The sequence below is a fragment of the Bradyrhizobium sp. UFLA06-06 genome (assembly GCF_054820065.1).
The window spans coordinates 1-57671 of the sequence record NZ_JADFUD010000017.1; the positions used below are offsets into that span (position 1 = coordinate 1).

49 protein-coding genes and 2 tRNA genes (1 of these 51 running past the window's edge) are annotated in these 57671 nt (G+C 64.4%); 27 read left to right on the top strand and 24 right to left on the bottom strand.

The features are described from left to right. The 5 genes from IF803_RS16555 to IF803_RS16575 all read right to left on the bottom strand — a co-directional run. The coding region (locus IF803_RS16555; protein WP_461192811.1) for an SDR family NAD(P)-dependent oxidoreductase at positions 1–454 on the bottom strand (454 nt) is incomplete at its 3' end. 226 nt (positions 455–680) lie between these two features. Then, positions 681–1184 carry a tellurite resistance TerB family protein gene (locus IF803_RS16560; RefSeq protein ID WP_461192812.1) on the bottom strand — a complete coding sequence of 168 codons (504 nt, stop codon included), beginning with the start codon at positions 1182–1184 and terminating at the stop codon, positions 681–683. Positions 1185–1358: 174 nt separating this feature from the next. Further along, positions 1359–2768, bottom strand: coding sequence for an adenylate/guanylate cyclase domain-containing protein (locus IF803_RS16565; RefSeq protein WP_028343776.1), 1410 nt, complete (start codon positions 2766–2768; stop codon positions 1359–1361). Between the two features lie 41 nt (positions 2769–2809). Next, positions 2810–4195 carry a cytochrome P450 gene (locus tag IF803_RS16570; RefSeq protein ID WP_028343777.1) on the bottom strand — a complete coding sequence of 462 codons (1386 nt, stop codon included), beginning with the start codon at positions 4193–4195 and terminating at the stop codon, positions 2810–2812. 83 nt (positions 4196–4278) lie between these two features. Continuing rightward, positions 4279–5655, bottom strand: a complete 1377-nt coding sequence (locus IF803_RS16575) for a hydrolase (protein WP_461192813.1) — start codon at positions 5653–5655, stop codon at positions 4279–4281. 181 nt (positions 5656–5836) lie between these two features. On the opposite strand from IF803_RS16575, the gene IF803_RS16580 reads away from it, so the two are divergent. Next, positions 5837–7516: an MFS transporter gene (locus IF803_RS16580; protein ID WP_461192814.1), complete on the top strand. Its 1680-nt coding sequence runs from the start codon at positions 5837–5839 to the stop codon at positions 7514–7516. Between the two features lie 115 nt (positions 7517–7631). Here IF803_RS16580 and IF803_RS16585 read toward each other — a convergent pair whose 3' ends face one another. Beyond that, the gene (locus IF803_RS16585) at positions 7632–7847 is read right to left on the bottom strand and encodes a cysteine rich repeat-containing protein (protein WP_028343780.1); all 216 of its coding nucleotides are present in this window, start codon (positions 7845–7847) and stop codon (positions 7632–7634) included. A 211-nt stretch (positions 7848–8058) separates the two neighbouring features. Between IF803_RS16585 and IF803_RS16590 the strand changes: the two genes are divergently transcribed. The 8 genes from IF803_RS16590 to IF803_RS16625 all read left to right on the top strand — a co-directional run bounded on the left by IF803_RS16590 (position 8059) and on the right by IF803_RS16625 (position 17244). After that, on the top strand, positions 8059–9111 hold the full coding sequence (locus IF803_RS16590) for a polysaccharide deacetylase family protein (RefSeq protein WP_461192815.1): 1053 nt from the start codon (positions 8059–8061) through the stop codon (positions 9109–9111). Between the two features lie 757 nt (positions 9112–9868). Continuing rightward, the gene (locus tag IF803_RS16595) at positions 9869–10837 is read left to right on the top strand and encodes a CarD family transcriptional regulator (RefSeq protein WP_461192816.1); all 969 of its coding nucleotides are present in this window, start codon (positions 9869–9871) and stop codon (positions 10835–10837) included. Between the two features lie 17 nt (positions 10838–10854). Then, positions 10855–11667, top strand: a complete 813-nt coding sequence (locus IF803_RS16600; protein WP_461192817.1) for a hypothetical protein — start codon at positions 10855–10857, stop codon at positions 11665–11667. Between the two features lie 15 nt (positions 11668–11682). After that, positions 11683–12174 carry a hypothetical protein gene (locus IF803_RS16605; protein ID WP_461192818.1) on the top strand — a complete coding sequence of 164 codons (492 nt, stop codon included), beginning with the start codon at positions 11683–11685 and terminating at the stop codon, positions 12172–12174. A 236-nt stretch (positions 12175–12410) separates the two neighbouring features. Next, the gene (locus IF803_RS16610; protein ID WP_461192819.1) at positions 12411–13040 is read left to right on the top strand and encodes a carbonic anhydrase; all 630 of its coding nucleotides are present in this window, start codon (positions 12411–12413) and stop codon (positions 13038–13040) included. 336 nt (positions 13041–13376) lie between these two features. Then, positions 13377–14444, top strand: a complete 1068-nt coding sequence (locus tag IF803_RS16615; protein ID WP_461192820.1) for a hypothetical protein — start codon at positions 13377–13379, stop codon at positions 14442–14444. Between the two features lie 470 nt (positions 14445–14914). Further along, positions 14915–15229, top strand: a complete 315-nt coding sequence (locus tag IF803_RS16620) for a hypothetical protein (RefSeq protein WP_461192821.1) — start codon at positions 14915–14917, stop codon at positions 15227–15229. 35 nt (positions 15230–15264) lie between these two features. Further along, entirely contained in the window at positions 15265–17244 is a 1980-nt protein-coding gene (locus IF803_RS16625) for an AAA family ATPase (protein WP_461192822.1), read from the top strand. Between the two features lie 548 nt (positions 17245–17792). Here IF803_RS16625 and IF803_RS16630 read toward each other — a convergent pair. The 4 genes from IF803_RS16630 to IF803_RS16645 form a co-directional block, all read right to left on the bottom strand. Next, a tRNA-Thr gene (locus IF803_RS16630) sits at positions 17793–17868 on the bottom strand. Positions 17869–17977: 109 nt separating this feature from the next. Further along, positions 17978–19744, bottom strand: coding sequence for a heme biosynthesis HemY N-terminal domain-containing protein (locus IF803_RS16635; RefSeq protein WP_461192823.1), 1767 nt, complete (start codon positions 19742–19744; stop codon positions 17978–17980). 20 nt (positions 19745–19764) lie between these two features. Further along, the gene (locus tag IF803_RS16640) at positions 19765–21036 is read right to left on the bottom strand and encodes a COG4223 family protein (protein ID WP_461192824.1); all 1272 of its coding nucleotides are present in this window, start codon (positions 21034–21036) and stop codon (positions 19765–19767) included. A gap of 120 nt (positions 21037–21156) precedes the next feature. Next, positions 21157–21888, bottom strand: a complete 732-nt coding sequence (locus IF803_RS16645) for a uroporphyrinogen-III synthase (RefSeq protein ID WP_461192892.1) — start codon at positions 21886–21888, stop codon at positions 21157–21159. Between the two features lie 174 nt (positions 21889–22062). Here IF803_RS16645 and tsaD point away from each other — a divergent pair, with 174 nt between their 5' ends. The 4 genes from tsaD (at position 22063) to IF803_RS16665 (ending at position 26121) form a co-directional block, all read left to right on the top strand. Continuing rightward, positions 22063–23136, top strand: coding sequence for a tRNA (adenosine(37)-N6)-threonylcarbamoyltransferase complex transferase subunit TsaD (gene tsaD, locus IF803_RS16650; protein ID WP_411783983.1), 1074 nt, complete (start codon positions 22063–22065; stop codon positions 23134–23136). A gap of 204 nt (positions 23137–23340) precedes the next feature. Next, entirely contained in the window at positions 23341–24318 is a 978-nt protein-coding gene (locus IF803_RS16655; protein ID WP_461192825.1) for an NAD(P)H-dependent glycerol-3-phosphate dehydrogenase, read from the top strand. A 117-nt stretch (positions 24319–24435) separates the two neighbouring features. Then, on the top strand, positions 24436–25563 hold the full coding sequence (locus IF803_RS16660) for an alpha/beta hydrolase (RefSeq protein WP_461192826.1): 1128 nt from the start codon (positions 24436–24438) through the stop codon (positions 25561–25563). A gap of 144 nt (positions 25564–25707) precedes the next feature. Beyond that, positions 25708–26121 (top strand): EVE domain-containing protein, encoded by a 414-nt coding sequence (locus IF803_RS16665; protein WP_057021328.1) that lies wholly within the window; start codon positions 25708–25710, stop codon positions 26119–26121. A 160-nt stretch (positions 26122–26281) separates the two neighbouring features. Here the strand turns inward: IF803_RS16665 and IF803_RS16670 are convergent, their stop codons facing one another. Beyond that, complete coding sequence (locus IF803_RS16670; protein ID WP_016844862.1) at positions 26282–27460, bottom strand: DNA topoisomerase IB; 1179 nt, start codon at positions 27458–27460, stop codon at positions 26282–26284. A gap of 766 nt (positions 27461–28226) precedes the next feature. Between IF803_RS16670 and acs the strand changes: the two genes are divergently transcribed. Both acs and IF803_RS16680 read left to right on the top strand, forming a co-directional pair. Further along, positions 28227–30194 carry an acetate--CoA ligase gene (acs, locus tag IF803_RS16675; RefSeq protein ID WP_461192893.1) on the top strand — a complete coding sequence of 656 codons (1968 nt, stop codon included), beginning with the start codon at positions 28227–28229 and terminating at the stop codon, positions 30192–30194. A gap of 339 nt (positions 30195–30533) precedes the next feature. Beyond that, positions 30534–31049, top strand: coding sequence for a L,D-transpeptidase (locus IF803_RS16680; protein ID WP_461192827.1), 516 nt, complete (start codon positions 30534–30536; stop codon positions 31047–31049). Between the two features lie 75 nt (positions 31050–31124). Here the strand turns inward: IF803_RS16680 and IF803_RS16685 are convergent, their stop codons facing one another. Further along, on the bottom strand, positions 31125–31721 hold the full coding sequence (locus IF803_RS16685; RefSeq protein ID WP_461192828.1) for a thermonuclease family protein: 597 nt from the start codon (positions 31719–31721) through the stop codon (positions 31125–31127). Between the two features lie 40 nt (positions 31722–31761). After that, positions 31762–31989 (bottom strand): DUF1674 domain-containing protein, encoded by a 228-nt coding sequence (locus IF803_RS16690; protein ID WP_411783978.1) that lies wholly within the window; start codon positions 31987–31989, stop codon positions 31762–31764. A gap of 175 nt (positions 31990–32164) precedes the next feature. Here IF803_RS16690 and IF803_RS16695 point away from each other — a divergent pair, with 175 nt between their 5' ends. The 3 genes from IF803_RS16695 (at position 32165) to purH (ending at position 37211) form a co-directional block, all read left to right on the top strand. Then, the gene (locus tag IF803_RS16695; RefSeq protein ID WP_304498023.1) at positions 32165–33511 is read left to right on the top strand and encodes an RsmB/NOP family class I SAM-dependent RNA methyltransferase; all 1347 of its coding nucleotides are present in this window, start codon (positions 32165–32167) and stop codon (positions 33509–33511) included. A 141-nt stretch (positions 33512–33652) separates the two neighbouring features. Next, entirely contained in the window at positions 33653–35404 is a 1752-nt protein-coding gene (locus IF803_RS16700; RefSeq protein WP_461192829.1) for a heparinase II/III family protein, read from the top strand. A gap of 214 nt (positions 35405–35618) precedes the next feature. Continuing rightward, the gene (gene purH / locus IF803_RS16705) at positions 35619–37211 is read left to right on the top strand and encodes a bifunctional phosphoribosylaminoimidazolecarboxamide formyltransferase/IMP cyclohydrolase (protein ID WP_411783981.1); all 1593 of its coding nucleotides are present in this window, start codon (positions 35619–35621) and stop codon (positions 37209–37211) included. Positions 37212–37358: 147 nt separating this feature from the next. Here the strand turns inward: purH and IF803_RS16710 are convergent, their stop codons facing one another. Next, complete coding sequence (locus tag IF803_RS16710; protein ID WP_461192894.1) at positions 37359–38738, bottom strand: MFS transporter; 1380 nt, start codon at positions 38736–38738, stop codon at positions 37359–37361. A gap of 126 nt (positions 38739–38864) precedes the next feature. Here IF803_RS16710 and ggt point away from each other — a divergent pair, with 126 nt between their 5' ends. The 3 genes from ggt to IF803_RS16725 all read left to right on the top strand — a co-directional run bounded on the left by ggt (position 38865) and on the right by IF803_RS16725 (position 43289). After that, complete coding sequence (gene ggt / locus IF803_RS16715; protein ID WP_461192830.1) at positions 38865–40610, top strand: gamma-glutamyltransferase; 1746 nt, start codon at positions 38865–38867, stop codon at positions 40608–40610. A 326-nt stretch (positions 40611–40936) separates the two neighbouring features. Next, entirely contained in the window at positions 40937–42235 is a 1299-nt protein-coding gene (locus IF803_RS16720) for an MFS transporter (RefSeq protein ID WP_461192831.1), read from the top strand. Between the two features lie 178 nt (positions 42236–42413). Continuing rightward, the gene (locus tag IF803_RS16725) at positions 42414–43289 is read left to right on the top strand and encodes an SDR family oxidoreductase (protein WP_461192832.1); all 876 of its coding nucleotides are present in this window, start codon (positions 42414–42416) and stop codon (positions 43287–43289) included. Between the two features lies 1 nt (position 43290). On the opposite strand, the gene IF803_RS16730 is transcribed toward IF803_RS16725, so the two are convergent. Together IF803_RS16730 and IF803_RS16735 are read right to left on the bottom strand one after the other, a co-directional pair. Beyond that, on the bottom strand, positions 43291–43626 hold the full coding sequence (locus tag IF803_RS16730; RefSeq protein WP_461192833.1) for a GIY-YIG nuclease family protein: 336 nt from the start codon (positions 43624–43626) through the stop codon (positions 43291–43293). A 114-nt stretch (positions 43627–43740) separates the two neighbouring features. Then, positions 43741–44406: a glutathione S-transferase family protein gene (locus IF803_RS16735; RefSeq protein WP_304498017.1), complete on the bottom strand. Its 666-nt coding sequence runs from the start codon at positions 44404–44406 to the stop codon at positions 43741–43743. Positions 44407–44525: 119 nt separating this feature from the next. On the opposite strand from IF803_RS16735, the gene IF803_RS16740 reads away from it, so the two are divergent. The 4 genes from IF803_RS16740 to panE all read left to right on the top strand — a co-directional run bounded on the left by IF803_RS16740 (position 44526) and on the right by panE (position 48436). Next, positions 44526–45113, top strand: a complete 588-nt coding sequence (locus IF803_RS16740) for a DUF2239 family protein (protein WP_304498016.1) — start codon at positions 44526–44528, stop codon at positions 45111–45113. Between the two features lie 221 nt (positions 45114–45334). Beyond that, positions 45335–46684, top strand: a complete 1350-nt coding sequence (locus tag IF803_RS16745; protein ID WP_411784585.1) for an MATE family efflux transporter — start codon at positions 45335–45337, stop codon at positions 46682–46684. Between the two features lie 110 nt (positions 46685–46794). Then, positions 46795–47400, top strand: a complete 606-nt coding sequence (locus IF803_RS16750; RefSeq protein ID WP_411784584.1) for a 2-hydroxychromene-2-carboxylate isomerase — start codon at positions 46795–46797, stop codon at positions 47398–47400. 115 nt (positions 47401–47515) lie between these two features. Further along, a complete protein-coding gene (gene panE, locus IF803_RS16755; RefSeq protein ID WP_461192834.1) occupies positions 47516–48436 on the top strand; it encodes a 2-dehydropantoate 2-reductase in 921 nt (306 codons plus the stop codon). A 147-nt stretch (positions 48437–48583) separates the two neighbouring features. Here the strand turns inward: panE and IF803_RS16760 are convergent, their stop codons facing one another. The 5 genes from IF803_RS16760 to IF803_RS16780 form a co-directional block, all read right to left on the bottom strand. Continuing rightward, positions 48584–49165 carry a c-type cytochrome gene (locus tag IF803_RS16760; protein WP_461192835.1) on the bottom strand — a complete coding sequence of 194 codons (582 nt, stop codon included), beginning with the start codon at positions 49163–49165 and terminating at the stop codon, positions 48584–48586. A 194-nt stretch (positions 49166–49359) separates the two neighbouring features. Beyond that, positions 49360–50637: a PQQ-dependent sugar dehydrogenase gene (locus IF803_RS16765; protein ID WP_461192836.1), complete on the bottom strand. Its 1278-nt coding sequence runs from the start codon at positions 50635–50637 to the stop codon at positions 49360–49362. 268 nt (positions 50638–50905) lie between these two features. Beyond that, positions 50906–51424 (bottom strand): DUF2865 domain-containing protein, encoded by a 519-nt coding sequence (locus IF803_RS16770; RefSeq protein ID WP_461192837.1) that lies wholly within the window; start codon positions 51422–51424, stop codon positions 50906–50908. A 422-nt stretch (positions 51425–51846) separates the two neighbouring features. Continuing rightward, positions 51847–51921, bottom strand: a tRNA-Gly gene (locus IF803_RS16775). A gap of 160 nt (positions 51922–52081) precedes the next feature. Then, positions 52082–52573, bottom strand: a complete 492-nt coding sequence (locus tag IF803_RS16780) for an SRPBCC family protein (protein ID WP_461192838.1) — start codon at positions 52571–52573, stop codon at positions 52082–52084. A 221-nt stretch (positions 52574–52794) separates the two neighbouring features. Between IF803_RS16780 and trxA the strand changes: the two genes are divergently transcribed. Together trxA and IF803_RS16790 are read left to right on the top strand one after the other, a co-directional pair. Next, positions 52795–53715 (top strand): thioredoxin, encoded by a 921-nt coding sequence (gene trxA / locus IF803_RS16785; RefSeq protein WP_026192069.1) that lies wholly within the window; start codon positions 52795–52797, stop codon positions 53713–53715. Between the two features lie 30 nt (positions 53716–53745). Continuing rightward, positions 53746–54420 carry an LON peptidase substrate-binding domain-containing protein gene (locus IF803_RS16790; protein WP_028342034.1) on the top strand — a complete coding sequence of 225 codons (675 nt, stop codon included), beginning with the start codon at positions 53746–53748 and terminating at the stop codon, positions 54418–54420. A 69-nt stretch (positions 54421–54489) separates the two neighbouring features. On the opposite strand, the gene IF803_RS16795 is transcribed toward IF803_RS16790, so the two are convergent. The 3 genes from IF803_RS16795 to IF803_RS16805 all read right to left on the bottom strand — a co-directional run. After that, on the bottom strand, positions 54490–55044 hold the full coding sequence (locus IF803_RS16795) for a cytochrome b/b6 domain-containing protein (protein ID WP_028342033.1): 555 nt from the start codon (positions 55042–55044) through the stop codon (positions 54490–54492). A gap of 10 nt (positions 55045–55054) precedes the next feature. Continuing rightward, positions 55055–55345, bottom strand: a complete 291-nt coding sequence (locus tag IF803_RS16800) for a PepSY domain-containing protein (RefSeq protein ID WP_026192068.1) — start codon at positions 55343–55345, stop codon at positions 55055–55057. 228 nt (positions 55346–55573) lie between these two features. Continuing rightward, positions 55574–57671, bottom strand: the 3' portion of a protein-coding gene (locus IF803_RS16805; RefSeq protein WP_411780024.1) for a bifunctional diguanylate cyclase/phosphodiesterase. Its footprint extends 437 nt past the window's final position; 2098 of the gene's 2535 nt are visible here — the last part of the coding sequence; its start codon lies beyond the right edge, outside the window; it ends in the stop codon at positions 55574–55576.

Below are 57671 nucleotides of genomic sequence, written 5' to 3' on the forward strand. Positions count from 1 at the left end.
ACACGGCCATGCCGGGTCCCGGCAGAAATCCGGCGATCGAGCCGAGATTGAGGATGCCGCCGCGGTTGCGGATCAGCTGGTCGGCAAAGCGCAGCGTCAGATCGGTTAGCGCGCGGATATTGACATTGATGATGTTGAGCTGCTCGGCACGGTCGCGCTCGATGGCGCGGCCGAACAGGCCGAAGCCGGCATTATTGACCAGAAATTCGACCTCGACCCCGGCATCGGTCAGGGCCTGCGCGATCCGATCGCCCGCATCGCTGTGCTGGAGATCACAGGGGATCACAATCGGCGCTGCGCCGCCCTTGGCCCCGAGCTCGTCGGCGAGCGCCTTCAGGCGGTCGGCGCGCCGCGCCACCAGCGCCACACGGTGACCATTCGATGCAAACACGCGCGCCAGTTCGGTGCCTATGCCCGCCGATGCCCCGGTTATCAGCGTCACACGCTCGGTCACGTTTCAAACTCTTACTGCAAAATCTAGTGAGGTCCCCAACAAGGCGACGAGAGCATAGGCATGCGGTGGGACGCAAGCCGTGTGTAAGCTTGTGGACAGCGGCGAGGCACTGGTTTTGTGATGAAACGCCAGATTTTCAGTCGGATCGCCCACAATCGCGGCGGACATTAAAATTTCGTCATCCGTGATACCGGTGACGATGCGTCCGCCGGCGCGGGCGGCCGCGTCAGATTGCGGCGTCAGCCGTGCCCCAGGGGCCCTTTGGCAGCGCCGCCTGCTTCTCGGCGACCCGATGCTTGAGATCGATGCGGTCGCGCGAGGAAATGCCGAGCAGATCCGCGGCGCGCCAGACCACATTGTCCTCGAACTCGCTGACCTGGCCGTCGGCATAGACCAACTCCCACATCATCTCGACAATGCGCAGCCGTCCCTCCTCGTTCACCGAGCGCATGATCACACTGGTAAAGTGATAGAGATCGACGGCCTCGCCCTCGACGCGCATGGCAGAAGCGATCAGCTTGTCGGCCGCGCCGCGGTCGAGCTGGAAACGGCTCTCGATCAGGCCGTGCAGCTTGCGCGTCTCGGCAGGCGTCGGCTCGCCGTCCAGCGAGACGACATGCACCAGCAGCGCCGTCGCCGCCAGGCGATAGTCGCCGTCATCGAAGGTGCGGTCGGCCTGAGCATCGGGGGAAACGATATCGGCAATGAATTGGCGAAATCCGTCGAGCATCGTTCTCTCTGTGGAATGAAGCCTGCCTGATTTGAGCGTGATCTATCCGGCTATAAAGTTTTCCAGACCACGCTCCGTCGAAATCTATATGGCGTGGAAACAGAACCGGTGCAATCCGCGCAGGTTCCCGCTGCGACATTACGTTTCGGCAAACATTACGTTTCAGCAATATGACTACGGTATCTCGTACACCACGAGCTTGTCGGCAATGCCGCGCAGTGCCGCTTCCTTCTGGATCGGCTTGATCGCGGCGCGATCGAGAATGCCTGCGACCTCCGCCGATTCCATCACCGGCTGGGTTAAATGTATTTCCTGCGAGGTCGACAGGCTCTGCACCCTGGCGGCGATATTCACGGTCTGGCCGAAATAATCCTGCCGCTCGTTCAGCGTCACCGCGAGGCACGGCCCCTCATGGATGCCGATCTTGACGATCAGATCCTCCTTGCCGCGCTCGGTGTTGAGCTGCTTCATCGCCGCCCGCATGCGCAGGCCCGCTGACAATGCATGCTCGGGCCGGATGAAGGTCGCCATCACGGCATCGCCGATCGTCTTCACGACGGCACCGTGCTCGGAAGCGATGATCTCGAGCAGCGCGTGGAAATGCGCGCGCACCAGATCGAACGCGGCGAGATCGCCGACCCGTTCATAGAGCGCGGTCGAGCCTTTGAGATCGGTGAACAGGAAGGTGAGCGCGGTGATCTTCAGCCGCTGGTCGACCGTGAGGTTGTCGGCCTTGAACACATCACGGAAGGTCTGGTTCGACAGCATCCGCTTCGCGGTGAGGATCGGCTTGCGCTTGCCGAGCAGCTCATGCAGCGCATCGGCCGCGACCCACACCGCGGGCAGCACGCGGGTGTCGGTCTGGTTGTCCAGCGACAGCCGGAGCGGCCCCGGCCGCAGCACCGTGGTGCCGGTCGGCGCCTGCAGCTTGTTGAACACGATCGAGAACTGCTGGCGTTCGGTGGTCGGCTCGCCCTGCACGTCGAAGAAATGCGCCGAGTGCGTCACCGGCTCGAACACGATCAGGAACTGCTTCGGCAATTGCAGCGACAGCAGCGCCTTTTCGCCGGCCGGCAACTCCAGCGATTCCAGCGTCACCTCCTTGAGCAGACGCTCCAGCGAGTCTTCGTTGAGCTCGATGCCCGAGCTCCAGAACATCTGGCGGACATATTCCCAGATCGGCAGCGTATTCGGATCATGCGCGCCGATGCGGCGCACGCGCGGGCTGACGGTGAAGGCGACCTCGACCAGATCGTCGACGGACGCTTCGTATCCGGCCGCGCACAGCGCGCAATTGTAGTCGTCATGGCGCAGCGATTTCAGCGTCGAATGCGCATCGAGCACGCCGCCGCAGCCCGGGCACAGCACATTCCAGCTCATGTCGAACAGGCCGAGCCGCGACGCATGCAGGAAGCCGGAGATCACCTTCTCCTGGTCGAGCCCGGTCCGGTTCGAGAAATCCAGCAGATTGATACGATTGAGATCCCGGTCATGACCGTCCGCGATCAGCTGCAGCATGGCATCGACGACGGCCGGATCGGTCGTCTGCCTGAGGACTGCGAAATGGGCCTGCGTATCGCTCATGGTGAGCCCCTAGATGAGCATTGGGACATCGCCGCGCAAGGCTAGCGCGGCTTGATCGTAAACGCCGGGGAGCGGTTCGGCTGTGTCGTCACCACGCCGATCGGCAGCACCGGATCCTTGTCCGCCAGCGCGACGCGGAATGCGCCGACAATCTTCGCAAGCGCGAGCGTCGCCTCGACCAGCGCAAAATGCGCACCGATGCAGACCCGCGCGCCGACCCCGAACGGCAGATAGGCGAACCGATCGGGCGGCGTTCCCGTCATGAACCGCGCCGGCACGAACGCGTTCGGATCGCGCCACAGCTTCTCATGCCGGTGCAACAGCCACGGCGCAATCAGGATTACGTCACCCTTCCTGACCGGACGGCCCGCGATGGTATCGGGACCGCCTGCCGCACGCGCGATCAGGAACGCCGGCGGATAAAGCCGCATGGTTTCGTCGATCACCGCGCGGGTGAATTTCAGTCGCTCGATGTCGAGCGCGCCAGACGTCGCCGCGCTCCCGACTTCTGCTGCCAGTTGTTCCTGGGTCAGGGGATCGAGCGCCAGCAGATAGAGCGCCCAGAACAGCGCGGTCGCCGTCGTCTCGTGGCCGGCCAGGATCATGGTGGCGACCTGGTCGCCGAGTTGGGCATCGGTAAAGGCCTCGCCGGTTTCAGGATCGCGCGCGGCGCCCATCAGGTCGAACAGGTCGCGCGCCGGCGCATTGTCATCCTTGCCGGCCGCACGTCGCTCGGCCATCAGCATGCCGACAAACGCGGTCCAGCGCTTGCGGAAACGGGCGCGCCGGAAATCCTGCGGCGTCGGCCAGTTCAACGGCAGCACCAGATCCAGCATGTGCGGCCGCGCCAGCGTGTTGCCATACTCCATCACGAAGTCGCGCAGCGCGGCGCCGTGGCGATCCATGCCGAACGAGAACATGGTGCGGCCGGCGATCTCCAGCGTCATGCGCTGCATCGCCTCGCGCAGATCGACCGGGCCGCCACTCGCGGAGTTCAGCTTGGCGATGGTCTCGTCGACCGCCGCAATCATGTAAGGCACCAGCGTCGTCACCGCGCGCGGCGTGAACGCCGGCGCCAGCGTGCGGCGCTGATGCTTCCACGCACGCCCTTCGGCGATCAACAGCCCCTCGCCCAGCATCGGACGCAGCACGCGAAGGCCGGCCGGCGTGCGGGTGTAGTTCTCGTAATTGTCGACCAGCACATGGCGGATCGCATCGGGCGTGTTGAGGATGAAGCTCGAGCGGCCGAGAAAACGGCCCTGGACAATGTCGTCCTCATAGGCGCGCTGGCCCCAGGTCTCGATCGGCGAGTTGCGCATCACCCGCATGCGCTGGAACGCGCCCATATCGTCCGGCGCGCGCGGCGGGGCCGGCGGGACCAGGGGACGCCGCGTGACCGTGATATCGTAGACCTCGGCTATGCTCATGGTCCTCGCTTCCTGCCTCACGCGACGGCCGATCCGGCCATGCGATCCCGGCGCCAAGAAGGCGCGCGGACCCTGCACCAGACCTAATAAGTCAGCTCGGCGACCGCAATCCGATTCTCCGACGCCGGCCAGGCCCGCATCATAATGCGTTCCCCGTTGAAGATCGCGGCGACCGGACGCCCGACATCGTCCGCGGCGAGCCGCAACGTCGTCACCGAATCCGTCGGCACGCCGGGTTTTACATCGGCCGGCTCCTTGCCGTCGAACAGCACGATATCGCGCGGCAGGCCGAAATAGCCGCGCGGCCGCGACATCAGCACGACCGCGCCTGCGCCGGCATCGGCCGACCCCAGCGGCCGCGCCGCGCGCAGATGCACAATCTCGGATGAGCGCGGAAACGGCGAGCGATAGATGTGCGTCGTCGCCGTACCAGGTGACGTCAGGACGAATTCGAGCGACCACGACGGGTCGACCTGCGCCGGACCCCAGCGGCCGTCCGCGCCGGTCTGCGAGCTGTGCAGCGGGCCGCCGATGCGCTCGCCGGTCTCCGCCGCGACATGATAGATGTCGACCGTGGCGCCCGGCACCGGCCGGTTGGTCGGCACGCCGCCGGGCGTACCCGTGACGAGGCCGCTCAGCCTCACCGCCGTCTCCGGCACGATCTCGATCCGCGACGGCTCGTGCCGTGCGATGAATTTGTAGATCTCGCGAAAGGCGCGCGGATGAAAGGCGGTCTCGCGATGATCGACCGCGCCGAGCACCAGATTGGTCGCGCCTTTCAGCGCCGGGCCTTCCGTCGTGACGTTGGTCGGCGTGCCCGGCTTGCCGACGAAGCGGCCGTCGGCTTGCGCATATTTGTCGAGGCCGTCGCTGCGCAGCGTCAGGAATGCGGTGCCAACAGTGACTTCGCTCTCGCCATCGTTCAGTCCGCGCAGGAACGGACCACGACCGTTGAACTCGTTGCCGAGCCCGTCGTCCCACGCATAGACACCGTGATTGGGCGTGCCGCACAGCACCGCGTGGCTGATGTCGCCGCCGCCACCATTCTTGATGGTGTTGCGGATCGCATTGCCGCCGCGCGAACTGCCGACCAGCGCGACCCGCGGCGCGCCGGTCTTCTGCTTCAGCTCCCTGATCGCCTCGGCGAGCTCGCGGCGCTGGTCCTCGGTCGAGGAGCGGCTGGCCTGCTCGATCTTGTCGTCACTGCGCGCCAGCGGATCGGTGAAATTGATCGCCGCCATGCGTTCGCGCGGCACGCCGTTCGATTCCATCCGCCAGAACGTCGTCATCCAGAGCGGGGCGTGATCGCCATTGCCATGCACGAACAGGATCGGCGGGGTATCACCGGCGGGCACCGGCTGCGCCGAGGCCGACTGAGCCGAGGCCGGGGCGCCGAGGCGGCCGGCCAGCAGGGACAGGGCGCCGGCCCCTTGCAAAATTCTCCGCCGCGACAGCGCCATTGCCCCTCCCCCGACCTTCCCTTGACCTTCCCTTGGCCTTCCTCAGGTCTTTCAGTGCTTTAGCTGTGTCCTATCCCCGCCAAGGGTGCCGTAATCGCTGGACAGAACCCGCGTTTCGCGGGCATCAGATGGTGCAGCCGGAATCGTCCAACAAGCCATAGCAGGCCAACCGGAACTGGATATGACCGAACCGCGTGATCGCTCCGACAGTATCACTGCACCGTTGCGGCATTCAATCTTCAGGCGAATCTGGCTCGCGAGCCTGCTCTCCAATCTCGGTATCCTGATCCAGGGCGTCGGCGCCGCCTGGGCGATGACGCAGATGACCTCGGAGGCCGACAAGGTCGCGCTGGTGCAGACCGCCTTGATGTTGCCGGTGATGCTGATCTCGATGCCGGCCGGAGCCATCGCCGACATGCACGACCGCCGCATCGTCGCGCTGGTGTCGCTGGCGATTGCGCTGACCGGCGCCACCACCCTGACCGTGCTGGCCTGGCTCAATCTGGTAACGCCGAACATCCTGCTCGCGCTGTGCTTCGTCGTCGGCAGCGGCATGGCGCTGTTCGGCCCGGCCTGGCAATCCTCGGTCAGCGAGCAGGTGCCGCCGGAGACGCTGCCCGCCGCGGTCGCGCTCAACGGCATCAGCTACAACATCGCGCGCAGCTTCGGTCCGGCGATCGGCGGCATCGTGGTCGCGTCCGCGGGCGCCGTCGCCGCCTTCGCCGCCAATGCCGTGCTGTATCTGCCGCTGCTCGTCGTGCTGTTCCTGTGGAATCGCGTCAGCGAGCCGTCGCGGCTGCCGCGCGAGCGGCTGAACCGCGCCATCGTCTCCGGCGTGCGCTACATCACCAATTCGCCGTCGATCAAGATCGTGCTGACCCGCACCATGGTGACCGGCATCATCGGCGGCTCGGTCTCGGCGCTGATGCCGCTGGTGGCGCGCGACCTCCTGCATGGCGGCGCGCAGACCTACGGCATCATGCTCGGCGCCTTCGGCATGGGCGCGGTGATCGGCGCGCTCAACATCAGCGAGATCCGCAGCCGACTCAGCGGCGAAGCCGCCATACGCGTCTGCGCGTTGACGATGGGCGCGGCGATCGCCGCGGTTGCCGTGAGCAAGCAGCCGGTGATCACCGCCGCCGCGCTGGTCGTTGCCGGAGCGGTGTGGATGCTGGCGATCGCGCTGTTCAATATCGGCGTGCAGCTCTCGGCGCCGCGCTGGGTCGCGGGCCGTTCGCTGGCCGCCTTCCAGGCCGCGATCGCCGGCGGCATCGCAATCGGCAGCTGGTGCTGGGGCCGCATCACGGACGCGGGCGGCGTCGAGATGGCGCTGTTGATCTCCGCCGGTCTGATGCTGCTGTCGCCGCTGCTCGGCATCTGGCTCAGGATGCCGCCGATCGGCGCGCGCAACGAAGACGCGACCGATACCTTGGCCGATCCCGAGGTGCGGTTGCAACTGAGCGGGCGCAGCGGGCCGCTGGTGGTCGAGATCGAATACCGGGTGGCGCAGGACAATGCCCGCGCCTTCCACAATGTGATGCAGGACGTGCAGCTCAGCCGCCAGCGCAACGGCGCCTATGGCTGGTCGATCGCGCGCGACATCGCCGATCCCGAATTGTGGACCGAGCGCTATCATTGCCCGACCTGGCTCGATTTCCTGCGCCAGCGCAACCGCGCCACGCAGATCGAGCGCGAACTGCATCAGAAGGCGGCCGACTTCCATATCGGCGCCGAGCCGATCCGCGTGCGCCGGATGCTGGAGCGTCCGTTCGGATCGGTGCGCTGGAAGGACGAGACCCCGGATCGCGCCGCCAAGGAGGTGATCCCGGTGGTCGCGACCGCAGCGGGAAGTAGTACCTAGTCTCTCCATTGTCATTCCGGGGCGCGCGAATAGCGCGAACCCGGAATCTGGAGATTATTAGCTCGAGATTCCGGGTTCATCGCTCCGCGATGCCCCGGAATGACAGCTGATGGGTCTACTGCCCGTGATCGGCGAGCGTCTGCTGGCAGGCCTTGCTGAGGCGGCTGCGATGCTCCTTCAGGCACGCCAGCACGACCTGATCGCCCTCGCTGAGATGGGCGCGGCAGAACCGCGAGGCATCGCGCGAGCAGGCATCGCGCCCCTGCTGCTGCGCCGAGACGGCCGACGTCAACAAAACCAGCGGAACGACGGCAAACAGAAATCGGGTCATCTCTCAAAGCCTCTAACCAATGCGAGGCCGGTTCTATAGCGTTTCGTTGCCGCGAAGAAGCTTGAAACCGACTGTGATGGCCATCACGCATGGTAACGCCCGCTTTTTCTTGTCCTTCCGGCGCCTTGTTGGGATCGCGTTAAGACCTTGTTGGCATTAATCGCTCGTTACGGCTGTGGCGTATCCTTAAGTTCCGAGAGAGTGTGTAGCGATGCGTAGTGCGTTGGGCCTGATGCTGGCCAGTGTTGTAACGGCGATCGTGATCGCCGGCGTGTGGTTCTGGACCTCCTCGCCGCGTGCCGACGCGGCTCCTCCGCAAACCACGGCTGCGGCCAAGGCCGATCCGCTTCCCGCGGCGGCAAAACAGGCCGCCAAGGACGATGTCGAGACGACCGCCGCGCTGTCGAAGCGCGCCGATGCCACCCAGGCCGCGGCACCGGCCGCCACTCCTGCTCCGGCGCCGGCTCCCGTCGCGGCTGCGTCCAAATGCGCCAACCCCGATGCGCTCGGCATCAGCCGCACCGTCGTGGTCGACACCAATGGCGGCCCGGGCTTCGGTTTCCTGCAGTACAAGCAGTATGACTTCCTGACCGACAAGGAGGTCGTGCTGACCTTCGACGACGGTCCGTGGCCGACCACACCGGCCGTGCTCAAGGCGCTGGCCGATGAATGCACCAAGGCGGTGTTCTTCCCGATCGGCCTGCACACCACCTATCACCCGGACATCCTGCGACAGGTTGCCGCCGCCGGCCACACCATCGGCGCCCATACCTGGTCGCATGCGCATCTCGCCAGCAAGAAGCTGACCGAGCAGCAGGCCAAGGACGAGATCGAGAAGGGTTTTAGCGCGGTGAAGCTGGCGCTGGGTGCCAACCCGGCTCCGTTCTTCCGCTTCCCGGCGCTGGCGCACACCCCGGCGACAACCGCCTATCTCGGCACCCGCAACATCGCGATGTTCTCGGTCGACGTCGACTCCAACGACTTCAAGTCCAAGAGCGCGGATGAGGTGATCAACAACGTGATGACCAAGCTCGACAAGGAGCACAAGGGCATCATCCTGATGCACGACCTGCAGAAGCACACCGCGCAGGCGCTGCCGACGCTGCTGCGTAAGCTGAAGGCGGGCGGCTACAAGGTGGTCTGGATGAAGGCCAAGACCCAGCTCGAGACGCTGCCCGAATACGACGCGATGATGGCGAAGACCGAGAAGCCGATCGCAACGGGCCGGCCGATCGGCAACGTCGTGCAGACGGTCGCCGAGTAACGCAGCGAACGCACTCTCAACGCAAAGCGCCCCTGGATCCGATCCAGGGGCGCTTTCGTTTTCTGGTCGCAGCCACCTTCTCCCGGTCCGATACGATGTGAGCGACAGCCTGGAAAGGCCTGTGCGCCTTCAAGAGAGGCGCCATCACGCCCGGTGGCTACGGCTCCCACCAAAATATCGAAAACAACCCCATGCAAAGGAGCCGGCGGATGCCGGCGCTCGACAAGGCAACTTGACCCGTCGGGCAAATCAAGGGTACATTTCCAGTATTCCGAAATCATGACCGATGCGCGGTTGGCCACTGCTCGCCTGGCGGCCTGGCGTTGGGCGCTGTCGGCGCAGCGGCAGGGGTAGGACCCAAAATTCGTCGGCGCGGCTTCGGCAGTGACCCCTCCGGCAATGCGTGGAAAATTCCAGAATTCCAGATTCCGGCTCCCAACCAACGCTCCCTGGTTTCCGAGCTAACTCAAACGTGCTTTGCTGCCCCCGTTCAACCGATCGGGGTGGTCAAATGAATTGGTCTTGGGGTGTCTTTTTCATAGCTCTCGTTCTCTGCACCATCTTGTCGCAGTTCGCTCGTGGCGCGATGAACAGCGCCAACGTTGCGAAGTAGGCTCTCGCGCAGATTACCGAGCCGAACCGAGAATGGCGATCCTAGGTTCGATAGTCGCTGGCGCCGTCTACGCGTCCATCATCACGGTTGTCGCGGGCTTCATCTTTTGACAATGGCGGCGATGCGTATGAGTAGGGGATAGCAATGCTTTATGCCGTCGCTGTGGCCGTTGCAGCACTTGGCGCCTATTGGCTATGGGGCATACGCAAAATGGTCCGGATGAACAACGATCCGAACCAATTAGCACTCTCCCATTTGCTGCTTGTTGCAGGCAACGGCGACGACCGCGAGCTAATTAAGTTCATGGCAGAACAGCGATGGACTGCGGTTCAGATTACTGATCGCGTTGCCCATGCGCTTACGTTGGCTGAGAGGGTATATCTACCTGATGAGTATTCGCGTGCCAGAGCATACGCAAACACCCAACAGGCTCGCTACTGCGCCCCCCAAAGCAGTCGCTCAATAGTGCAAGGCACTCGACCGCGCGAAAAAGACGATCGGTCGAGAAAGCCTGCGTCGCCCGATGTTGAACAAGGCACAACGACTGACATATCTCCAAGTCCGGCACCTACTCGCCCTGCGCCGAAAAAGCCGACGATCGAACGGCAAGGATTTCGCGCAAATGAGTTCATCGTCTATCCCGCGCACGGCGTCGGCCACATACTGGCGATAGAAGAACAGGTGATTGCGGGTGCCAAGCTTGAGTTGTTCGTCATCAACTTCATGAAGGATAGAATGACCCTGCGCGTTCCAACGGCAAAGGTCGCAAACGTCGGCATCCGGAAATTGTCCGACTCCAAAACGGTTCAAGAAGCCTATCGTGTGCTTGCACAGTCTCCTCACGCGCAAAAGGAAGAGTGGCCCGCAAGAGCCCACGAATACGAAGCTAAAATCAACTCAGGAAGCATTGTCGCAATCGCGCAAGTCGTGCGCGATCTGTACCGGGCGCCTGAAGATGAAAAGCAGAACTACAGCGAGAGACAGCTTTACGAGGCCGCGCTGGATCGCCTAACAAGAGAGGCCTCCATTGTTCGAGACTTGACTGATGAGGAGGCTCTCAAAGAATGCGAGAGCTTGTTAGTCGCTAGCGCCATATTGAGACGAACGAATTAATTCTCTTTGGGGGGCGGATGTTCATCGAAATTGCATTAGACATACTCACCTATTCAGAAGACTCCTACTCGGAGAGGAAAGCATTCTGGCATCGATTTCTTATCGCTTCGCGTGATGAACCTTTCCCCGACGATGTGCCAGCACCTGGGGGGTCGCAGATAGGGGTGCTCGAGCAACGATTCCGGCTCGGGTTTCCTGCTGCTCTGCAGAGGCACATAAATGACGAAGTCCAACGCGCCTACTCTCGAGGGAGAGTGCTCCGAACCGTGGACATTGAGCTAAGACTCGTAAGCCTCGAATATGGATCGCTGAAGCCAATCTTGGATATTACTGGCATTGACAGCGCAGAGCTTCGCGATTTCGTTCTATCGTTACTTACGATTTACGCCCCTCTTGCGTTTCGAGAAGCACTCGGCGGGCCTGAAGTGATCCAAGTCGTGATACCAGCCAAAGTTGTTGGCGAGGATCTGAAAGTAACGGCTACCCAGCCGACTGGACGCTCGAAGGGCAGACAAGCGCTTGACCTAGCATGGGTGATTGCCAACACGTCTCTCCTCGTGCCCGTCGGCCTTGCGCTCGTAATTTGCTATTATGCCTTCTCAGCGGTCAATCATGAGCTTGAATCTCTGCGGGCTCAAACGGCATCCCTGCAAGCTGAACGAACTGAGATACTAAAAACACTCCAGATCCAAAACACGAAGCTATCTGATCTGCTGCTTACGCACGCAGGCAACGCCAATAAGGCCCTGTCGGAAATTCTTATTGCGGCCGCTAAGTCTGCTTCGGATCGTTCAGCTGCCCCGGTTAAGCCCAGCACCGGAAGTCCCTAACAGGTGCGCCCCGCGATGGACAGTAAGGCGCACTACCAACACTCCTCACTCCGCGAGCGCATCGTTGAACACGTGTTTGTTGGCGATGCGCTGCGCGAGTTGTGGAAGCTCGGAATTAGAGACGTAGAAATCCTCCGATCAGAATTCGATGCGTACGGATACGACATCGTAATGTCATACGGTGCGGTGGTCAGGCATGTTCAGTTCAAAGCGAGCACTTCGAAGAAGCCGGGCACAATTTCGATTGCGCGCTCGTTGTTCGAAAAGCCAAGTGGTTGCGTAATCTGCATCGGCATCAGCGCGGAGCTTGTCTTAGGGCCATTTTACTGGCTGGGCGCACCGCCGGGTGAGCCGCTTCCAAGGGCAGCGGACCTCAAAACTGCAAAGGGAAGACGTAATAAGGAAGGTGTGCGGATAGACCGAAAGAATCACGTCTACATTCCGAGTAAGTTCTTTGTTCGGATCGATAGCTTGCGGGAAGTTTTGCGCCGTCTATTCGATCTATAACTGGCCGCGCTATGCACGAACTACGACGAGGTCGAACGCTTGAGCGGCAGGCGCGCGCCATCCAATAGAGCGACATCGAGGTAGCGACCCCTCCCTCCACGATCTGGTAACCGAACCAGCCGATCCACGGGACGCTAGGCAGAACTTCTTTTTAGAGGTGAGGTCTTGCAAACAGTCTGCGTGACCTGGGCCTGCTGGCTGACAGCGCCGTACCGAAGCAAAGACCGTTTGCAGCCGTGCTCGGCTGCTCCGACGCCCGTGTCCCCGTTGAACTCATTTTCAATGAAGGGCCCAATGATCTCTTCGTGGTCCGCGTCGCGGGCAACGGCCTCGGAATAGAGGTGCTTGGAAGCCTCAAATATGCAGTCGAGAACCTTGGCGGCAGCCTCAAGCTCATCGTCGTGCTCGGCCACAGCGGATGCGGCGCGCTCACGACAGCCGTCGATGTATTCCTGAATCCGCGCGATTACCTGCCGCTCGCGACCAAGCGTTCGCTCCGCAGCATTCTCGACGGTGCGCTGGTCGTGGTGCAGACTTCCGAGAGAAAGTTGGTTGCTGCGTTCGGATCAGCTGTGGTGCACCGCCCTGGATACCGAAAAGCCCTGATTGAGACGTCGATTGTCACCAACGCCGCGCCGGCGGCTTACTCGATCCAGGAAGAACTGAGGACCAACGCCTACACCGGGATCGATGCGGTTTACGGCGTCTACCTTCTGGAGAGCCGCGCGATATGGGCTCCCCGTGCCGGTGACGCCGACGGAATTGGGCTCGCGGCAGCACCTCGGGATCTTGCAGCGTTCGTGGATCTCGGCGACGCCATCGTGCAGTCGCGGCGCATTGAATCGCTTGTCAACGCGAAGGAATGACCGCAGGCGTCCTCCTTCCCGACCCGAACCAGATCAGGCCTGTGGCGGGAGACCAGCCACGTCGGGCCAAGGATGTTGTGAGATGGATCACGCCGTCAGCACCGTAGCTGCCGGCGGGTTCGCGTGGTCCAGTCGGATTGTTGGAACTTGGTCCTATCGATGGGCCCATATCGCTGTACGGTTACGCGCCTTGAGACAAGGTCTCGGCGCAACGCCGTTTGCCCGCGCGCGCCAGCGTCTTCAGCACGAGCTGCTGCTGTGCATCCGACGATGATCCGGGAATAGATTCGTCGGTCTGGCCCTCTCTTTCACGATGCCCGATCCCTGGAGAGCTCAGTGAGTGCATTCGAACAAGGCCGCGTACGGTCGGGCGACAATGGCTTGACGAATACGGCCGCCGAAAGGCTCCGCTGGCTGATCCCGGCGGCCGGCGCAATCGCTTATCCGTTCCTGCTCGATGCATTTCATCTCGCGGTCTCTCCCGCTGCTGGTCCGGTGTCGTTTGGGCGACTGATCCTGGCGGCGCTTTGCCTGTTGGCCGCGACCGCCGCGCCCTTGCTGGGTCTTGCCTGCGCGTACTGGATGACCAAGGCCGAGCCTTCGTCGTTCGAGCTGCGCGCCCGGCGGCTCGCCTATCTCAGCATCGCTGCGCCGCCTTTGTTCGTACTGACCGGCGTCGGTCTCGGATTGCTGCACATCCCCGTCAGCGACGAGCTTGTCTGGGTCGCGGGCTGGTTGGCCGCGTGCCTGTATGTGCTGCTCGGCGATGAGCAAGAGCGCCCGGCAGGATCAGCCGCGATTGCGCCTTCCATCGCCAAATGGCGCGTGACGCACGGCGTCGCCGCGGCGGTCATCCTGCTCTACGTCGCGTTTCACCTCACCAATCATCTGCTGGGTTGGCTCGGACCCGAGGTTCATGCCGCCGTGATGAAGATCGGGCGCACGGTCTATCGATCGTCCCTCGTCGAACCGATCCTCGTTGGCCTGATGCTGTTCCAGGTCGCCGTCGGGGTGCGGCTCGCCTGGCGCTGGAGCTCGCTGCCGGCGGATGCCTACCGCGTGTTTCAGATCGGCTCCGGCATTTATCTCGCGGCATTCATCCTCACCCATCTGAACTCCGCATTGGTCTCGGCGCGGGCCGTGCACCACATCGACACCAATTGGGCCTGGGCGTCGGGCGCACCGACCGGCCTGATCCACGATGCCTGGAGCATTCGCCTGGTGCCGCACTACGCGCTCGGCGTGTTCTTCGTGCTCGCCCATCTGGCGTCGGGATTGCGCGGCGTCCTGATCGCCCACGGCGTCGCTACCACGGTCGCCAACCGGATCTGGGCAACCGGGCTCGCAGCCGGCGGCCTGGTCGCGATTGCAATCATGAGCGGATTGTGCGGAGCGCGGATTTAGGCGACCGCGGTCCAACGTAGAGGATGTTTGGAGCAGTGGTGCCGCAAGAGGAAAACGACGGCATGGGTCCGCGAGATCCGCGCGCCGAGGAACCAGGCGCTGACCACGATCGACAGCGACGCGCACGCGGCGATCAGGCGCGGCACCACAACGAAACACCCTCCTCCAGTTGAGGATGTCGCAAGGCGCATTTTGTCAAGCGGCATTCGGAAGACCGCCGAGCTAGACTTGGATGACCAAATCGTCGTGAACGACGTCAAGGACCGCCCGTCGCCTCTTGTTGCGATACGCACTGAAGCGGAGAACTATGGGCCGGTGATCGCGCGCAATGGATGAATCCTCCCTGACAAGCGGGCCGGTCGTTAGATTAGCTTTATCCCCGATTATCCCCACGGGAGTGCTTTTTTTCTTGGCAGGTTATGCGATTCAACCGAGAATGTCCCGATTCTATCAATGGTTGAGAGGTCGGGATGGCAAGGGCGGAGCCAAGCGGCATTTCGTTGACTGAGTTTGACGCGTCCGTCGTTAAGGGGATGCTGAGAAGAGGCGACCGGCAGCACGATATTGCCGCTTGGTTCGGCGTGAATCCCGGTCGCGTCAATGGGATTGCAACAGGTGAAAAGTTTCCAAACGCGTCGGTCGCGCCCGCGGATAAGCTACCGCCGCCCGGCCCTTATCTTGCCGGTCGTGAAGCACACGCGGCGATGATTGCACTCGAAGCGGCGGCCGAAACTATCAACACGGCGTTGTCGCTTATTCGGGAGCGCGCCGCGGCCAACGCCTGAAGTCAGACACATCTAACCCGCCGGGGCAGATACCTATGAAACTAGTTAAAGCCAAAGTCGGACCGATAAAATCCATCGAAACCGTAACTGACGTCAAAGTCGAAGAGCAGACTACCGTACTGGTGGGAATGAATGAGTCAGGCAAGACGGTGTTCTTGCAAGCGCTGCAAAAGACTGACGACGTCTTCGGATTGGCGGAGTTTAATTACGTTGATGATTATCCTCGTAAGCATCTAACCACCTACGAACGTGTGCATGCAACAAAGCCAGCGGTGGCCACTGAGCTTGTCTATGAGCTAACGGAAGAGGAGATAGGCGAGGCAAACAGCGAGCTTGGAGTCGAGTTGACCACGAAATTTCAGTTTTCTGTGTCAACTCACTACAGCAATACAAGGACGATCACCATCTCCGTTAAGGAGAAGCCCGCGCTGCTTCGTATCGCAAGCGCACCTGACCTTAGCACCGAGTATCGTACCGTTTTACAAAGTGCTGATAAAATACGTTCAGTACCAGCGGCAGCCGAAGGCATCAGTTTGAATGACGCCGACAAGGCGAGTTTTGAAAGCGTAAAAGCGCGCATCGCCGCAACCAAGTGGGACAACGTAATCGAGGCAGAGGTCTGGAATTGGCTTTCGAAGAGAACGCCCACGTACATGTATTTCGGCGACTACGAAATCTTACCGAGCAAAATGAACCTTGCTGAACTGGCTCGTCGCGCCACTGAAGAGAAAGCCAAGCAAAAGCCATTGGACAGCGACCACCGTGGAATTCTCGCGTTGCTCCGGATGGCGAATATTTCTGTCAAACAGTTCTCTGACCCGGGAGGCGTTGAGCCGCTGATAGCTCGCATAGAGGCAGTTTCGATCAATCTCAGTGATCAAGTTATGGAGTTCTGGAAGCAGAACGAAGACTTGCAGGTGAAAATCGAAATACGAAATGATCCAACCGACGACCCACCTTTCAATGACGGGCCCAATCTTTACATTCGCATTGCGAATAACCGCCATCGCGGTGTCACGACGCCATTCCAACAGCGGAGTCGCGGCTTCATCTGGTTCTTCAGCTTTTTGGTTTGGTTCGACAGCGTCAAATACCAGCTAGCACAAGAAGACCAAACCGAGCGGCCCCTAATCTTGCTGCTGGATGAGCCTGGGTTAAGTCTCCACGCACTCGCCCAAGAAGACTTCCTACGCTACATCGATCACTTGGCGGAAAAGCATCAGGTAATTTACAGCACGCATTCACCGTTTATGGTGCATTCGAACAGGTTAAACGAAGTCCGGGTCGTCGAAGATCGCAAAGGCGTTGGCACTGTAATTTCAGATAATGTGTCTTGGACGGACCCTAGAACGATTTTTCCGCTTCAGGCCGCACTTGGATGGACGATTGCGCAAAACTTATTCATTTCGGAAAGGAACCTTTTGGTTGAGGGGGCCGCCGATCTGGTGTTCTTACAAACCACTTCGGCATTGCTGGAGTCACAGGGCAAGGAAGGCTTGCGTAACGATGTAACCATCGTTCCGACAGGTGGCTTGGACAAGATCGTGACATTCATCTCTCTATTGGGCGCGAACAAACTGAAGATTGCCGTTTTTCACGACTATAGAGGAAGCCCTGAGCAAAAACTTATCGACATGATGCGAGAACGAATGATTGCATCGAAGGCAGTTCTAGATGCTTCGCAATTCCGCGATCTGTCGAAACTCGGCGTAAGCGGCAAACCTAGCGATACAGAAGATCTTTTTGAGCCATCGGTGTACCTGCACTACTTCAACACCGCGTTCGCAGATCGGTTATCTGAGCCTGTCAAAGAAGGGAAGCTACCGAAGGGCGATAGAATCGTTGATCGGCTCGAGCGATATATCGAGTCGAAGAAAATTCACCTACGTCAGTCCGATGGCTATAACCATTATACGCCAGCGGCCGCACTCGCTCGCGATCCATCAACCATAGACGCGGCGTCGCTTGCACGCTTCGAAGCGCTCTTTAAGAAGGTGAATAGTCTTTTTGATTGACGGCATCGCCGATGGAGTATGACGTTCCCGCGGATTGGATAGCAGCGGCAGGTTTGGAGGCTTTTCGCGCTTCAACTTCTGCCTACCGCTGCGACACGCCACACACTCTAATCCTTTTGAGCGAGATTCAGCCGATAAAGCGCGACCGCCCGCTAGATAAAAATGGCTTCGTGCAGCACAGGATGATGGCCGTACTACGCGGACTTCGAGATAACGAGTCGATGCCGCCTGTACCCGTATGGCGAACGATTCAGGGACCATGGCGATTCGAAATTCGTGACGGCTATCATCGCCTCTACGCATCGCAGGCGTTGGGCTTTTCTTACATCCCAGCCGACGTTCAAGAGCGCTACTAGCATCCCTTATTTTTACTCCAGCAGAGAATTGACACGCCGAGGCGCGAGCGTCCCGCAGAAATCAAACGAAGCAAGCATTGGCTTTGGAGCAGAAAACCCTGCAACCCCTCGACAACCCGTTCGGCGCGAGGTTGTCACTCATGCCTTAGGTACGACCTGTTACCCATGTCTTCGGGCTGGACAGCTGAGAAATGGTGCCGCAAGAGGGACTCGAACCCCCGACCCCGTCATTACGAATGACGTGCTCTACCAACTGAGCTATTGCGGCGAACCGTTCGGCAACGGTCTGATCATTCGCGCCACCTGATATCGGGCATGACCCCGATTGGCAAGGACAACGCGGGTATCGAACCATACAGCCGTTACCTAACCGCGAATTAGCTTCCCAAACGTGACAGAAATCCGCGCCAGCCGCCCGCTTGGGCCTTGGGCGGGCCGATTTGTTCCGCAAATTCGTCCACCGGGCCGTCCTCGTCGACCCCGGGGTCATCAGGAGCCCGGACAATCGGGATTACGGCCGGAATGGGCGCAGGCGCCGCCTTGGGCAGGTCGGCCCTCGACCGGAACAGGGGGGCAGGCGCCGGGGGCGCCGATTCGGCGGCCGGCGCGGGAACTGGTTCCGGCGCGACGGGCTCGGCCGGGGCTGGGGCGGGCTCGGCCTCGATGGCCGCCGGCAGCGGAGCGTTGTCCTGCACGGGCGGTGCGGCCGGCTCCAAGGGCTTGATCTCGACCGGCTTGATCTCGACCGGCTCAGCCGGCTTGGCGTCCACCGGCTCGCTGGCCAGTTCCTTTGGCGGCTCGACCCGGCGCGGCGCCAGCATCGCCTCCTCGAAGGGCGACGGCTCGATGGCGTGGCCCTTGTCGGACGGCAGCGCCGCCACCGGCGTCTGCCATTGGAAGGCGTCGAGCCGGCCGGTGACCGGCGAGACCGGACGCCAGCGATCCGAGACATAGCCGTCGGCGGTCCAGACCGGATCGTGCAGCGCGCGCACCGCGCGCAAGGTCCAGGCCCGCGCCCGGCCGCTGTCGCCATGCTCGGTGCGCTCGATCTCGGCCATCAACAGCGCGACGCGCTGGGTCGGCGCCGCGACAAACGGCTCCAGCGCCGCGCGCGCCTTGGCGAATTCGGCCGCGTCGATCGCGGCGCGCGCGATCGCCAGCGCGCCCTCGATATGGCCAGGTGTTTTCGCCGCCAGCGTCTCGACCCGCACCAGGCGCTGGCGCGCGGAATCGCCGAGCCGCACATGCGAATAGGCGTCGGCGAGATCGGGATGCGGCTGCGCCAGCCACGCGGTCTCGACGATGCGCATCGCGCGGCGCACCTGATGCGCCTCGCTCTCGAACTTCGCTGCGAGCACGGCAGCCGGAATCAGCGTCGGCGCCAGCTTGACCGCGTCCATCGCGCTCGAGCGCGACAAGTCGCGATCGACGGTCTCGAACTCCAGCGCCCGTGCCGTCAGCAGCACGCCGCGCTGCCGCCGATAGGTCGCCTTGTCGATCAATCCGGCGCTCTGGTTGTTGTCGATGATCGACAGCGCGCCGGCCCAATCGCCCTTGGCGCAGCAGAATCCGAGCACCGCATGCGAGGCCCATGACGACGACGGCGACATTTTCAGCGCTTCCTCGGCGATCATCACGGCCGCAACCGGATCGTCGGCGCGCTGTGCCTCGATGAACAGGCCGCGCAATCCAAGCAGCCGCGTGTCCTCGCGCTCGGCCATGGCGCGGAAGGCGCGCTGCGCGCCGTCGCGATCGCCGTCGAGCTGCGCCGATTGCGCGTGCAGCAGCAGCGCCAGCGGATCGTTTGCGGCGTGGCGCCGCGCCACTTCGGCATGCGCGCGGGCGCCTGCGGAATCGCCATGCCCGATCGCGAGCAGGCCTTGCGTGATGGCGTGGCGGCCGCGGGCGTGACGCCGCTCGCGCCGGCCACGGCGGATGTGCCCGGGAATCTTCCAGAGCCCGCGCAGGATCACGCCGGCGATCATCGCGGCGACGACGACGAGGCCGAGCAGGTACATCGGCTGCTTGGACGTCAGCCGCAAGCCGCCCCAATTCAGCACGAGATCGCCGGGCTGATCGGCCATCCAGGCCGCACCCGCTGCAGCGAGCGCGATCAGCAGCAGGAACAGAATGATCCGGATCATCAAAGACCTATTGCAAAGACTTACTGGTTGACCGTGGCGAGCGCCGCCATGGCGTTGTCGGCAAATTTACGCGACGCGTCGAGCGCGGCGCGGCGCGCGTCCACCTTGGCGAGCCAGGCTTGCGCCGCCGTCCGATCCGCCGGCGGCAGCGACTTCAGTTCACGCTCGGTCAATGCGAGGTCATTATGCAGGGCGGCCGATGTCACGCGCGCGACGATGCTGCCGCGATCGGTCCCCGTGCCGTCGGTCCGCTCGATCTGGATCAGCGTGGAGGCACCGGCCTTCAGACGATCGACCAGCCCGGCGCTGGCCGCCGCAGCTTCCGGCGGAGGCGGCGCAAGTTTCGGCACGATCTCGATCAGCTCGCGGCACAGCGCGTTCGGGTTCGGGACGCCTGACCTCGCAAACGTCTCGAGCGGCTTCAGCACCTCGGCATCATCCGACAGCGCCTTCGCGGCCTCGAGCGCGGAGGCATAGGGATCGCCGTGACGCACCGCGACGTCGAGCAGCGATGCCGCGACGACGCGGCGCAGCGGCACATCGTCGGCCTTCGCCTCGGCCTTGGTGTCCGCGATCTTGCCGTCCTGCCTCGCGATCGCGGCACCCTGCGCCTTCACCGCGCCTTCGACCTTGTCGATACGCGCCGTGATGCCGGAGAGATCAGGCGCAGCCGCGCCATCGCGCGGCGCGGCCTTCGCGTCATTGGCGGCCGCGGCAAGCTTGTCGGATTGCGCCCGCGTCGCGGCGAGCTCGGTGCGCAGTGCGGCGATCGATTTGTCGAGCGCCTCCAGCCGCGCCGTCGCCGCGGGATCGGCGGCCGGCGCGGCCGGCCTGCCGGCTTTCGATTCCAGCGCACTCAGGCGCGTGCCGAGTTGGTCGATGGCGGCATTGGGTTGCGGTGCGGGGACCGGCTGCACGACGGGCCAGCCGAGCAGCCAGCCAACCCCGATCACCAGCGCCGCGGCGACCGCGCCTGATACCGGCGCCACCACCCAGGGCGACACCGGCCGCGCCGGTTCGGCGTCCTGCGCCGCGGAGGCGGTCTCGGGCTGCGGCTCCGCCTGCGGTGCGGCGTCGCCGTGGGGCTCGGCCTCAGGCGTCGCCGCGTCCGCAGACGCCCTGCCAGCATCCTGGCCGGCATCCTGGTCAGCCTCCTTGGCGGCTTCCTCGGCCCCCTCCGTTTTCGGCGGTTCGCTGGAGATTTCGGTCGCCTGAAGATCGATAGTCGGCGGCGCGCGCTTGGGCCGGGAATCCGGCGAAGATCCTGGGTCGTCTGGCCTTTCTTCAGCCATCGCGGGGGTCCTCAAAACTGCTGGCCGCATACTCTACCAGAATCGGCCCAGGTTCTTAGAGCACGATCCGAATAACCGAGCATCGCCTAACATCATGGTCAAACGAAAGAATTATTCCGGTCACGGCCGCAGGGTGCGGCCGAGCGCCTCCAGCAGGGCATTTTCGTCCGGCCGCGCCGCCACCACCACATTGGTCGCGCCGGCGTCATGGAGCACCGCGGCGACGGCCGCCGAGATGCAGCATTGCGGCAAGGCGAGCGCCGAAATCTCGATTCCGTCGGCGCGTATCGTGTCCAGAAAGGCCTGCGCGCTGCGACGGGAATAGTGCAGCACCGCGGTGATCCGGTTCGCCATGAAGGCGTCGCTGACCTCCCTCGGGAAGCCGGCCACCGGCGCCATCCGGTAGGTGGTGTGGGTGACGACGCTGAGCCCGCGCTCGCCGAGCTCGCCCGCGAGATCGCGCGACAGGTCGGCGCCGGCGAGATAGAGCAGCGTCGCTGATGCGTCGAGTTCGCCGGCCTTGAGCCGTGCCAGCACGAGATTGCGCAGCGAGACTGCATCGCCCTTCGCCACGATCACCTTGTCGAAGCCCGCGGCGCGCGCCGCATCGGCGGTGTGCGCGCCGACCGCAAACAGCGGCAGCCGCAACAACGGGCTGGCAGCGAGGTCGACCGCGCGCAGCGCATTGGCGCTGGTCAGGATGACGGCGTCATAATCCGCATTGTCGTCGCCTCGGAACGGCACCGGCTCGAAGCGCAGCACCGGCGCGGACAGGGCGTCAAAGCCGCGTTGGCGCAGCGTCGCGAGCGTCGCGTCATTGTCCGGATGCGGTCGTGTGACAAGGATTGTCAGGGTTTTAGGCCTCCAGCCGTATAAATTGGACGTTGGCGACCGATTGCACTTTAAGACCTCGCAATGCTACCCCGGAGCGGACGTTTTGATGAGCATCATCTTGCCGGAAACCGGTTCCGGCCTGTCCGGCTCATGCTCGTAGCACAAGGACCGAAATTGGGACACGAACCGCCGATGCTGGTGCTGGGGATCGAGACCACCTGCGATGAAACCGCGGCCGCCGTGGTCGAGCGGCAGGCTGACGGGCAGGCGAAAATCCTCTCCAATGTCGTGCGCTCGCAGACCGACGAGCACGCCCGCTTCGGCGGCGTGGTGCCGGAGATCGCGGCGCGCGCCCATGTCGACCTGCTCGATGGCATTGTCGCCTCCGCGATGAAGGAGGCCGGCGTCGGCTACCGACAATTGTCGGCGGTCGCGGCAGCCGCGGGACCCGGCCTGATCGGCGGCGTGATCGTCGGTCTCACCACCGCGAAGGCGATCGCGATGGTGCACGATACGCCGCTGATCGCGGTGAACCATCTCGAGGCGCACGCGCTGACGCCGCGGCTGACCTGCGCGCTGGCGTTCCCCTATTGCCTGTTCCTTGCCTCGGGTGGACACACCCAGATCGTCGCCGTGGTGGGCGTCGGTGAATATGTGCGGCTCGGCACCACGGTCGACGACGCGATGGGCGAGGCGTTCGACAAGGTGGCGAAGATGCTGTCGCTGCCCTATCCCGGCGGGCCGGAGGTCGAGCGCGCGGCCGCCGGCGGCGACTCGACGCGGTTTGCCTTTCCACGCCCGATGCTCGGCCGCCCCGATGCGAATTTCTCGCTCTCGGGATTGAAGACGGCGGTGCGCAATGAAGCCAGCCGGCTGGAGCCGCTTGAGCCGCAGGACGTCAGCGATCTCTGCGCGAGTTTCCAGGCTGCGGTGCTGGAATCGACCGCGGACCGGCTAAGCGTCGGCCTAAAGCTGTTTCAGGAGCGGTTCGGCACGCCGCGCGCGCTGGTCGCGGCCGGGGGCGTCGCCGCCAACCATGCGATCCGCAGCGCGCTGCAGGAGGTTGCGGCGACGGCGCAGACCACGCTGATCATCCCGCCGCCGGCGCTCTGCACCGACAATGGCGCGATGATCGCATGGGCCGGTGCCGAGCGGATGGCGCTTGGCCTCACCGACACGATGGAGGCGCCGCCGCGCGCGCGCTGGCTGCTCGACGCCAACGCCAAGGCGCCGGCCGGCTACGCCAACAGCCGCGCCGGATATTAGGTCCTTCGACATGGAGATGAAGCGCCGAGCGAGCCCCCCTTCACCTCGCCCCGCTTGCGGGGAGAGGTCGGATCGCATCAGCGATGCGATCCGGGTGAGGGGGTACAGGTCTCAACATTCGGTACACTCGCGGATACAGCCCCTCACCCCAACCCTCTCCCCGCAAGAGCGGGGCGAGGGAGCGCAGCTGAGCTAGGGGTTCCGATGCCCGCGCATATGTCAGTCAGCGTGATCGGTGCCGGCGCCTGGGGCACGGCATTGGCCGATGTCGCGGCGCGCGCCGGGCGCAAGGTGACGCTGTATGCGCGCAACGCCGAGCATGCCGCGCAGATCCAGGCGACGCGGGTCAATCCGCGGCTGGCTGGTGTCCAGCTTCATCCCGGCATCGCCGTGACGTCGGATATCGCCGCCGCGGCACACGCCGACATCGTCCTGGCCGTGACACCGGCGCAGCATTTGCGCGCGGCGGTTGGGCATCTTGCGCCGCATCTCAAACCCGACACGCCTGTCGTCGCCTGCGCCAAGGGCATCGAGCACGGCACGCATAAATTCATGACCGAGGTGATCGCGGAAGCCGCGCCGCGCGCCGTGCCCGCGATCCTGTCGGGGCCGAGCTTTGCCGACGACGTCGCACGCGGATTGCCGACCGCCGTAACGCTGGCCACCAGCGACGAAGCGCTCGCACGCGCGCTGGTCCAGGCGCTCGGCTCGGCGACGTTCCGGCCCTATCACACCACCGACGTGCGCGGCGTCGAGATCGGCGGCGCGGCCAAGAACGTGCTGGCGATCGCCGCCGGCATCGTGGTCGGCAAGAATCTCGGCGCCTCCGCGCTCGCCGCGCTGACCACACGCGGCTTCAGCGAGCTCGCAAGATTGGGCCGCGCCTGCGGCGCCCGCACCGAAACACTCTCAGGCCTGTCGGGATTGGGCGATCTCCTGCTCAGCTGCTCGACCGCGCAATCGCGCAACTTCGCGCTCGGCCTCGCGCTCGGACGCGGCGAAGCCGCACCGATCGGCAAGCTCGCCGAAGGCGCGTTCACCGCACCGGTGCTGTGCGAGCTCGCCGCCGCGCAAAAGGTCGACATGCCGGTGTCAAACGCGGTCGCCGCGATCCTGAGCGACCGGCTGACCGTCGATGCCGCGATCGAAGGCCTGCTGACGCGGCCGTTCAAGGCGGAGTAACGCACGTCACAGGCGCGCGTGGCGCAGCTTCACGATCCGTGCGCGCCGTACTAGCGTGGCGGCGAACCGTCGGATCCCGGTCCAACAAATCGAAAAACGGATCCCAAGGGAAAACCCATGCGTCAACCGCATCGCGCCATCCTTTCGATCAGCCTTCTCTCGATCAGCCTCGCCGTCGCCCTCACCGCCTCATCCACTATCGCCCACGCCCAGACCGCAACCTCCTACGACGAACTTGCCAAGAGCGAGGCCGCCGCCAATGCCGACAACGGCAAGCGGGTCGCGCCGCTCAAATCGATCGGCAATCCAACCGCCGACGTGTCTTCCGAGATGCAGGCAATGATCGGCACGCCCTATCCGCCGCATTTCAATGCCGACCCCAAAACCCCGGCGGAATGGAAGGAGTTGATCGATCGCCGCGCCAAGCTTCTGATCGCGGGTGTTCCGGCGCTGAAGGCGAAGCTCGGCGTCAAGGTCGAGGAAACCAAGCTTGCCGGCGTGCACTGCTACATCGTCACCCCGAACAAGATCGCGCTCGAGAACAGGCGACGCCTGCTGATCCACGTCCATGGCGGTGGTTACGTGTTCGGCCCCGGCGAAGCCGCGTTGCCGGAAGCCATCATGATGGCGGGCTTTGGCGGCTTCAAGGTCCTCTCGGTCGACTACCGGATGCCGCCGGACTTCCCCTATCCGGCCGCGATGGACGACGCGATGGCGGTCTGGAAGGAAGTTCTGAAATCGCACGAACACCGCCGGCTGGCGATCTTCGGCACGTCGACGGGCGGGGCGATGACGCTTGCGATGGTATTGCGGGCGAAGGACGAGAAGCTGCCGCTGCCCGCCGCCATCGCGCCGGGCACGCCATGGTCCGATATCGACAAGATCGGCGACAGCTACGCGAGCAATGAGTGGGTCGACAATGTGCTGGTGACCTGGGACGGATGGCTCGGCCGCGCGGCCAAGCTTTATGCAAACGGCACCAGCCTGAAGAATCCCTACATTTCGCCGATCTATGGTGACTTCAAGGGCTTCCCGCCGACCATCCTGACATCGGGCACGCGCGATCTGTTCCTCAGCAACACGGTTCGCACGCATCGCAAATTGCGCCGCGCCGGCGTGATCGCCGATCTCAATGTCTATGAGGGGCAGTCGCACGCGCAGTACCAGTTCAACGCCGACGCGCCCGAGACGAAGGAGGCGTTCACCGACATCGCCAGGTTCTTCGATCGATATTTGAAACAGTAGGTGCTGCGCTTCTTGATTTGACGCGTTTTCTTCACGCGAACCGGCATCCACTTCGCTTGAAAACGCTCTGGATCGGGTGCCCGCGCTTGTCGCGGGCATCCGCGTCGCTGTAGATTGCAGCGCAATCGAACGGGGTGAGTTGCGATGAATTACTGGCTGGTGAAATCCGAACCGTCGGTCTGGTCATGGGACCATCAGGTCGCCAAGGGCGCGAAGGGCGAAGCCTGGACCGGCGTGCGCAACTTCACTGCCCGGCAGAATCTCGTCAACATGAAGAAGGGCGACAAGGCGTTCTTCTATCATTCCAACGAGGGCAAGGAGATCGTCGGCATCGCCGAGATCATCAAGGAAGCTTATCCCGATCCGACCGACAAGACCGGCAAGTTCGTCTGCGTCGACATCAAGGCCGACAAGCCGCTGAAGACGCCGGTGACGATGGCCGCGATCAAGGCCGACAAGAAGCTCGCCGATATGGCGCTGGTGAAATATTCGCGGCTTTCGGTGCAGCCGGTGACCGCGGAGGAATGGAAGTACGTCTGCAAGATGGGCGGGCTGTAGCGTTCCGACCAAACTTTGTCGTCGTCCCTGCGAAAGCAGGGACCCATAACCACAGGCGAGCATCGTTAGAGCGCGCTGGGGCTCCAGCTCGTTTCCGCAATCAATATTTGGGGTAATGGGTCCCGGCCTTCGCCGGGACGACAGCGGAGTTTGTGGCCCGTTACGCCCCGGCCGCCATCACCACCTGCGCCAGCAATTGCTCGCGCTTGGACTGGGTGCGGTAGCCTCCCATCGTCGCGGCGAAGCGTTCGAGGATGCCGTCCTCGAATGCGGTGACGATGGTGTCGTGGACATAGCTCTTGCGGCAGATCGCCGGCGTGTTGGACAGCTGGTCGGCGGCGGCGCGGATCGCATCCAGCACCTGGCGCTTGCGGCCGCGCTGGCTGGTGGCCGGCGTGATCCGCGACAGCGATTCCACGACGACAGCCGACGCCATCAGGGTGCGGAAATCCTTCAGCGAGATCTTGATGCCGGCGATCTCGCGCAGGAACGCGTTCACCGCCGTGGTCGAGGCGGCCCGCACCACGCCGGAACGATCATAATACTGAAACATGCGCTTGCCTGGGACACCGCGCAGGATGCCGATCGCACGCACCAGCTTGGCCGCGTCGCATTCCTTGCGCACGGCCTTGCCGCCCTTGGCCTTGAAGGTCAGCACCAGGGAGTCGTCTTCCAGCGTGACGTTGGACTTCAACAGCGTGGTGGCGCCGCGGGTGCCGTTGAGACGCGCATAGGATTCGTTGCCGGGCCGGATCGCGGTGCGCGCGATCAGCTCGATCACCGCCGACAGCGCGAACTCGCGCGTCGGCTCGTCCCCGGACAGAAACGCCGAGACCTTGCGCCGGATCTTCGGCAGCGCGGCCACCAGCTTGGCCAGGCGATGCGCCTTGCGCTGCTCGCGAACCTTCTCCCAGTCGGCGTGATAGCGATATTGCAGCCGGCCCGCCGCATCGCGGCCGACCGCCTGCAGATGCGAGCTCGGATCGCTGGAATAGCGCACCTGGCGGTAGGCCGGCGGAACGGCCATCGCGTGCAGCCGGCGGATCGTCCGCGCATCGCGGACCCGCGAGCCATTGGCACGGACGAATGAATAGGTCTTGCCGCGCTTGATGCGGCGGATGGTCAGCTCGTTCTGGTCGCCGAGCCGCAGGCCCAGATCACGCGCCAGTTCTTCAACCGTCGTTCTGATGGCGGCGGGGGCGTCGAGTTTGAGTGTTGACGGCGATCGCAACTTTGCGCGTGGCGTCTGCTTTGGCCACTGGCCCAGTGCCTTTGCCAAGGCGACAGCGGGATCGGCGGAAACGGGCCGCACAGCCGCGATATTCTGCTGATCCATCATTATTCTCGCAAGACGCCTTGTTCCGCTGGTCTCCCGGTAATGCCGTTGCTTCGGGCTTCGTTCCGGTGGGCCGTCCGGCCTCGGAAACGCGATTTAGGGCGTCGGGGCCGACATTGCGAGTCGCGAATCAGTTATTGACGGTGCCAAATTACCTTTCATGGGTGCCATTCGCCCGCTAACGTTGATTTTGGGCTGCCCGGGATCGGACAAAATGACGCGAGCGCGGTACCGGAAACCGGCGTTTGAACGCCGCCCTGGGTCCACCGCGGTCCCAGATCAGGTCAGCGACCTTGCCCTTTCGCGCGCTGCTCTCGCTGGGTACGTGGCTCGAGTTCTGCAGCCACGGGCCGGTCCAACCGCTGGCCGCAACCAAGGATTACGCGGTCACGAACGTGTTGACGCAGCTCATCGCCGCGGCGTCCGAAATTCATTCACTTGTACCTGAAGCCGACCATCAAAATCGGCGTCAGCGTATCGCACGCGACACTGCTGCGGTGGCAGCGAACGGCGCAGAGAACGACACCACTACGACCAAGAGACCAGTGACCCCGAGCACGCGATGGCGCATAGGTTTCTCTCGTCGACGCGTTGCGGTAAGCCGTCTTGCCAAAAGCGGAAGCCGGCGGACTATCCGACGGCTTCCACGCGACGAAAGTGACAGTCCTTTTTCCTTGCCGGGCCGGAATGCGGCAACGCATAATCGCGGCAATGATCAAGACGGCTTGCCGTCGCGTCGTTCGCGATCGGCAATGAGTGGAGGAAAATGATGTCCGAGAAGATCTATGACGTGTCGGCCGACTGGGCCAAGCGCGCCTATATCGATGACGCCAAATATCGCGAGATGTACGCGCACTCGGTCAAGGACCCGAACGGCTTCTGGGCCGAGCACGGCAAGCGGATCGACTGGATCAAGCCCTTCACCAAGGTCGAGAACGTCTCCTTCGCACCGGGCAACATCTCGATCAAATGGTTCGAGGATGGCGTGCTGAACGTCGCCTGGAATTGCATCGACCGCCATCTGGAGAAGCGCGGCGACCAGACCGCGATCATCTGGGAGGGCGACGATCCCTCCGAATCCAAGCACATCACCTACCGCCAGCTGCACGACGAAGTCTGCAAGATGGCGAACATCCTGCGCACCCGGAACGTCAAGAAGGGCGACCGCGTCACGATCTACCTGCCGATGATTCCGGAAGCGGCCTACGCCATGCTGGCCTGCGCGCGGATCGGCGCCATCCATTCGGTGGTGTTCGGCGGCTTCTCGCCGGACAGCCTCGCCCAGCGCATCAAGGACTGCGACTCGAAGGTGGTGATCACCGCCGACGAGGGCCTGCGCGGCGGCAGGAAAGTGCCGCTGAAGGCCAATGTCGATGCCGCCATCGCCAAGATCGACTCTAAGGATTCCGGCGGCGTCGACTGGGTCGTGGTGGTGAAGCGCACCGGCGGCAAGATCGACATGAACCCGACCCGCGACCTCTGGTATCACGAGGCCGCCGCCATGGTGACGACGGAATGCCCGGCCGAGCACATGCATGCCGAGGACCCGCTGTTCATCCTCTACACCTCGGGTTCGACCGGAACGCCGAAGGGCGTGCTGCACACCTCGGCCGGCTATCTCGTGTTCGCGTCGATGACGCATCAATACGTGTTCGATTATCACGACGGCGACATCTACTGGTGCACCGCCGACGTCGGCTGGGTCACCGGCCACAGCTACATTCTCTACGGGCCGCTCTGTAACGGCGCGACCACGCTGATGTTCGAGGGCGTGCCGAACTATCCGGACAATTCGCGCTTCTGGAACGTGGTCGACAAGCACAAGGTCAACATCTTCTACACCGCGCCGACCGCGATCCGCGCGCTGATGCAGGGCGGCGACGAGCCGGTGAAGAAGACCTCGCGCAAATCGCTGCGGCTGCTCGGCTCGGTCGGCGAGCCGATCAATCCGGAAGCCTGGGAGTGGTATTACCGCGTGGTCGGCGACGACCGCTGCCCGATCGTCGACACCTGGTGGCAGACCGAGACCGGCGGCATCCTGATCACGCCGCTGCCCGGCGCGACCAAGCTGAAGCCGGGATCGGCAACGCGGCCGTTCTTCGGCGTGGTGCCCGAGATCGTCGATGCCGACGGCAAGACGCTGGAGGGCGAGACCTCGGGCAATCTCTGCCTGGCCAAGTCATGGCCGGGCCAGATGCGCACGGTCTACGGCGACCATGCGCGGTTCGAGCAGACCTATTTCTCGACCTACAAGAACAAGTATTTCACTGGCGACGGCTGCCGGCGCGATGCCGACGGCTATTACTGGATCACCGGCCGCGTCGACGACGTCATCAACGTCTCCGGCCACCGCATGGGCACCGCCGAGGTCGAGAGCTCGCTGGTCGCGCATGAGGCGGTGTCGGAAGCCGCCGTCGTCGGCTACCCGCACGACATCAAGGGCCAGGGCATCTATGCCTATGTCACGCTGATGAAGGGCACCGAGCCGACCGAAGCGCTGCGCAAGGAGCTCGTCGCCTGGGTCCGCAAGGACATCGGCCCGATCGCCTCGCCGGACCTGATCCAGTTCGCGCCCGGCCTGCCCAAGACGCGCTCCGGCAAGATCATGCGCCGCATCCTGCGCAAGATCGCCGAGGACGAGCCGTCGAGTCTCGGCGACACCTCGACCCTGGCCGATCCGGCCGTGGTCGACGACCTCGTGCAGAACCGTCAGAACAAGAAGGGCGCGCCGGCGTAAGGCCGGCAGCAGCAAAACCGGGAAACCGAGGAAGGGCCGCGCGCGATCACCGCCGCGGCCCTTCCCTTTTCCTGCAACGGGCCGCTTCACGGGATTGTCAGAGGCGTGGCGCGATTGGGGCGCGTTTGTGGCCAAGTGTTGTTTTCAGGTCATTTACTTTAATCCGAACTTTTCCTTTTCTCCGCGCCATCAGGACGTGTCTCGCGGCCGGTGTGAAACCACCCGGTTAACACACGCGGTTAATCTTGCGTGCGTGAGACCGGCAGGCCCGGTTTTTCAAGGGCTCTGCATCTTCGTTTTTGGCTTCCGTACGGAAGCTGTTGGGAAGTGGAGAGGTTGATGTCGATGAAGTTTGCGGTGGCGCTGGCTGCCACCCTTGGTGCTGTTGTCTTGACGTCGCAGGCGGCCGAAGCCCGGCCGGAAATGGTGGGAATACACGCCGACAACTATGAGCCAGGCACCATCGTGGTGAAGACCAACGAACGGCGGCTCTACCTCATTCTCGATTCCGGCCACGCGATGCGTTACCCGGTCGGCGTCGGCAAGTCCGGCAAGCAGTGGGCCGGCACCACGAAGATCGACGGCAAATATCGCAACCCGGCCTGGTCGCCGCCCGCCGAGGTCAAGCGCGACAAGCCGAGCATCCCGAACGTGATCGCCGGCGGCTCGCCGCATAACCCGATGGGCGTCGCTGCGATGACGCTGGCCGGCGGCGAGTATGCGATCCACGGCACCAACGTGCCGGGCTCGGTCGGCGGCTTCGTCTCCTACGGCTGCATCCGCATGCTCAACACGGACATCACCGACCTCTATTCGCGCGTCGAGATCGGCACGACGGTCGTCGTCACCCGCTGATCGGGCGCAGCGCCTCGTCCAAAGCAAAGCCGCGCGGATGCGCGGCTTTTTGTTTACCTGGTTTGACGCTGTCGCCTAGCGCGCGAAATATCCGCACCAGCCGAACCGGTGCCCGCCATTGTAGGCGCGGGCATGGCCGGCGGCAAGCAGCGCGGCCGAGACATTGTCGGTCTTCCTGGTCGCGACGTCGGCGACGACACGGCCCTGATATTTGTCGGGACCGATATTGTAGATCGCGACGTCGCCCTGGCCGAGCAGGTCGCGTAGCGCCACCGTCGCCGCTTGCGCCATTTGCAGTTCGCGCGCGCAGGATGCCTTCAGCTCCGGCGCGTCGATGCCGCGCAGCCGGACACGCGTGTACAGATCCGGGCCCGGCGAGAAATGCACCCGCGCCTCGAACGTGTCGCCGTCGATCGTCCTGATCACATCAACGTTGTGCCTGATGTCGGGCGCGCCGGCCCGCTGCCAGATCACGTCGGTGTCGCGCGACCTGCCGAGCGACCAGGTCGGCGGCAAATGCACCCATTGGCGGATCGGCAATGTGCTGCCGACGGCAATGCCGAGCACGAACACCCATGGCAGCGCCGCCGAGACGCGGCGGCCCCAAGGGGTCCGGCGGAAAGGCGGACGCCCCGTCCCACGATAAGCATTTATTCTTTCGTATGGGGACATATTCCCAGACTGACCTGAGTCGAGCCGTCAGGCAAGGCTCTCAGAAGTCCGAGGCGATGCCCTTGGTCTCCCAATCGCCGTAGCGCGTCGGTTCCGGCCCCTTCGGGCCCTGGAATTCCTTCGGCCGCGCGGCCACGTTCTGCGCGGCGGCCTCCTCGGCAGCCTTGCGCCGCGCCGCGGCCTCGGCGAGCGCGCGTTGCGCGGCCGGCGTCAGCGGCTTGCGGAGCGCGGCCTCCGGCGGCGCTGACGATAGCGATTTATCAGACATGGCAAAACCTTCCGACCGCGCGTTGCGTATCTCTGTGCTGGCTCAGTGACGACATCACGATCACAAAATCCCGCAAGGCGATTCTTACATTTGGCATATTCGCATGCCAGAGGTGGTCTCGAGTTGATGGGCATGAGCCGAATGTAACTCAGCACCTTCGAGATATCTCCGCTTCATGCCTCCTTCAAGATTTGCAGTACCTGCCGAAGTCCCCGGTCTCGCGGCCCGCCGTATCGCGGCTGACATCCTCGATGGCGTGCTGCACAAGCACCGCACGCTCGACGACCAGCTCGACGGCGCCGGCGCGCATCCCGGCCTGAAATCGCTGGCCGATCGCGACCGCGCGCTGATGCGCCGGCTGGTGTCGACCATCTTGCGCAAGCTCGGCACGCTGGGCCATCTGCTGTCGCGCCTGCTCGACCGCGGCGTCCCGACCGATGCACCGCGCGCGCAGAGCGCACTCCTGATCGGCGCGGCACAGATTCTCTGGATGGACGTGCCTGACCATGCCGCAGTCGATCTTTCGGTGCGGCTGGTGCAATCCGACCGGCGCGCCGCGAAATATGCCGGGCTCGTCAACGCCGTGCTGCGCCGCTGCGCGCGCGAGGGCCAGGGGTTGATCGACGAGATCGGCACGCAGACGCTCGACCTGCCGCAATGGATGCTGGCGCGCTGGAATACGCATTACGGCGAAGCCACCGCGCGCGACATGGCGCTGGCGCTCGGCCACGAGCCGTCGCTCGATCTCACGGTGAAGTCCGACGCGCCGCAATGGGCGAGCCGCCTGCACGGCGAGATACTGCCGACGGGAACCGTGCGCACGCTGCTGCAGGGTTCCGTCACGATGCTGCCCGGCTTTGCCGAAGGCCAGTGGTGGGTGCAGGACGCCGCCGCCGCGCTGCCGGCGCGGCTGTTCGGCGACATCAAGGACAAGGCGGTCGCGGATCTCTGCGCCGCGCCCGGCGGCAAGACCGCCCAGCTCGCGCTGGCCGGCGCGCATGTCACCGCGGTCGACCGCTCGCCGGCGCGGGTCGCGCGGCTGCGTGACAATCTCACGCGGTTGGAGTTGCAGGCCGAGACCGTCGTTGCCGACGCCGCCGAATGGCCCGCCGAGGCCGCAAGCTTCGACGGTATCCTGGTCGATGCGCCCTGCACCTCGACGGGAACCATCCGCCGCCATCCCGACGTCGCCTGGCTGCGGCAGGAAGGCGACATCGCGGCGCTGTCGGCGTTGCAGAAGCGGCTGTTGCAAAAAGCCGCCAATCTGCTGAAGCCCGGCGGCACCCTGGTCTACTGCACCTGCTCGCTGGAGCCGGAGGAAGGCGAGCACGCGATTGCCGCGCTGCTGGCTAGCGAATCAGGCCTGCGCCGTGCACCGGTCGAGACAAGCGAGGTCGCCGGCCTCGACGACATCATCACCGCCGACGGCGATTTGCGTACCCTGCCCAGCCATTTGCCCAACGCCGACCCGCGGCTGGGCGGGCTGGACGGCTTTTACGCGGCCCGGCTGGTTAAATCCTGATTTTAAACTTCAGTCTTCTAAGCTCGAAGTGATTCGTGCGGTATCAAGAGGGTGTCCTGGTAGGCGTCTTGGCAGGTGTCTTGGCCGCGTTTCCGGATTAAATAAGGATTCGTTGAAAATTCCCTCCCCGCAAGGTTAGGCGTGTCGGTCGCTCAAAGCAGACGCATCTCGACGCTGATTGCTGGCCGCTTTGCCCGCAGCATGCTCGCACGCGCCAGCGGAAGCACGGTGGCGCTGTCGCGGCTCTGGCCCGGCCGCACCGACCGTCTGATCATCGCCCCGCACGACCTGCGGACCGCCGACGCCACCCGCGCGGCCGAGATCTATGCCGGACGATTCGTTTTCGCCGGCAAGATCGTCACCTGCCACGGCCGCTCGATCTTCGATCTCGAGCCGCCGTCGGAGGATTGGGAAGCCGCCCTGCTCGGCTTCGGCTGGCTGCGCCATCTGCGCGCCGCCGACACCGCGCTGACCCGCGCCAACGCCCGCTCGCTGGTCGACGACTGGATCTCCAACCAGGCCCGCAAGCGGCCGCTGGAGCGCCGCGCCGATGTGCGCGCGCGGCGGGTGATCTCGCTGCTGTCGCAGGCGCCGCTGGTGCTCGGCGACACCGATGGAAAATTCTACCGCAAATATCTGCGCGGGCTGGCGCGCGAGATCCGCTATCTGCGCCACGCGACGCTCGACAATGACGGCGTTCCGCGCCTGCAGGTGCTGATCGCGCTGTGCTACGCCTCGCTCTGTCTCGCCAACCAGGCGCGCAACATCAAATCGGCGACGCGCAAACTGTCCGACGAATTGCAGCGCCAGATCCTGCCCGATGGCGGCCACATCTCGCGCAATCCCGGCGCGCTGGTCGAGTTGCTCAGCGATCTCCTGCCGCTGCGGCAGACCTTTGCCGCACGGAATATCGCGCCGCCGCCGGCGCTGCTCAACGCCATCGACCGCATGATGCCGATGCTGCGCTTCTTCCGGCACGGCGACGGCAGCTTCGCGCTGTTCAACGGCATGAGCACCGCGCCGTCCGATCTCGTCGCGACGCTGCTCGCCTATGACGACACCCGTGGCGTGCCGATGGCGAGCATGCCGCATACCGGCTTCCAGCGGCTCGATGCCGGCAGCACCGCGTTGATCATCGACACCGGCCCGCCGCCGCCAGCAAGCGTCAGCCAGGACGCGCATGCCGGCTGCCTGTCGTTTGAGCTCTCCTCCGGGGTGAGCCGCATCGTCGTCAATTGCGGCATGCCGAGCACAGGCCGCGACAACTGGCGGCCGTTCGCGCGCTCCACCGCGGCGCATTCGACGCTGACCTATCGCGACACCTCGTCGTGCCAGTTCGTCGAGCTGTCGGCGATGAAGCGGCTGCTGCGCGGCGCGCCGATCACCAGCGGGCCGAGCAATGTCGAGAGCTACCGCGAAGCCGTTCCCGACGGCGACGTGCTCACCGCCTCGCATGACGGCTATCTCTCGCGCTTCGGCGTGATCCACCGCCGCGTGCTGATGGTCGCGCAGGACGGCACGCGGCTCGAGGGCGAAGATTCGCTGTCGCCGGCACCGGGCGGCCGTATCAAGGGCAGCGAGGCCGATTTCGCGCTGCGCTTCCATTTGCACCCTTCGGTGAAGGCGAGCCGGCTGTCGGATGCCCGCGGCGTGATGCTGGTGCTGCCCAACCGCGACGTCTGGACCTTCGAGTCGATGGACGACAAGGTCGATCTCGAGGACAGCGTGTTCCTGGCCGGCAACGACGGCCCGCGCCGCACCTCCCAGATCGTGATCCGGCAGGACGCGAGGCAGGCCGGCACCATCCGCTGGAGCTTCGTGCGCTCCTCGACCTCGGCCTCCGCGACCACCGCGCGCCGCAACGCCCGCCGCGAGCCGGAACTGCCGCTGTAGGAACGCGACTGACCCTCGACCCGTCACCCCGAGGAGCCGCGAAGCGGCGTCTCGAAGGGTCGACGGCCACCAGCCGGGCCGTGCATCCTTCGAGACGCGCTGCGCGCTCCTCAGGATGACGGTGATAGATTCCCGGGAATCGGCCTCGGAGACCGGTTTCGTACCGCACAAAACCATGCTACCCGGCTGCCTTAACAGCCAGGGATTTTCCGATATGACCGAGCAGCTTCGCCGCGTGACCCGCGCTCTGTTGTCCGTTTCCGACAAGACCGGACTGATCGATTTCGCCAAGGCGCTGGCCGACCATGGCGTCGAGCTGGTCTCGACCGGCGGCACCGCAAAGGCGATCGCAGCGGCCGGGCTGAAGGTCAGGGACGTCTCCGAGCTCACCGGCTTTCCGGAGATGATGGACGGCCGGGTCAAGACCCTGCATCCGAAGGTGCATGGCGGCCTGCTCGCGATCCGCGACAACAAGGAACACGCCGCGGCGATGGCCTCGCACGGCATCGCGCCGATCGATCTCTTGGTCGTCAATCTCTATCCGTTCGAGGCCACCGTCGACAAAGGCGCCGGCTTCGAGGAGTGCATCGAGAACATCGACATCGGCGGTCCCGCGATGATCCGCGCCGCGGCGAAGAACCATGACGACGTCGCCGTGGTGGTCGAGGCGAACGACTATTCTGCTGTGCTCGACGAGCTCGCCGCGCACAAGGGCGCGACCTCGCTTCAGTTGCGCCGCCGGCTCGCCGCCAAGGCCTATGCACGCACCGCGGCCTATGACGCCGCGATCTCGAACTGGTTTGCCGTGCAGCTCGACACCAAGGCGCCGGATTTCCGCGCCTTCGGCGGCCGGCTGATCCAGTCGCTGCGCTATGGCGAGAACCCGCACCAGACCGCGGCGTTCTATGCCACGCCGGAGAAGCGGCCGGGCGTTGCGACGGCACGCCAGCTGCAGGGCAAGGAACTGTCCTACAACAACATCAACGACACCGACGCGGCCTATGAATGCGTCGGCGAGTTCGACCCGCAGCGCACTGCGGCCTGCGTGATCGTCAAGCACGCCAATCCCTGCGGCGTCGCCGAGGGCCCCGATCTCGCGACCGCCTATGCCCGCGCGCTCGCCTGCGATTCCACCTCGGCCTATGGCGGCATCATCGCGGTCAACCGCACGCTCGATGCGGACGCCGCGCGCGCCATCATCGGCATCTTCACCGAGGTGATCATCGCGCCCGACGCAACCGAGGAGGCGATCTCGATCATCGCCGGCCGGCGCAATCTGCGCCTGCTGCTCGCCGGCGGCCTGCCGAACGCGCGCGCGGTCGGCCTCACCGCCAAGACCGTCGCCGGCGGCCTCCTGGTGCAGAGCCGCGACAATGCCGTGGTCGAGGATATGAACCTGAAGGTCGCGACCAAGCGCGCGCCGACCGACGCCGAGTTGCGCGATCTCAAATTCGCGTTCCGCGTCGCTAAGCACGTCAAGTCGAACACCATCATCTACGCCAAGGATCTCGCCACCGTCGGCATCGGCGCCGGCCAGATGAGCCGGGTCGATTCCGCGCGCATCGCTGCGCGCAAGGCGCTGGATGCGGCGGCCGAGCTGAAGCTCGCCGAGCCGCTGACCAAGGGTTCGGTGGTCGCCTCCGACGCGTTCTTCCCGTTTGCCGACGGCATGCTCGCCTGCATCGAGGCCGGCGCCACCGCGGTGATCCAGCCCGGCGGCTCGATGCGCGACGACGAGGTGATCAAGGCCGCCGACGAGCACGGCATCGCGATGGTGTTCACCGGCGTGCGGCATTTCCGGCATTGATGCAAACTGTCGTCCCTGCGAAAGCAGGGACCCATAACCACAGGCGTTAGCTGCAGCGCGACGCTGCGGCCCCAGCGCCGCGCAACACGAGCAGCGGTGGTTATGGGTCCCGGCTCGCGCTTCGCTTGGCCGGGACGACAGCGGTGATTACTCCCGCACCTTCGCCAATAGCGCCAGTCCCGCCACGAAGAACGCCACCAGCACCGCCATGCCGGCCTTCTGGCTTGCGGTCGCCGCGGTGATCGCGCCGATCAGGAGCGGGCCGATGAACGACGTCACTTTGCCGGTAAGCGCGAACAAGCCAAAATACTGCGCGATGCGATCCTTCGGCGCGAGGCGGATCAGCAGCGAGCGCGAGGCGGCCTGCAACGGCGCACCGGTGGCGCCGATCAGGCAGCCCAGCACGATGTAGGCGCGCTCGGCGGCGCCTGCGAACAACGGACCGCCAGGCACCGGCGGCGCGACCTGGATGAACAGGACGGAATCCTTGTTCACGGTGAGGATCACGACGATCGCGAACAGCAGGATCACGAGGCTCCCGGTGATCACGCGCTTCGGCCCGAACGCATCATCGAGCTTGCCCCCGATCCAGCCGCCGAACGTGCCGGCGACTGCGAGAATGATGCCGAAGGTGCCGATCCGGATCGTGTCCCAGCCGAACGTGCCGGCGGCATAGATGCCGCCGAACGCGAACAGCGAGACCAGCCCGTCGGTGTAGATCATGTTCGCCAGCAGAAACCGCGCCAGTGACTTCTGCTTCGGCAGGCTCGACAATGATTCCCTGAGCTCGCGCAGGCCTTCGCCGAGCGCCGCGCGCATCGGGCGCTTCGTCGGATAGTCCGGCGTGAACAGGAACATCGGCGTCACGAAGATGATGAACCAGAGCCCGGTCAGCGGCCCGGTGATGCGGTCGCCTTCATGCATGGCAGGATCGAGACCGAACAGCGGCGTGAAGCCGAACAGCGTCTTGCCGGACTCGGCATTGGCGGCGAGGAATCCAAGCACCAGCACGAGACTCAGGATGCCCCCGACATAGCCGGTGGCCCAGCCGGTGCCGGAGAGCCGCCCGATCCTGTCGGGCGGCACCAGGGTCGGCATCATCGCATTGTTGAACACGGTCGCGAACTCGACGCCGACGCTCGCGATCGCATAGGCGAGCAGCAGCATGGGGATGATGTCGGGATTGCCGGGCTTGCCGATCCACATCGCGCTGGCCCCGATCACGAGCAGCGCACCGAAGCCCGCGATCCACGGCTTGCGCCGGCCGCTGGCATCGGCGATCGCCCCCAGCACCGGCGACAGCAGCGCGATCGCAAGTCCCGCGGCCGCGGTGGCAAAGCCCCACAGCGCCTGGCCGCTCGCGGCATCGGGCGCGACGAAGCTCGCGAAATAAGGCGCGAACACGAAGGTCGTGATCAGCGTGAAATAAGGCTGCGCGGCCCAGTCGAAGAAGATCCAGCTGACGACGGCTGCGCGGCCAGGATAAACCTTGGTGGAGGCCTTCGCGTCACCGGCGCCCGTCTGCATTGTTGCCGTCATCGCGAAAGATATTCCCCAACTCGAACCACAGGCAGGCTTTTGCCGCTCCAATCCGCTCCCATATAGCATGAGCCGGTTTGACTGATACGGCGATGAACAGGGCAGGACATTTCGATGGCGCTGACGGCAACGATGTCGCGACGGCTGTTTGCCGCTCTCCTGGTGATTGGTATCGCGACGCCGGCCCTCGGCCAGGTCCAGCGCCGCTTCTATGAACCTTCAGCCGCGGACACGATTCGCAGCATTCGCGCCGAAAACGGCATGGTGGTGGCGCAGGAGAAGCTGGCTGCGCAAGTTGGCGCCGACATCCTGCGACAGGGCGGTAACGCGGTCGACGCCGCGGTCGCCACCGGCTTTGCGATGGCGGTGACCTATCCGCGCGCCGGCAATATCGGCGGCGGCGGTTTCATGGTGATCCATCTCGCCGGCCGCAATGAGGATGTCGCGATCGACTATCGCGAGACTGCGCCGCAGGCCGCGACCCGCGACATGTTCCTGAACGCCGACGGCAAGCCCGATCCCGACAAGTCGCGCAACTCCGCGCTCGCGATCGGCGTGCCCGGCACGGTCGCGGGCCTCGCGCTGGCCCTGGAGAAATACGGCTCCGGCAAGTTCACGCTGGCGCAGATCCTCAAGCCCGCGATCGACCTCGCGCGCGACGGCTTCATCGTCACCGACGACACATCCGACACGCTGAACGACATGTATCGCCGCATGTCGCGCTGGCCGAATTCGGCCAGGACGTTCTCGCACGCCGACGGCACGCCGCTGCGCGAGGGCGACCGCCTGATCCAGGGCGATCTCGCCGGCGTATTGACTGATATTGCCGAACAAGGCCCGCGCGGCTTCTACCAAGGCGCCGTCGCTGAGAAGCTCGTCAGCGGCATCAGGAATGCCGGCGGCATCTTCACCCTCGAGGATCTGAAATCCTACCAGCCGGTGGTCCGCACGCCGATCCGCGGCAGCTATCGCGGCTACGACATCGTCTCGATGCCGCAACCCTCCTCCGGCGGCGTCGTGCTGCTGGAGATCCTCAACATCCTCGAAGGCTTTCCGATGTCCGACATGAAGCAGGGCTCGGCCGCCTCGCTGCATGTGATGATCGAGGCGATGAAGCGGGCCTATGCCGATCGCGCCCGCTATCTCGGCGATCCCGCGTTCGTCGACGCGCCGACGCAGCTCTTGATCGACAAGGACTATGCCGCCAAACAGCGCGCCACCATCGATCTTGCCCGCGCCACGCCCTGGACCGATGTGCGCAATGCGAAGCAGTCGCACGAAGGCGACAACACCACGCATTATTCGGTCGTCGACGCCGGCGGCAACGCCGTCAGCAACACCTATACGCTGAACTTCCCCTACGGCGTCGGCCTCGTCGCCGACGGCACCGGCGTGCTGCTCAACAACGAGCTCGACGATTTCACCGCCGCGCCCGGCGCCTCCAACGCTTTCGGCCTGGTCGGCTTCGAGGCCAATCTGCCGGGACCCGGCAAGCGCCCGCTGTCGTCGATGTCGCCGACCATCGTGCTGAAGGACGGCAAACCGGTGCTGGTGACGGGATCGCCCGGCGGCAGCCGCATCATCTCCGCCGTGACGCAGATCATCGTCGACGTGATCGACTACAAGATGGACATCGCGGCCGCGGTCGCGGCACCCCGCATGCACCATCAATGGCTGCCCGACGAGGTCCGGATCGAGCGCGGCTTTCCCGACGCGGTGCTGGGCGATCTGCGCGCCAAGGGCCACAAACTGGTCGAACCGCTCGGCTACTCCTCTGCGAACTCGATCCTCGTCACGACCAACGGCCTGCTCGGCGCACCGGATCCGCGCACGCGCGGCTCGAAGGCTGCGGGATATTAAAGCATGATGGGATCGGGTTGAGCCGGAGTGGCGGTGGAGGCTCACCTCTCCCTTGGGAGAGGTCGGCGCGTAGCGCCGGGTGAGGGGTTCCGCTCTCTCGTTGGAGCCGCAGCCCCTCACCCGATTTGCTGCGCAAATCGACCTCTCCCCGTCGGGGAGAGGTGAGCGTGCTTGGGGCCAATCCGATTCAATCTAACTTCATCCCATTCTAAGGGCCGCGCAAACCCGCCTTTGCCCCACCTGCAACATCGCGATAGATTGGCGGTCCGCGTAATTCCGGCCGCGGATCGCAAAGAGCCGGTGAAAGATTTCTCCGGGGAACGCGCATGAGCACGGCCGAATCCAAACCGATGGAAGTTGCAGAGATCGAGGATACCAGCCTCCTCGCCTTCTATCGCGACATGAACCTGCAGGAGCGGCGCACGTTCTGGGCCTGCGCGTCGGGCTGGACGCTCGACGGCATGGATTTCATGATCTATCCGCTGGTGATCGGCACCATCATCACGCTGTGGAAGGTCGACCCCGGCACCGCAGGCCTTGCGGGCACGGTGACATTGCTGGCCTCCGCCGTCGGCGGCTGGCTCGGCGGCTATCTGTCCGACCGCATCGGGCGGGTGAAGACGCTGCAGCTCACCATCGTCTGGTTCTCGTTCTTCTCGCTGGTCTGCGCATTGGTGCAGAATTTCGATCAGCTGCTGATCGCCCGCGCACTGCTCGGCCTCGGCTTCGGCGGCGAATGGGCGGCCGGCGCGGTGCTGATCGGCGAGGCGATCCGGCCGCAATATCGGGGACGCGCGGTCGGCTCGGTGCAGTCGGGCTGGGCGGTCGGCTGGGGCCTTGCGGTGCTGGCGCAGGCGATCCTGTTCTCGGTGCTGCCGGCGGAGAACGCCTGGCGCTGGATGTTCGTGATCGGCGCGCTGCCGGCACTGCTGGTGTTCTATCTGCGCCGCTACGTCACCGAGCCGGAAATCTCCGCCGCGACCATGGCGCAGGCGCAGACCTCGGGCAGCGGCCCCGCCAAGTTGTGGGAGATCTTCCACGGACCGATCCTGAAGACCACGCTGCTGGCGTCGCTGGTCGGCACCGGCATGCAGGGCGGTTATTACGCCATCACCTTCTGGGTGCCGCGCTTCCTCACCACTGAGCGCAAGCTCTCGGTGGTCGGCTCGACCGGCTATCTCGCGACGCTGATTATCGGCTCGTTCATCGGCTATCTGGTCGGTGCCTGGCTCGCGGACCGGATCGGCCGGCGCAATCTGTTCCTGATCTTCTCGATCGGCGCGATCGCGGTGGTGCTGCTCTACACCCAGCTGCCGCTGTCCAACGAGGTGCTGTGGGTGCTGGGCTTCCCGCTCGGCTTCTTTGCCTCGGGCTATTTCTCCGGCATGGGCGCGTTCCTGACCGAACTGTATCCGACCCGGCTGCGTGGCTCCGGCCAGGGCTTTTGCTACAATTTCGGCCGCGGCATCGGCGCGCTGTTCCCGTTCCTGGTCGGCGCGCTGTCGACCACGACCACGCTCGCCAACGCGATCGCGATCTTCGCGGTGGCGGCCTACGGCGTGTTCTTCCTCGCCGCCTACGCGCTGCCGGAAACGCGCGGGCGTGTGCTGCATGCGGATGGGTAGGCGGTGAGGTAGGGCTGTGGCTGCGCCGCTTGCTCGGTCGTCCCCTCCCCCCTTGCGGGGGAGGGCTAGGGAGAGGGGTAGCCGCGAAGGCAGTGTGTGTGGCTTACGCCTCTCCCCAACCCTCCCCCGCAAGGGGGGAGGGAGCCCTGATAGTGTGCGTCCCTAACAGGAGGCTGCCATGACATCCCTCAAAGGCAAGACGCTGTTCATCTCGGGCGCGAGCCGCGGCATCGGGCTGGCGATCGCGCTGCGCGCTGCGCGTGACGGCGCCAATGTCGCGATCGCGGCGAAGACCGCCGAGCCGCATCCGAAGCTGAAGGGCACGATCTACACCGCCGCCGACGAGGTCCGCGCCGCCGGCGGCAAGGCGATGCCGGTGCTCTGCGACATCAGGGACGAGGCGCAGGTGGTGGCGGCGATCGAGCAGACCGTCGCCGAGTTCGGCGGCATCGACGTCTGCGTCAACAATGCCAGCGCCATCAGCCTGACCAATTCGCAGGCAACCGACATGAAGCGGTTCGACCTGATGATTGGTATCAACACCCGCGGCACCTTCATGGTGTCGAAATACTGCATCCCGCACCTGAAGAAGGCGGAGAATCCGCACATCCTGATGCTGCCGCCGCCGCTCGACATGAAGACGAAATGGTTCGAGCACTCGACCGCCTACACGATGGCGAAGTTCGGCATGAGCATGTGCGTGCTTGGACTGGCGGGCGAATTGAAACCGGCCGGAGTTGCCGTCAACGCGCTGTGGCCGCGCACCACGATCGCGACCGCCGCAGTCGGCAACCTGCTCGGCGGCGATGCCATGATGAGGGCGAGCCGCACGCCCGAGATCATGGGCGATGCGGCCTACGCGATCATCACCCGGCCGTCGCGCGAATTCACCGGGCATTTCTGCATCGACGACAAGGTGCTCTATGCCAATGGCGTGCGCGACTTCGAGCGCTACCGCGTCGATCCCTCGGTGCCGCTGATGTCGGATTTCTTCGTGCCCGACGACGACGTGCCGCCGCCCGGCGTCACCGTGCAGCCGCTGCCGTCACACTAGGCTACACCGCGAACGCATTCAGCTCTGCGCGCCAATGCTGCACGCGCTCCTTCAGCAGCGTATCGCGCACATAGGCAAGCTCCTCGTCCTCGATCCGCTCCAGCGTTTCGAGCGAGAGATGATCCGCGCCGTGGGCCGTCCAGGCGCGCTGCAGCTCCGCGTTGCGATGGCTGCCCATCCGCAGCGTGAACCAGATGCGGTTCTCGATCTTGTCGAGATCGAGCGCCTGCCCGACCCAGACTTCGCCGGTCGCGCGGCAGCGGATCGCGAACACGCCGGCGACAGCAGCGCGTTTCTTGTAGTCGGCGATGGCTTGCTCGCGGTCCTCGATCTTCACGGCGGCTCCAATGGTCCAGGCACGCTATTTATACCCGGGCATTATTGACAAAGCAATATTACCCGGATAAAAAATAGCAGCATCGAAACCCGAGCCGCTGTTATGACCGCGAATTTACCGGCCGACTTGATACGGCCCGCCCTTCTCCAGCGCTCGTGCATAGGCCGGGCGGGCGTGGATGCGCTCGAGGAATGCGACGCACCTGGGATGGCCGTCCTCGAGCCCGCCGCGCGCCGCGGCAGCCTCCAGCGGGAAGCTCATCTGGATGTCGGCGCCGGAAAACTCGCTGCCGGCGAACCATTCGCTCTTGCCGAGCTCGCCTTCCCAATAGGCCATGTGCTGCTTGAGCTGCGGATTGACCAGCGTCGACAGCGCCGTGTTCGACACCTTGCGCACCAGGGGCCGCAGCAGCGCCGGCGCGCGCTTCGGCATCAGCGTGAACAGGAGCTTCAGCAGCAGCGGCGTCATCGCCGAACCCTCGGCGTAGTGCAGCCAATAGGTGTAGCGCAGCCGCTCCGGCGTATCGGCCGGCGGGATCAGGCGCCCGTTGCCGTAGGTCGCGATGATGTATTCGAGGATCGCGCCGGATTCCGCGATCGTGTGGCCGTTGTCGGTGACGACGGGCGACTTGCCGAGCGGATGGATCGCGCGCAGCTCCTTCGGCGCCCGCATGTCGGGCTGCCGCTGATAGCGCACGATCTCGTAGGGCACACCCAATTCCTCGAGCAGCCACAGCACGCGCTGCGAGCGGGAATTGTTGAGGTGATGAACCGTCAGCATGGGCATCCTCTGAAATGGACGGCGTTTGGCGCCAGCCGGCAACACGAAAATCGAGATCCACGCGCCGTGATTGCTAATGATTACCCGGGCAATAGGTCGCGCAATCGGAGAGGTCTACCATGAATCCTGCCTATGTCGCCTTCGAAGGCGAGCACCGCATCGGGGCCGGCGACCTCCCGGAGGTTGCGCGCACCGCCAAGCAACACCTCGACCAGCGCAAGGACGCCGCGATCCTGGTGTTCAACGGCCGCACCTCGGCGCTGGTCGATATCGATTTTCGCGGCTCGGTCGACGACGTGCTGGGCCGCCTGCCGAAGCTCGCGCCTCCGCCCGACGGGGAGCCAGCGGCGCCGACCGCGCCGCGCGGGCCCGGTCGACCGAAGCTTGGCGTCGTCGCGCGCGAGATCACGCTGTTGCCACGGCATTGGGACTGGCTCGCGCAGCAGAAGGGCGGCGCATCGGTTGCGATCCGCAAGCTGATCGACGAGGCGCGGCGCTCAAGCGGCGACAAGGACCGCACGCGCAGCGCGCAGGACGCCGCCTATCGCTTCATGACTGTCATGGCCGGCAACCGGCCGAACTATGAGGATGCGATCCGCGCCCTGTTCGCCCACGACCGGCGCCGCTTTGCGACGCTGATCGCGGACTGGCCAGCCGATATCCGCGATCACGCGATCCGGCTCGCCTATAGCGATCAAGCGGACTGACGCGCTTTGAATAGTCTGGATGAGTAACCTCGAACGGGATGTCGTCCCTGCGAAAGCAGGGACCCATAACCACTGAAGAGCATTGCAGCGCGTCGAACTAGCCGCGTGCCCTTAGCAAGGCCGCGGAGTATGGGTCCCTGCTTTCGCAGGGACGACAGCGTACGTGCTGCCTGACCTACTCACCAAACCGCACAAGCTCGGTACCACTTTGGAATTTTAACGTGTCCAACCCTCCCGCCCTGCGCAAAGCCTTCCTCGCCTTCCTCGCGCCGATGCTGCTCAGCAACGTGCTGCAGTCGCTGTTCGGCACCATCAACGGCGTCTATCTCGGCCAGATGATCGGCGTCGAGGCGCTCGCCGCCGTCTCGGTGTTCTTTCCGGTGATGTTCTTCTTCATTTCCTTCGTGATCGGCCTCAGCGCCGGCGCCTCGGTCATGATCGGCCAGGCCTGGGGCGCCGGCGAGCCCGACCGGGTGAAAGCGGTCGCCGGCACCACCATGACCGTGACGCTGCTGCTGGCGCTCGCGATCGCAATCCTCGGCGGCCTGTTCGCCCGGCCGCTCTTGATCGCGCTCGCGACGCCATCCGACGTCCTCGACGCCGCGGTGGCTTATGCTCGTATCATGATGATCACGATGCCCATAACGTTCGCATTCCTGCTGCTGACGGCGATGATGCGCGGCGTCGGCGACACCGTGACGCCGCTGGTTGCGCTGACGGTCTCGACCATCGTCGGCCTGGTGGTGACGCCGGCGCTGATCCGCGGCTGGCTCGGCCTGCCGATGCTCGGCGTCGCCAGCGCCGCGGTCGCCTCCGCGGTCTCGGGCGTGGTCACGCTGCTGTGGCTGCATGTCCATATGCTGCGGCACCGCCATGCGCTGGCCTTCGACGCTGCGTTCCTGCGCGCGATGCGGCCGAACGGCGCGCTGCTGCGCATCGTGTTGCGGCTCGGCATTCCGACCGCGATCGGCATGGTGGTGGTCTCGCTCGCCGAGCTGGTGCTGCTTGGCCTCGTCAACGGTTTCGGCTCGGACGCCACCGCGGCCTATGGCGCGGTCAACCAGGTGATCGGCTATGTGCAGTTTCCGGCGATCTCGATCGCAATATCGGTGTCGATCTTCGGCGCGCAGGCGATCGGCCGCGGCGATTCCGCCCGGGTCGGCGCCATCGTCAGGACCGGAATCGAGATGAATCTCGCGCTGACCGGCGGGCTGGTCGTGCTCGGCTATCTCTTCGCGCGGCCGCTGATGGGCTTCTTCATCGTCGACAATGCCGTGCTCGCGCTGGCGCAGCAGCTCTTGTACATCGTGCTGTGGAGCATGGTGCTGTTCGGCATGGCGACGGTGTTTTCGGGCGCGATGCGCGCCGGCGGCACGGTGTGGATGCCGCTGTTCCTCTCGACCCTCGCGATCGCGGTGGTCGAGGTGCCGGTCGCGATCCTGCTCAGCCGCGCCCTCGGCGTCAGCGGCATCTGGATCGCCTATCCCGTCACCTTCGCAACCATGTTCGTGCTGCAGATGGCCTATTACGCCCTGGTATGGCGCAAGCAGACCATCAAGCGGCTGATTTGACATCGCGCGCCGCGGCTCACATGATGATTATCATATTCTACTGATGGCGCCCGCGACAGCAGGTCCATGCTAAACAAGTCCAAACGAGACAAGCCGAGGGAGAGACTGCCGTGAGCCAAAATCCGCAATTCCTGTTCGATTTCGGCAGCCCCAACGCTTTCCTCAGCCATGAAGCGATCCCGGCAATCGAAAAGCGCACCGGCGTCAAGTTCGAATATGTCCCGATCCTGCTCGGCGGCATTTTCAAGGCCACCAACAACAAGTCGCCGGCCGAGACGCTGGCGGGCGTCAAGAACAAGCCGGAGTTTCAGAAGATCGAGACCGAACGCTTTCTCAAGCGCTTTGGCGTCAAGCCCTACACCTGGAACCCGTTTTTCCCGGTCAATACGCTGAACCTGATGCGCGCGGCGGTCGCCGCCCAGTTCGAGGGTGTATTCGAGAAGTATATCGAGGCCGCCTTCCACCACATGTGGGTCGAGCCCAAGAAGATGGACGATCCTGAGGTCGCCGGCAAAGCCATTGCCTCCTCCGGCCTTGACGCTGCAAAACTGTTCGCCCGCGCGCAGGACGCGGATGTGAAGGCCAAGCTGATCGAGTATACCTCATCCGCCGTCGAGCGCGGCGCGTTCGGCTCGCCGACCTTCTTCGTCGGCAACGAGATCTTCTTCGGCAAGGAGCAGCTGCGCGAAGTCGAGGAAATGGTATCGGGAAAGTGAGATGAGCGAATGGCCAATAGCGGGTAGCGAATAGTCGAACAGCATCCTTATCTATTCGCCACTCCCATTCGTTATTCGCCCGCGGGCAGCGAACAACAAAGAAGGACAAATTCCCATGCGCGTTCTCGTGGTCGGCGCCGGTGCGATCGGCGGTTATTTCGGTGGCCGGATGCTTCAGGCCGGCCGCGACGTCACCTTCCTGGTGCGCCCGCGCCGCGCTTCCGAGCTCGCCTCCGCCGGGCTCGTGATCAAGAGCCCGAACGGCGACATCACGCTGAACAACCCGCCGACCGTGCAGGCCGACAAGCTGTCGGACAAGTTCGACGTCGTGCTGTTGAGCTGCAAGGCGTTCGATCTCGAGGATGCGATCAAGTCCTTTGCGCCCGCCGTCGGCGACAAGACCGCGATCATCCCGCTGCTCAACGGCATGCTGCATCTCGATGCGCTCGACAAGAGGTTCGGCGCTCAGCATGTGCTCGGCGGTCTGTGCGCGATCGCGGCGACGTTGAACGAGAAGCGCGAGGTGGTGCAACTGCAGCCGATGCAGTCGCTCGGCTTCGGCGAGCGCGCCGGCGGCCTGTCGGACCGGGTGCGCGCGATCGCCGAAACCTTCTCCGCGATCAACGGCGCCAACGCCAGCGAGCATGTGATGCAGGACATGTGGGAGAAATGGGTATTCCTGGCGTCGCTCGCCGCCTCCACCAGCCTGATGCGGACCTCGGTCGGCAACATCCTGGCCGCGCCCGGCGGCAAGGATTTCCTGCTCGGCATCCTCGACGAATGCAGCGCGATCGCCGCCGACGCCGGCCATGCCCCGGGCGGCCCGTTCTTCCAGCGCACCCGCGGGCTCCTGACCACCGAGGGCTCGCCGATGACCGCATCGATGTTCCGCGACATCAAGGCGGGGCTGCCGGTCGAGGCCGATCACGTGATCGGCGACCTGATCGTACGCGCCGACGCCGCCAAGATCCCGGTGCCGAAGCTGCGCACGGCCTACACGCATCTCAAGGCGTATGAGAAGCAGCGGGCTGGTTAACACAAAAACGGTGTCGTCCCTGCGAAAGCAGGGACCCATACGCCGCGGCCTCTCGATTCGAGGCGGTCGGGGTTGATACCTTCTCTACACAATTGAAGCCGGTGGTTATGGGTCCCTGCTTTCGCAGGGACGACACCGTTTTCGTGGCTACAAATGCGCCAGATAATGCGCGAGCGCGGTGATCTCCTCGTCGCTTAGCGGATAGGCGACATCGGCCATCGCGGCCTGTGCCCCACCGGAGCGCAGGCCCGACTTGTAATCGTGCAGCGCCTTGACGAGATATTCCTCGCGCTGGCCGGCGATGCGGGCCACCGCCTTGGTACCGGCAAACGTATCGCCATGGCATGAGGCGCAGCGGCGGCCGGCGGCGGCCTGCTTGCCCTTTTCGGACAAGTCCGGATTGTCGTCCTTGCCGCCCTTGAACGGCGTCAGCGACGCGAAATAGGCGCCGAGATTTCGGATGTCGTCGTTGTTGAGCTGCTCGACGATCGGCTGCATCTGCTCGTTCTTGCGCGCGCCGGCGCGGAAGAACACCAGCTGCCATTGAACGTACTGGTCGAGCTGGCCGGCGAGCGAGGGAATGTTCTCGGTCTGCGAGATGCCGTTGTCGCCGTGGCAAGCGGCGCAGACTTCGGCCTTCGCCTTGCCGGCGGCGACATCGGCGGCGTTGGCGGACGACGCAACTGCGATCACCGCCGCGAACAGGATTGCAAAGGACGCAACACGCATTGCCAGTTTTCTCCACGGGTCATTGCCGGGCTTGGCCCGGCAATCCATCTGGCTTGCAGAGGGGTTTTTGTTTGGATGGATGCCCGGATCAAGTCCGGGCATGACGAGTCTGTTCCGTCGTTGGGCTTGCCGAACCACGTAAAGGGGGCTGCGGCTGCCTGATCGGCCACCGCAGCCCCGCATTGTTTCAACCGTTACTTCTTGCTGTAGCTGATGCGATAGATCGCACCGGCCCAGTCGTCGGCGACGAGGATCGAGCCATCCTTGTCGAGCAGGATGTCGGCCGGACGGCCGAGATAGCCCTGGTCACCCTCGATCCAGCCGGAAGCGAAGATGTCCTGCTTGGCGTTCTTGCCGTCGGGGCTCGCGGTGATCCGCACGATGCGGCCGCCCTGGTACTTGTGCCGGTTCCAGGAGCCGTGCTCGGCGATCAGGATGCTGTTCTTGTACTCGGCCGGGAATTGGCTGCCGGTATAGAACTTCATGCCGAGCGGAGCCACGTGCGCACCGAGATTGTAGACCGGCGGGGTGAACTCCGAGCACTTGTGACCCATCGCGAACTTGGTGTCCGGCAGGTTGCCCTGGTGGCAATAGGGATAGCCGAAGTGCTCGCCGATCTTCGAGATCATGTTGAGCTTGTCACTCGGCAGATCGTCGCTGATCCAGTCGCGGGCATTCTCGGTGAACCAGTATTTGCCGGTGCGCGGATCGACGTCGCCGCCGACCGAGTTGCGCACGCCGAGCGCCCAGATTTCCGCGTTGCCGGTCTTCGGATCGACGCGGCGGATCTGCGACACCGAGGTCGGCGGAATGCCGATGTTGAAGGGCGGTCCGAACGGAATGTAGAACCAGCCCTCCTTGTCGACGGCGATGTATTTCCAGCCATGCGCCGCGTAGGACGGCATGTCGTCATACACCACCTTGCCGCTGCCGAGATTGTCGAGATTGGCCTCGGCGTTGTCGTACTTGATCAGCTTGTCGACCGCGATGACGTAGAGCGCGCCGTCGCGGAAGGCGAGGCCGGTCGGCATGTTGAGGCCCTTGAGGATGGTCTTGACCTCTTTCTTGCCGTTGTTGTCCTTGATCGCATAGACGTTGCCGAGCCCGAACGAGCCGACGAACAGCGTGCCCTTGTCGCCCCAGGCCATCTGCCGCGCGGCGAGCACGTTCGAGGCATAGACCTCGATCTTGAAGCCCGGCGGCAGCTTGATCTTCTTCATCATCGCCGCGAGCTCGGAATCGGACGCGCCGGTCGGCGGACCGGACGGCGGGGCAAGGCCCTTCTGCGCCTCGGTCTCGTCGCCGAGGAACCAGTCATCCGGCGGATGGGTCCAGAATTCCTTGGTGCCCGATTCGTACTTCTTCAGCGCACGATTCTTGTCTGTCTGTTGCTGCGCACTGGCGAAGGTCGTCCCCGCCAGCAGCGCGATCGCCGCGAACGCAAGTATTGATCGATTGAAAGCGGATTTCATCGCGTCACTCCCCTACGCAAGCCGTTGCAGCTTGCCTGTTATTGATTTTGAACGCCCTGAGAGATGATGGTGGCGGTCTGTGAGGTAGGTCAGACGGCAAAATGGTAGCACATCCATCGAGGCTGAAAAGCGCGTGGAGCTGTGTGCGCTGCGTCAAAACTAGTTGAGACGATATTTGAGACGAAATTTTCCTGAGCAGCCTGCCTTATAACAAGGCATTCTGCACCGCAGCGTGATATTCGAATGAAGCTAACGCTCGTGATCGCCTCTATCGCGACGACAGGCGCGCCAGACCGAGCGCCTGCGCCTTGGCCTTCGACAGCGGCCTGAACAACACGCTGCGCCGCTGCCCGCTCGTGATCGCCGCGATCTTGAAGCCGTCATCGGCGGCGATGATGTCGCCGGTCCGAAGCGTCATGTCGTCCTCGATCGCGATCGGCGACAGGCCGGTGGACGCGCCGGCGCTACATGAGCATTGCGGCACCATCTCGCGCTGGAAGCGGAATGCATTTGCGAGCGTCTTGTAGGTCTCGCCCGCTTCGGTTCTGGCGCTGTCGATATCGGAGCCGGAATACAGCTTCACCTCGGCGGCGGGACAGGCTGCCTCGCATGCCTTGACGTCCGCCGTCTCGCTCACGCGCGGCAGCGGAAAGAAGCGGCCGTCGCAGGTCCTGACGCAGAAGTTTTGCTGGCCGCCCCGGTGCGACCGCGTCGTGATGTAGACCCGCGCTCGCGGCCGTTCGGCCGGCTCGAAGTCAGGCGCCGGCCCAAAGCCAAAGCCAGACATGGGAGAGAAGCTCGGCGCCGGGGCATACGCCGAGTCGCTCGGCAATTGCTGCGCCGATGCGCCCGAACATGTCCAGACGCCGACGAGCACAACCAGCCCAGCAACGTTTGCGCGCACCGAGCGGCGCCTCAACCCAGGAGCTGGCTTCCAACTGACCGACATCGTTCACGCGCTTGCCGCGCCGGCAAAACCGGCCGCAACCATTCCAACGCCAACACAACCACAGATTTCTATCAGTTTTGAGAATGCATCGTTTGTCGGTAAACAAAAGCCGGAAACCGCCGCGGCGGGCCGCGGCATCTTGACCTCGCAATCGCGGCTTGGAGATGCGGCCTCGGGCCGGACAGCAAAAAGCCCGCGCCAACGGGCGGGCCTCATCAGCGGGCCTTCATCAGACTGTCAGCTCGGTCAGCGAGATATTTTGGAGCGGGCGAAGGGGCTCGAACCCTCGACCCCGACCTTGGCAAGGTCGTGCTCTACCACTGAGCTACACCCGCATCCGAAATGGCGGCGATCGCTCGCCGGCAACGGCAGACCTATGCCAAAAGCTGTCTGTGAATGCAACACAAGAGCGCGGTCCGAACCTCACGAAATCGCCCGGTTTCCCTCAAAATTGACCTCGAATCGGTCGAAACCGGCCGTGCCGCCGATTTCTTTTTAGATTTCCGCCGGAACCTGCCTCAGGGCCATCTCATCCCGGAGCGATTCGAGCCAGGTCTCGAACCAGCCGGTCAGCGTCTGGGTCAGCTCGACGCGGCGGGTCGGGTCGCAATCGAACACGGCGGACCATTCGATAAAGGCCCGGTCGCCGTCGATCACCGGGGTTACCCGCAGGGTCGCGCTGAAATCCGTCACCGGCAGGGTCGGGGTGTCGACAAATTCATAGGTCTGAAAGCGCTCGACGTCGGACTGCGCAAGCAGCCGCTGCCGGATCCGCCGCTCCCGGTACAGCACATTGCGCACGGCCCCGACGCTATCGCCGGATTTGCCGTCCTCGATCTCGCTCATCCCCGCGCCATGGACCCAGACCGGGTAATTGTTGAAATCGCGGATGATTTTCCAGACCTCTCCGGCCGGCTGCTCGAACACCGTGCTGTAATAGGCCTTTGCCACGGGCGCTCCCCTGCTGCCATGAAGGATCGCCATCATCGGCCGTTCCGCGGCACCAACCCACCCGATCTCCGATGGAACGGGACAGGCGGCCAAGCGATTGAATTTTGCTGGCTGACTGCCATTTACGGAGCATGATCCCGGAAACCGGTTCCCCCTTTTCCGGGATCATGCTCTAGCTGACAGAACGGCTGAACGTGCCGTTCCGGGCGTGCTAGAACGCCCCCGGATTTCCGACCTCAGAAGCAGGCGAGGACAACGTGACGATAATGGAGCAGGGCGGCCCCACGCCCGAGGCAGCGCCCGATCTGATCAAGGAGACGACGACCCAGACCTTCGTCAAGGACGTCATCGAGGAATCGCGCCGTCAGCCGGTCATGATCGACTTCTGGGCGCCGTGGTGCGGTCCCTGCCGCCAGCTCACGCCGATCCTGGAGAAGGCGGTTCGTAACGCCAAGGGCCGGGTCAAGCTGGTCAAGATGAACATCGACGAGCATCCGCAGATTCCCGGCCAGATGGGCATCCAGTCGATCCCGGCCGTGATCGCCTTCGTGGGCGGCCAGCCCGCCGACGGATTCATGGGCGCGGTGCCGGAGAGCCAGGTCAACGCCTTCATCGAGAAGATCACCAAGGGCGTGCCGGCCGCCGGCGAGCCCAATCTCACCGAGATCCTGGCCGAGGCCGACGCCGTGCTTGCCGAGGGCGACGCCGCCCAGGCCGCGCAGATCTATGCCGAGGTGCTGGCGCACGACGCCACCAACATCGCGGCCCTCGCCGGCCTCGCCAAGTGCTACGTCACGTCGGGTGCGATGGAGCAGGCCAAGCAGACGCTGGCGATGGTTCCGGAATCCAAGCGCAACGACGCCGCGGTGAAGGCGGTGCAGGCGGCGATCGATCTCGCCGAACAGGCGGAAGCGGTCGGCCCGGTCGCGGAGCTGGAACAGAAAGTCGCCGCAAACCCGCTCGATCATCAGGCCCGATTCGATCTCGCCACCGCGCTCAATGCGATGGGCAAGCGCACGGAGGCGACCGAGCAATTGCTCGCCATCGTCAGGCGTGACCGCAAGTGGAACGACGACGGCGCGCGCAAGCAGCTGGTGCAGTTCTTCGAGGCGTGGGGCGGCACCGATGAGGCAACCGTCGAGGGGCGCAAGCGGTTGTCGACCATCCTGTTCTCGTAAAGCACGCCCGTCACAGCAGCGGGACCGCAGATGCCGATCAATGCCGAATATCGCGGACCCGGCGAGCTCCCGGAGGTGATCCCGGTGTTCCCGCTGCCCGGCGCGTTGCTGCTGCCGCGCGGCCAGATGCCGCTCAACATCTTCGAGCCGCGATATCTCGCGATGATCGACGACGCGCTGCGCGACGGCCACCGCCTGATCGGCATGATCCAGCCCGACGTGGCGCATTCGCAGAAAGAGGCGCAGCCGGCCCTGTTCCGGATCGGCTGCGTCGGCCGCATCACCCAGCTCGCCGAATCCGGCGACGGCCGCTACATCCTGGAGCTGACCGGCGTCGCGCGCTTCAAGGTGGTCGAGGAGCTCACCGTGCAGACGCAGTACCGGCAGTGCAAGGTCGACTTCTTCTCCTTCGTCGGCGACTTCACGGCGCGCAAGGGCGAGGAGGCCGTCGACCGCAAGGCGCTGCTCGAAGTGCTGGCCGATTTCCTGGAAGCCAACAATCTGAAGGTCGACTGGGAAGGTATCGAGTCCGCGCCCAACGAGGCGCTGGTCAATGCGCTGGCCATGATGTCGCCCTATGGTCCGGCCGAGAAGCAGGCGATGCTCGAGGCGCCGGACCTGAAGACCCGCGCCGAGATCCTGATCGCGGTCACCGAGATGGATCTCGCCAAGAAACGCACCTCGGGCGACCCGCCGGTGCAGTAGGCGCTTTCGAGCGAAGCGGCGACCGGCTCGCGCGAAGACAACGCGCCAAAACAAAAAGCTTCCCGCCCATCAGCGATTGCGCAGTTGCTTGCGGCCGGTGAACATCGCGCGCACCAGGTTCTGACGCTGCAGCAAGCCGACCACGATGACGCCGAGCACGTGCAGGGCGACCAGGATGATGACCGCATCCGAGGCATAGGCGTGGGTGTCCTCGACCCACCAGACACCGAAGAAGGTCACGGTGACCTCCATCGCGCCCGTGATCGTCGAGATTGCAAGCAGGAACAGCAGCGCCACCAGCATCACGGTGCCCGCGGGGTTGAGCCCGATATAGCGCCCGGTGATGCCGCGGCGGAGATTCCAGATATAGCGCGGCGCCGCGCGCAGGCGGACGCCGAGCCTGCCGAAACGCGCGTAGCGCGTGCCGGCAAAGCCCCAGATCAGCCGGAACGCCAGCAGCCCGATCACCGAATAACCCGCCAGCCGGTGCAGCCGGTCATAGGTGCTGGGCGTCACCCAGGCGACCAGGACGAGGATGGCGAGCGCCCAGTGCCACAGCCGCAGCGGCAGGTCCCAGACCTGCACGCTGGTCGCGCCGCGGGCGCCCGGCGCCGCCTTCGTCATCGCGCCTGCTTCACTTCGCGATGGTGTGCTTCAGGCTGAGATCTTCCGGGCTGTAGAACAGCTCGTAGAGCTTGCCTTCCTTGACGCCGTACACCTCGTAGCAGGAGCCCTCGACCTTCGACCGGCGCACCTCGTAGCCGAGCGCCTTGGCCTTGGCTTCGGCTTCGCTTGCCGGCTTCCACGACGCCTTGTCGAGCTTGGTGCAATTCTTGTAGCCGTCGGCGAACGCCGCCGATCCGGTCAGCCCAAGAACGCTCCCAAGGACGCATGCTGCAAGTGCAGCGCTCAAAATCACTCTCACGCGTATCTCCCCTCCGTTGACAATCATGCCCACAACGCCTTCGCGCAGGGCACATGCGTGAAGAATGCTGAGGCGATTGCCAAGTCAAGGAAGCGCCGCGGAGGCTGGCTTTAGAGGAATTCTAACGGTCGCGAAAACCGCTTTGCGCTCCACGCGCAGTTTGGTTTTGACGGCGTGCTGCGGCCTTACGCCTCATGCGTATCGGGGCCGCCCGGCGCAGCCGGTCGATCAGGACGCGGCACCCGCCATTGCGAGACGAACCGCAGGCCGTTCGGCCGCTGCCGGGGTTCGCCCGCCGATCATCTGTGCGACCTTCTCGCTCTGCACCGGCGGGCTGAAATGGAAGCCCTGCACTTCCACGCAGGCGTCGGCGCGGAGGATGTCGAGCTGCTCCCTGGTTTCGACGCCTTCGGCCGTCGTGGTCTTGCCGAGGCTGACGGCAAAGCGAACGATCGCGCGCGCGATCCGGCGCGACTCGTCCGATGCGCCGGAAAGCTCGGAGACGAAGCTGCGGTCGATCTTGACCTTGTCGAACGGAAACTTCTGCAAGAAGCTCAGCGACGAGTAGCCGGTGCCGAAGTCGTCGAGCGCGATCCGCACCCCGAGATCGTGCAGTTGGCTGAGCGCGGTAAACACCGCTTCGCTGTCCTGAATGATGGCCGTTTCGGTGACTTCGAGCTCGAGGCGCTCCGGCGAAATTCCGGCACTCGCCAGCGCGTGCACGATCACCGGGACCAGCTCCGGACTCCTGAACTGCACAGGCGACAGGTTGATCGCGATCTTGAGGTCGTCGGGCCATTTGGCGGCTTCCGCACACGCGGTGCGCAGCACCCATTCCCCGAGCGGCACGATCAGGCCGGTCTCCTCCGCCAGCGGAATGAACTGCGCCGGAGATACCATGCCGCGTTGCGGATGGTGCCAGCGGAGCAGCGCCTCGAAGCCGCAGGTCTCCCCGCTCGCGACATGGATGAACGGCTGATAGTGCAGCTCGAACTCGCCATTGGCGAGCGCACTACGCATGTCGCGCTCGAGACTGCGCCGGGCCTGCAGCAGCCGATCGAGCTCCGGCTCGAAGAAGCGGAACGAGCCGCGCCCGCCGCTCTTGGCCGAGTAAAGCGCGAGATCGGCGCTGCGCAGCACCTCGTCCGAATCGGTGCCGTCGCGCGGTGCGATCGCAATGCCGATGCTGGTCGTGGTGGTCACCCGGTGATCACCGAGATCTATCGGCTCGCTTAGCGCCTTCCTGATCTTCTCGGCGAGCAGGCCTGCTTCCGTGACCGGATCGCCGACATAGTCGATCACCGCGAACTCGTCGCCGCCGAGCCGCGCAACCAGCGTCGTATCGCTGACGCACCTGCGCAAGCGCGCGGCCACCGACTTCAGCAGCGCATCGCCCGCCGGATGCCCGAGCGTGTCGTTGACGTCCTTGAAGCGGTCGAGATCGAGCATCAGCACCGCAAGGCTCGGTCCGCCGCACCGGGCACCGGAGAGCGCGCGCTCCATCCATTCCTTGAGCAGCACGCGATTCGGCAGATCGGTCAGCGCGTCGTGCTGCGCCATATAGGTGATCTTGGCCTCGGAGCGCCGCTGCTCGGTGACGTCGCGATGCGTCGCCACCCAGCCGCCGCCGGGCATCGGCTGCCGCGTCACGCAGATCAGGCGGCCGTCGGCGAGCTCGTCGACCCGGCTGCTGATCTCGCCGGCCGGGAGCGCGTTCAATGTCGCGAGCACCTGCGTCGCGGCGCTGTCGCTGGTCTCGCCCTTGAGAATGCCGTTGGCGATGCGATGCCTGATGATCTCGCGATGGGCCGTGCCGGGCAGCAGCAATTCCGGCGGCAGCCGGTACATCTTGGCGTAGCGATCATTGCAAACGACGAGGCGCTTCTCCGCATCGAACATGCAGAGGCCCTCGCCCATGTGGTTGATCGCGGTATCCAGCCGGAACCTCTGCTCCTCCAGCTCCTTCTGCGACGCCTCGACCTGCTGTCGCGCCGACGAAAGCTGGCTGATGATCTCCTCGAAGCGGCGGGTGCGAAGCGCCAGCCGGCGATCCGCGAGCACGCCGACCAGGCTCATCCCGAGCACCGACAGCGCCACGCCGGCGATCACGATGGCGAGGAAGGCAGGCGAGAGCGACAGGGCCGCCGGAGCCTGCAACGGATCCGGGACGATCTCGACCGCGCCCATCGCGGTGAAATGATGCGACACGATCGCAAGCGTCAGCAGCAGCGCCGCGACGAGCGACATCCAGCGGTCCTGACGGCGGACCGCGATCGCCAGCGCAGCGTAGCCGAACAGCATGCCGAGCACGACGGAGGCCGCCACG

Coding starts and splice junctions, on each gene's coding strand:
- IF803_RS16560 (WP_461192812.1), bottom strand. CDS start 1,184: ATGCTCGACGGATTTCGCCAATTCATTGCCGATATCGTTTCCCCCGAT.
- IF803_RS16565 (WP_028343776.1), bottom strand. CDS start 2,768: ATGAGCGATACGCAGGCCCATTTCGCAGTCCTCAGGCAGACGACCGAT.
- IF803_RS16570 (WP_028343777.1), bottom strand. CDS start 4,195: ATGAGCATAGCCGAGGTCTACGATATCACGGTCACGCGGCGTCCCCTG.
- IF803_RS16575 (WP_461192813.1), bottom strand. CDS start 5,655: ATGGCGCTGTCGCGGCGGAGAATTTTGCAAGGGGCCGGCGCCCTGTCC.
- IF803_RS16580 (WP_461192814.1), top strand. CDS start 5,837: ATGACCGAACCGCGTGATCGCTCCGACAGTATCACTGCACCGTTGCGG.
- IF803_RS16585 (WP_028343780.1), bottom strand. CDS start 7,847: ATGACCCGATTTCTGTTTGCCGTCGTTCCGCTGGTTTTGTTGACGTCG.
- IF803_RS16590 (WP_461192815.1), top strand. CDS start 8,059: ATGCGTAGTGCGTTGGGCCTGATGCTGGCCAGTGTTGTAACGGCGATC.
- IF803_RS16595 (WP_461192816.1), top strand. CDS start 9,869: ATGCTTTATGCCGTCGCTGTGGCCGTTGCAGCACTTGGCGCCTATTGG.
- IF803_RS16600 (WP_461192817.1), top strand. CDS start 10,855: ATGTTCATCGAAATTGCATTAGACATACTCACCTATTCAGAAGACTCC.
- IF803_RS16605 (WP_461192818.1), top strand. CDS start 11,683: ATGGACAGTAAGGCGCACTACCAACACTCCTCACTCCGCGAGCGCATC.
- IF803_RS16620 (WP_461192821.1), top strand. CDS start 14,915: ATGGCAAGGGCGGAGCCAAGCGGCATTTCGTTGACTGAGTTTGACGCG.
- IF803_RS16625 (WP_461192822.1), top strand. CDS start 15,265: ATGAAACTAGTTAAAGCCAAAGTCGGACCGATAAAATCCATCGAAACC.
- IF803_RS16635 (WP_461192823.1), bottom strand. CDS start 19,744: ATGATCCGGATCATTCTGTTCCTGCTGCTGATCGCGCTCGCTGCAGCG.
- IF803_RS16640 (WP_461192824.1), bottom strand. CDS start 21,036: ATGGCTGAAGAAAGGCCAGACGACCCAGGATCTTCGCCGGATTCCCGG.
- tsaD (WP_411783983.1), top strand. CDS start 22,063: ATGCTGGTGCTGGGGATCGAGACCACCTGCGATGAAACCGCGGCCGCC.
- IF803_RS16655 (WP_461192825.1), top strand. CDS start 23,341: ATGCCCGCGCATATGTCAGTCAGCGTGATCGGTGCCGGCGCCTGGGGC.
- IF803_RS16660 (WP_461192826.1), top strand. CDS start 24,436: ATGCGTCAACCGCATCGCGCCATCCTTTCGATCAGCCTTCTCTCGATC.
- IF803_RS16665 (WP_057021328.1), top strand. CDS start 25,708: ATGAATTACTGGCTGGTGAAATCCGAACCGTCGGTCTGGTCATGGGAC.
- IF803_RS16670 (WP_016844862.1), bottom strand. CDS start 27,460: ATGATGGATCAGCAGAATATCGCGGCTGTGCGGCCCGTTTCCGCCGAT.
- acs (WP_461192893.1), top strand. CDS start 28,227: ATGTCCGAGAAGATCTATGACGTGTCGGCCGACTGGGCCAAGCGCGCC.
- IF803_RS16680 (WP_461192827.1), top strand. CDS start 30,534: ATGTCGATGAAGTTTGCGGTGGCGCTGGCTGCCACCCTTGGTGCTGTT.
- IF803_RS16685 (WP_461192828.1), bottom strand. CDS start 31,721: ATGTCCCCATACGAAAGAATAAATGCTTATCGTGGGACGGGGCGTCCG.
- IF803_RS16690 (WP_411783978.1), bottom strand. CDS start 31,989: ATGTCTGATAAATCGCTATCGTCAGCGCCGCCGGAGGCCGCGCTCCGC.
- IF803_RS16695 (WP_304498023.1), top strand. CDS start 32,165: ATGCCTCCTTCAAGATTTGCAGTACCTGCCGAAGTCCCCGGTCTCGCG.
- purH (WP_411783981.1), top strand. CDS start 35,619: ATGACCGAGCAGCTTCGCCGCGTGACCCGCGCTCTGTTGTCCGTTTCC.
- IF803_RS16710 (WP_461192894.1), bottom strand. CDS start 38,738: ATGCAGACGGGCGCCGGTGACGCGAAGGCCTCCACCAAGGTTTATCCT.
- ggt (WP_461192830.1), top strand. CDS start 38,865: ATGGCGCTGACGGCAACGATGTCGCGACGGCTGTTTGCCGCTCTCCTG.
- IF803_RS16720 (WP_461192831.1), top strand. CDS start 40,937: ATGAGCACGGCCGAATCCAAACCGATGGAAGTTGCAGAGATCGAGGAT.
- IF803_RS16725 (WP_461192832.1), top strand. CDS start 42,414: ATGACATCCCTCAAAGGCAAGACGCTGTTCATCTCGGGCGCGAGCCGC.
- IF803_RS16735 (WP_304498017.1), bottom strand. CDS start 44,406: ATGCTGACGGTTCATCACCTCAACAATTCCCGCTCGCAGCGCGTGCTG.
- IF803_RS16740 (WP_304498016.1), top strand. CDS start 44,526: ATGAATCCTGCCTATGTCGCCTTCGAAGGCGAGCACCGCATCGGGGCC.
- panE (WP_461192834.1), top strand. CDS start 47,516: ATGCGCGTTCTCGTGGTCGGCGCCGGTGCGATCGGCGGTTATTTCGGT.
- IF803_RS16760 (WP_461192835.1), bottom strand. CDS start 49,165: ATGCGTGTTGCGTCCTTTGCAATCCTGTTCGCGGCGGTGATCGCAGTT.
- IF803_RS16765 (WP_461192836.1), bottom strand. CDS start 50,637: ATGAAATCCGCTTTCAATCGATCAATACTTGCGTTCGCGGCGATCGCG.
- IF803_RS16770 (WP_461192837.1), bottom strand. CDS start 51,424: ATGTCTGGCTTTGGCTTTGGGCCGGCGCCTGACTTCGAGCCGGCCGAA.
- IF803_RS16780 (WP_461192838.1), bottom strand. CDS start 52,573: ATGATGGCGATCCTTCATGGCAGCAGGGGAGCGCCCGTGGCAAAGGCC.
- IF803_RS16790 (WP_028342034.1), top strand. CDS start 53,746: ATGCCGATCAATGCCGAATATCGCGGACCCGGCGAGCTCCCGGAGGTG.
- IF803_RS16795 (WP_028342033.1), bottom strand. CDS start 55,044: ATGACGAAGGCGGCGCCGGGCGCCCGCGGCGCGACCAGCGTGCAGGTC.